The organism is Nonomuraea sp. CA-143628, assembly GCF_050942315.1.
Taxonomy (GTDB): Bacteria; Actinomycetota; Actinomycetes; order Streptosporangiales; family Streptosporangiaceae; genus Nonomuraea.
Genome location: NZ_CP192072.1, coordinates 5,509,671 through 5,566,597 on the forward strand (window position 1 = coordinate 5,509,671; position 56,927 = coordinate 5,566,597).

Consider the following 56,927-nt stretch of genomic DNA (forward strand, 5'->3'; position numbering starts at 1 on the left):
TCGTCGTCATGACGACCGAGGTGCTGCGCAACATGCTCTACGCCGGCTCGGCCACGCTGGGCGGGCTGGGCTACGTTGTCATGGACGAGGTCCACTACCTGGCCGACCGCTTCCGCGGCGCCGTCTGGGAAGAGGTCATCATCCATCTGCCCGAGTCGGTCCGGCTGGCGGCGCTGTCGGCGACGGTCAGCAACGCCGAGGAGTTCGGCGAGTGGCTGGGCGAGGTACGCGGCGACACCACGGTCATCGTCGACGAGCACCGGCCGGTGCCGCTGTGGCAGCACCTGATGATCGGCAACCGCGTCTACGACCTGTTCATGACCGACGATCTGACGCCGCGCATCAACCCCACGCTGATGCGGGTCACCCGTGAGACCGAGCGGCTGACCGCCGGGCGCGGCAGGCGGGGCTACGGCCGGCCGCAGCGCTCCCGCCCGCCGGACCGCGCCCAGGTGATCGAGAAGCTCGACTCCGACGCGCTGCTGCCCGCGATCACGTTCATCTTCTCTCGTGCCGGCTGTGACGCGGCCGTCAAGCAGTGCCTGTACGCCGGCATCCGGCTCACGGACGAGCGGGAGCAGCACGAGATCAGGCAGCTCGTCGACGAGCGCACCGCGCACCTGCCCGACGAGGACCTGTCCGTGCTCGGCTACCTGGAGTGGCGCGACTGCCTGGAGCGCGGCCTGGCCGCCCACCACGCGGGCATGCTGCCGACCTTCAAGGAGGTCGTCGAGGAGCTGTTCACCCGCGGTCTGGTCAAGGCGGTCTTCGCCACCGAGACGCTGGCGCTCGGCATCAACATGCCCGCCCGCAGCGTGGTCATCGAGAAGCTCGACAAGTGGAACGGCGAGACGCACGCCGACCTCACCCCCGGCGAATACACCCAGCTCACCGGCCGGGCCGGGCGGCGGGGCATCGACGTCGAAGGCCACGCCGTGGTGCTCTGGCAGCCCGGCATGGATCCGCTGTCGGTCGCCGGGCTCGCCGGCACCCGCACCTATCCGCTGCGCTCCAGCTTTCAGCCCTCGTACAACATGGCCGTCAACCTGGTCGGCCAGTTCGGCCGCGAGCGCGCCCGCACGCTGCTGGAGGAGTCCTTCGCCCAGTTCCAGGCCGACCGGGCGGTCGTCGGGCTGGCCAAGCAGCTGCGCAAGCACGAGGAGGCGCTGGAGGGCTACCAGGAGGCGATGACCTGCCACCTGGGCGATTTTCCCGAATACGCGGCGCTGCGGCGACGCCTGTCCGACCGCGAGGCCGAGCTGTCCAAGCAGCGCGGCGCCGCGCGCCGGGCCGCGGCCGTCAAGTCGCTGGAGGCGCTGCAGCCCGGCGACGTCATCCGGGTGCCGGGCGGGCGCCGGGCCGGGCTGGCGATCGTGCTCGACCCGGGCCGCAACCCGCGCGGCAACGGCCCCAGCCCGCTGGTCCTGACGATCGGCAAGCAGGTCAAGAAGCTCGACCCGGCCGACTTCCCCGTCCCGGTCGAGCCGATCGAGAAGCTGCGCATCCCGAAGAACTTCAACGGCCGCTCGCCCAAGGAGCGCGCCAACCTCGTCTCCACACTGCTGGCCAAGATCGGCGACCGCGACCTGGGCAAGCCCGCCCGGGCCCGCGACCACACCGTCGAGGACGACGAGATCAACGAGCTGCGCCGGCGGATCCGCCAGCACCCGTGCCACGGCTGCGACGAGCGGGAGGACCACGCCCGCTGGGCCGAGCGCTACTACAAGCTGCAGCGCGAGACCGAAGGGCTGCGGCGGCGCGTCGAGGGCCGCTCGCACGTCATCTCCCGCACCTTCGACCGGATCTGCTCGGTGCTGGAGCAGCTCGGCTACCTGCACGACGAGGCCGTCACCGACGAGGGCCGCCGCCTGGGCCGCCTCTACACCGAGCTCGACCTGCTCACCGCCGAGTGCCTGCGCAGCGGGCTGTGGGAGCAGCTGGATCCGGCGGAGCTGGCGGCGTGCGTGTCGGCGCTCGTCTTCGAGTCGCGCAACGCCGACGACGCCCGCCGCCCCAAGATCCCCGCCGGACGGGCGCAGGACGCGCTGACGGCCATGATGCGGCTCTGGGGCGAGCTGGAGGGCATCGAGTCCGACCACGGGCTGTCCACGATCCGCGAGCCCGACCTGGGGTTCGCGTGGGCGGCGTTCCGCTGGACCAAGGGGCACAGCCTCGACGCGGTGCTCATGGACGGCATCAACGGCAACGACCTGGCGGCCGGTGACTTCGTGCGCTGGGTGAAGCAGCTGATGGACCTGCTCGGCCAGCTGGGGCACGCCGCGCCGCAGGGGAGCAAGATCAAGCAGACCGCCGCCAAAGCCATGGACGCCATGCGCCGGGGGGTGGTGGCATATTCGTCGCTGTCTTGATCTGATGCGGTGCTGTTTGCGGGCGTAAAGGCTCTTTTTTCCTGCTTTACGGCAAAGCACGGTGGGCCCCACCCGCCATACGGGGCGGGCCCCCGTCCAGGGGCACGCTCCTGCGGTTTACGGGGCTGGGCGCCGTTACGTGCGCCCTGTTGACCAGGGCCTTCCTGCCCGACTGACCGTCCGGTCAAGGTGATGTAGTGGACTGTATACGCAACGTCACCATGTGGTCAGTTTCCGGCTGATTCGGTGTGGAAATGCCCAGGTCGAAGCGGGTTTTGACAAGCCGGAGGTCGCCATGTTCGCTCTCATCGCCGCGGTGCTGTTCCTGCTCGCGCTGATCTTCGAGATCGCCAACGTCGCCGTGGGCGGCGTGCTCACGGCCACCACCCTCAGCACCGCCGGGCTGCTCTGCGTCGCGCTGCACCTCATGGGCGTGGGGGCCGCCTGGAAGCCCTTCAAGTAGCCCGGAACTCATGGAGCCGCGTGCGGGGTCTCCCGTGCGCGGCTCAGTCACGCCAGGGCGAAGCGGACCTCGCGGGTGGCCGGGTCGGCCTGGGTCAGGCGTACGGAGACCTGCTCGCCCAGGGGGAGCGCGCCGTCGCAGCGGGCGATCACCGCCGGGTCGGCGATCTGGACCTGGCCGCCCTCGCGGCGTTCGTCGACGTCGATCACCATCGCGTCGAACGCCTGGCCGACACGGTCGCGCAGCAGGAACGCCTCCACCAGGTCCACGCAGGCGCGCTCCACCGCCCCCGCGCGGCGGCCGGTCCCGGACATGATCTCCGGCAGGCCCGTCAGCGCCTCCGTCACGTCCTGCGGCACCGGCTCGCCCGCGGCGACCGCCAGGCAGATCTCCGTCGCGTAGCGGTCGACCAGACGCCGCAGCGGCGCCGTGACGTGCGCGTACGGCGCGGCCACCGCGGCGTGCTCGGCCAGCTTCGGCGGCTCCCCGTCGAAGGCCACGTAGCCGGCGCCGCGCAGCAGCACCCTCGACTCGTGCAGGAACGCCGCCTGCTGCGGGTTCTTCGGATCCAGGTCGTGGACCACGTCGCCGTAGGAGGCGCCGCCGGGCCACGGGACGCCCAGCGCGTCGGCCACCCGGCGTACCTTGTCCAGGTCGCCGGAGCGCGGTGCCGGCAGCACGCGCAGCACGCCGATCTCCGCGTCGAGCATCATCGAGGCCGCCGCCATGCCGGTGAGCAGGGAGATCTGCGCGTTCCACGCCTCGGCGGGCAGCGGCAGCCGGTATTCGAGCCGGTAGCCGTCGCCGTCCGGCACCACCTCTTGTTCCGGGGTGGGCAGGGTGACGCCGCCGCGCTCGCGTTCGAGCTCCAGCCGCAGCCTGCCGATCTCCGCCAGCAGACCGAGCGTCCCGCCGGCGGTGTCGGTGTCGATGGCCGCCTGCACGTAGGCGTAGTCGAGCCGCTCGCGGCTGCGTACCAGGGCCCGTTGTACGTCGGCGCCGACCGTGCGGCCCTCCGCGTCCAGGTCGATCCGCCACACCGCGGCCGGGCGGGTCACGCCGGGCAGCAGGCTGGCCGCGTCCTCCGACAGCACCTTCGGGTGCAGCGGCACCTTGCTCGCGGGCAGGTAGACGGTCTCGCCCCGGGTGCGCGCCTCGGCGTCGATCGCGCCGCCCGGCCGCACGAACGCGCCGACGTCGGCGATCGCGTACCAGACGCGGTAGCCGCCGCGCAGCCGCTCCAGGTGGACGGCCTGGTCGAGGTCCATCGAGCCGAGCGGGTCGATGGTGACGAACGGCAGCTCCGTCATGTCCTTGCCACCGAACCTGGGCACCGACGCCACCCAGTCGGCCTCGTCCAGCACGGCTCTCGGGAACTCGCCGGGCAGCCGCTGCTCCCGCCGGATCCGCTCGAACCCGTCGTCCAGACGGGCGGGGACGTCGCTGGGTACCCGGATGTTCGTCACAAGGGCAACCTATCGTCACAAGCTCCTCAGCCTGGCCGTGACGCCCTGACGCGCGGTCATGCCTGGCCGAGTGCCTCCAGCAGGCGGTTGAGGGGGCTGTCGAGGCCGTACTGGTCGGCCAGCCGTACGAGGGAGTCGGGGTCGCGGGGCTTCTGCGGGAGCGTCAGGTCGGTTTCGGGCAGCGGCGCGTCCGAGGCGACCGCCACCACGGCGGGGGCGACCCGCAGGTAGTCGCGGGCGGCGGCCAGCTTGGTGCGGCTGCCCGCCGGGAAGCCGTCCGTGGCGCCCGAGTCGAGGGCGTCGAGCAGCGCGCCGAGCGAGCCGAACCGGGTGATGAGCGCGGCCGCCGTCTTCTCGCCGACGCCCGCCACGCCCGGCAGGCCGTCGCTGGGATCTCCGCGCAGGGTCGCGAAGTCGGCGTAGGTGCGGCCGGGAATGCCGTACTTGTCGGTCACGAATGCCTCGTCGACCGTCTGCAGGTTGCGGATGCCCCGCACGGTGTACAGGACGCGCACCGGGCGGGCGTCGTCGACCAGCTGGAACAGGTCGCGGTCGCCCGTCACGATGTCGACCGCCCCGCCGCCGGCGCGGTGGGTCAGTGTGCCGATCACGTCGTCGGCCTCGTAGCCGGGCGCCTCCAGCCGGGCGATGCCGAGCGCGTCGAGCACCTGCTCGATGACCGCGATCTGCGGCACCAGCGTGTCGGGCACCTCCTCGACGTCACCGTGGGCGACCCGGTGCGCCTTGTACGTCGGGATGGCGGCCACCCGGAAGGCGGGGCGCCAGTCGGCGTCCATCGTGGCGACCAGCTCGGTAGGGGAGCGGTGGCGCACCAGGGTGGCGATCATGTCGATGAGGCCGCGCACCGCGTTCACCGGCGAGCCGTCGGGCGCGGTGATCGACTCCGGGATGCCGTAGAAGGCGCGGAAGTACAGCGACGGGGTGTCGAGAAGCATCAGCACCCGCCTATGGTCGCACCTCCGCAGGTCGGCCGCCCACTCCCGGCTCCGCTCAGCTCTCGCCCATTCCCGGCCCGGACTCCCCCGCTCAGCTCTCGCCCAGCCCTCCGCCCAGTCCCACCGCCAGCAGGCAGGCGTCGTCCTCCGGGTTGGGGCCGCCGATGCCGGCCAGCAGCCGGTCCAGCCCGGCGTCCAGGTCGCGGCCCGGCAGTTCGCAGGCCGCCGCCGTGGCCAGCGCCAGGCCCTCGTCGATGTCGCGGGTGCGCCGCTCCACCAGGCCGTCCGTGAACAGCAGCAGCACGTCCCCGTCGCGCAGCCGCGTGGTGGCCAGGCCGTACGGCTGGTCGGTGGCGCCGAGCAGGACGCCCTTCGGCTGGCCCAGCGGCCCCGCCACGCCGTCGCGGACCAGGATCGGCGCCAGGTTGCCCGCCTGGCTCCAGGTGAAGACCCGGCTCGCGGTGTCGAGGTGGCCGATCACCGCCGTCGCCGTGGTCTCGTGCAGCCGGTGCATGACCAGCTCGTTCAGCCAGGCCAGCAGCCGGTTCGGCGGCTCGCCGGTCATCGTCAGGCCGATCAGGGCGTGGCGCAGCTGCGCCATGTGCGCGATGGCGGGCAGGCCATGGCCCGAGACGTCGCCGATCGCCAGCAGCACCCGGCCGTCGGGCAGCGCCGCGGCCTCGAACCAGTCGCCGCCCAGGTTCGAGGTCTTCTCAGCCGGCACGTAACGGACCGCGATCCGGGTGCACGGCAGGTCGAGGCAGCCGACCGGCTTCGGCAGGATCGCCTCGCGCAGCGCCAGCATCACGTGGCGCTCCTCGGCCGCCTTCTCGCGGGCCTCCAGCAACTGACGGCGTGACTCCGACATGATGCGCTCGGCGCGGCGGCGGCCGGTGATGTCCTGGACCACGCCGTGCACGCCCTCCGGGCCGCCCGGCGCCATCAGCGGCTCCAGCACGACGCGTACGTTGCGCAGCTCGCCGCCCCGCCGGATGCGGAACTCCGCCTGCACCGGCTCCACGCCCTGCACGACGCTCCACAGGAGCTGGTCGAGCGCGCCCAGGTCGCCGGGCTCGACGTGCGCCGCCAGGTCGGGCAGGCGGATCGGCCCGTCCTCCCGGTCCCGCCCGAAGATCAGGTAAACGTGGTCGGACCAGGTGGCCGTCCCGGTGTGGAGGTTCCATTCGGCCCAGCCCATGTTGCCGAGGCGTTCGGCGTGCGCCAGGCGTACGGCGAGCATCTCGGCGTCGCGCTCGGCCGCGGGCGGCTCCGCGAGGCGCTGGACCAGGTCGGCCGCACTCATCGGGCGGCGCTGGTGGCTACCCCAGACGTCGACCATGAGCCTCTCTCTCGGAACGCGGGTGGAAGGGGACAATTGACACCACAATACGTGACCGTCCGTGGGCGGAGTGTAGCCAGGGCTTGCCGCGTTGTGAGAGCTTTTCGCGGATTTTAGGAGGAGCGGTCCGAGTAGATTGTGCCTGTGACGTCCTCAGACTTGTATCCCGTGTCCCGGCTGGCCGCCGTCCAGGAGGCCACCGCGAAGTCCGGCCTCGACGCCCTTTTGCTCACCCCTGGCCCCGACCTGCGCTACGTGAGCGGCTACGACGCCAAGCCGCTCGAACGGCTGACCTGCCTGGTGGTTCCCGCCGCCGGCGAGCCCTACATGATGGTGCCCCGGCTCGAACTGCCCGCCGCGCAGGCCTCGCCAGCCTCCCGGCTCGGCCTTGACTTCGTGGCGTGGGACGAGACCGACGACCCCTACCGCGTCGCCGCCTCCCGGCTCGGCCCGGTGGCCAAGGTGGGGCTGGCCGATCGGATGTGGGCGATGGCGTCGCTGCGCTTCCGCGAGGTCATGCCGGAGGCCGAGCAGGTGCTCGCCGGGAGCGTGCTGCGTGAGCTGCGGATGCGCAAGTCCCCGGTCGAGGTGGCGGCGCTGCGCGAGGCGGGGGAGGCGATCGACTCGGTGCACCGGCGGGTGCCGGAGTTCCTGCGGGCCGGACGCACCGAGCGTGAGGTCGGCCGGGACATCGCCGAGGCGATCCTGGCCGCCGGGCACGAGACGGTCGACTTCGTCATCGTCGCCTCGGGCCCCAACGGCGCCAGCCCGCACCACGAGGTGTCGGACCGGGTGATCCAGGCGGGCGAGCCGGTCGTGGTCGACATCGGCGGGCAGTTCCACAGCGGCTACTGCTCCGACTCCACCCGCACGTACTCCGTCGGCGCCCCGCCGGCCGACTTCGCCGAGTACTACGAGGTGCTGCGCCGCGCCCAGGACGCCGCCTGCGCCGCCGTACGTCCGGGAGTGCCATGTGAGTCGATCGACGCGGCGGCCCGCGACCTGATCGCCGAGGCGGGCTACGGCGACTACTTCATCCACCGCACCGGGCACGGGATCGGCGTGGAGACGCACGAGGAGCCGTACATCGTGTCCGGCAACGCCGAGCCGATGGAGCCGGGCTTCGCCTTCTCCGTCGAGCCGGGGATCTACCTGCCCGGCCGGCATGGGGCGCGCATCGAGGACATCGTGGTGTGCACCGAGACCGGGGGCGAGCGGCTGAACGTCACCTCCCGCGAACTGGTGATCGTCTGACGGTCCCGTGACGTCCGCTCACCGGCCCCGTGGGCGGGCCGGTGAGCGGGGGCGCGCTCTTCAGGCGATGGTGAAGAATTCCAGCAGCTCCGGGGCGAGAGACTCGGGGGCCACGTTGTGGGTCTGGCCCTCCAGGATTCTGTGGATCGTACGGGGCACGGTTTCGGCGACCGCTCTGCCCGCCTCGGCCATCCACCGAGGGCTGTCACTACCCGTCAGTACGAGCACGGGTTGCGCGATCGAGGCCAGAACCTCGGCGGGCAGGGCGTTCCCCGGCCCCAGGACGGCGGCCTCGTACGCCAAGGTGTGGGCGAGCTCCTCCAACTCCGGCCAGGAGGGCTGGACACGCATCGCGGCCACCGCCTCGACGGGGACCTCGGCGGCCGCGACCATGAACAGTTCGATCGCCTCCGCGCGCCGACCCCGCCTGACCAGATCTTCCAGCTGAGCCGCGAAGTCGTACGGCAGGCCGGGCGCGCTGTCGTCGACGTGGTACGGCGGCTCCCACACGGCGAGTTTCGCGATGGCCAGCCTCGGAGCGGCGGCCAGCGCCAGGGCGGCGCCTGAGGAGCCGCCGAACACCATGGCCGACCCGCCCGCCGTCTCGATGAGGGCGGCCAGGTCCTCGATCTCACGCTCGACGGCGTAGGGCTGGGTGTCGCCGCTTTCGCCACGTCCGCGACGGTCGTAGTTGAACACGGTGAACCACGGCCCCAGCGCCTCGGCCACACCGCGCAGGGTGGGGTGGGTCCGGTCGGTGAACGCGCCGTGGACCAGGATGACGGCCGGTCCGGTCCCGGACCGGCCGAAGACGATCGGCGTGCCGTCGGCCGAGGTGACCTTGCCGGTCACGGGATGGCTCATGGCAGGACCCCTCAGCCCTCAGGGGTCGCCAGGCACAGAGCGGACCAGTGATGACCGTCGAGGTCGGCGAAGCCGCGCTGGTAGCGGCCCGCGACGTTCAGCGGCTCACCGACGGCGGTCGCACCCGCCGCCAGCGCCTTGTCGACCAGTTCGTCGACCTGCGCGGGGTTGTCGAGGCCCAGAACCATGATCACCTGTGTGCTCTTGGTCGGGTCGGCGACCTCCGTCCTGGCGTAAGAGGCGAACGTCGGCTCCGTCAGGAGCATGACCTGGGTCTGCTCACTGATCACCACGGACGCCATGTCGTCGGTCGCCCCGAAGAAGGGGAAGCCGAGCTCGCCGAAGAACGTCTTCGACCGGTCCAGGTCCTTGACCGGCAGGTTGACGAACAGAGTGGTGGACATCGCTGGGTCCTTTCCTCAGCACCGCGTCTTGCGAACACCTTCAGTCTGCTGATCGCGAGCCCGCGCCGCTTGCACCCTGGCGCCGTCCGATTGACTTTCCGTGCCAGGGCTTTCAGCTTCCCTGCGTGCGGCGATACTCGGCGGGCGGCAGCCCGTACGTGTTCCGAAACAGACGGCTGAAGTGGGCCGAGTCAGGCAGCCCCCATCTGGCCGCGATCACGCTCACCGAGGTGTCCCGCAGGGCGACGTCGGCCAGGTCCTTGCGGCACCGCTCAAGCCGCCGATGCCTGATCCAGGCGGCCACCGTGGTGTCCTGCGTCTCGAACAGCCGGTGCAGCTGCCGCACGGACACATGGTGCGCGGCCGCGATGGTGGCGGGGTCGAGGTCGGGTTCGCCCAGATGCTGTTCGACGAAGGCGTGGACGCGCAGCAGCAGCGTTCGTGATCGCGACTCCACCGGCAGCGTGTCGCTCTGCTCGGCGCGTTCGGCGATGGCCGTGGTGACCAGGTCCGTCACCACGGTGGACAGCCGCGCCGCGCTGGCCGGCTGATAGGTCTCCAGATCCAGCGCCACCCTGCGCAGCAGCGGTGCGGCGAGGGCACCCGTTCCGCCCTCCGTGGTGATCGGAACGGCCGTCAGCCTCGCGATGGAATCGACGGGCAGAGCCAGCATGTCCCGGGAGAAACTGAACACCGCCAGATGCACCGCCGAGTCATAGGCCAGCTCGTACGGCCGCGCGAAGTCGTAGATCGCGAACTCGCCGCGCCGAAGCTGCGCCTCCCGGCCGTCCTGCGTCAGAAGCGGCCGGCCCGACATGGCCAGCACCACCCGATAGAGCTCAGGGCTGTCACGGCGGATCATGCCAGGCGTCCGGTGAACGCTGTGCGGCGTCGAGGTCTGGACGACGCCGACACCCACCGAACCGAGTTGCCCCGCGTCGATCGCGCCCCGCAGCGGCACGTCCGGGTCCATCCGCATGTCGAGGGGGCCGAGCGTGTCACAGACGATGCTCCGCCACTCCTCGTATCTGCGCGCGGCGGGCACATCACGGGTACGAATCAGGACAGCCATCCCCACCGCCCTCTCCGTCGGCCAAACCCCGCCAATGCTAATGATGCCTTTCAGCGGCGGACAACGCTGACTGCTGCGCACATCGGGCGACTGGAAAGCGGTTACCGCCGCTTCGCTGCGGGTTTGCGATGAAAAGAGGTGTATCAGAAGCCTCCGCGCGTGCTCTGGGAAGTCGAGGGGCAACGGAGGGAGAGGGGATGTTCGTCGGGAGAGCGATGGAGCTCGCCCTGGTGCGCGGGGAATTGCGCGCCGCGGGCAAGGGCGCCGTGCGGCGGATGGTCATAGAGGGGCCCGAGGGGATCGGGAAGACGGCGCTGCTCCGCCAGGTACTCGGTGGAGAGGCGAACGTACGGGTGCTGGCGGCTAGCGGGGACGAGGCCGAGCGGCATCTGCGGTACGGGGTCGTCCGCCAGCTCGCCGACCAGCCGTGGTCCGTCCTGGACGGCACCGGGCCGGCGGGCACAGGAGTCGGTGGGCTCGGACCGGGTGGGACCGGCTTGGCGGGCACTGGAGTCGGTGGGCTCGGACCGGGTGGGACCGGCTTGGCGGGCACAGGACCGGCAGAGACCGGACCATGGGGGACCGGATCGAGGGGGACCGGGCTGGGGAGGGCCGGATTACAGGAGACCGGACTGCGGGGGATCGGGCTACCGGGGGCCGGGCTGAGGAGCACCAGGCTGAGGAGCGCAAGGCTGAGGCGGAGCGGCTTGGCGGGTGCGGCGACCGGGAGTGCGGCGACCGGGAGTGCGGCGGCACGGGACCTGTGGTCCGTGGGGGAGGCGCTGTGCGAGCTGGTCGGGCGTCTGCAGGCCGACGGGCCCGTCGTCGTGCTCGTGGACGACGCCCAGTGGGCTGACAGGGCGTCGCTGCGGGCGCTCGGCTACCTGCTGCGTCGCCTGCGCACCGGCCGCGTCCTCATGGTCGTCAGCTGCCGCGGCACCGCCGCCGCGTGGCTGCCGGAGGGGCTGCGGCGGCTGCTGACCGGCGACGGCGGGCTCCGTCTCGTCCTCGACGGCCTGTCCGCCGCCGACCTGGCCGGGCTGACCTCGGACCCGCTGACCGAGCGCACCGCCCGGCGGCTGTGTGAGCACACCTCGGGCAATCCGCTGTACGCCCGAGAGCTGCTCGCCACCGTCGCGCCGACCACGCTGGCCGACCCGGGCGCCCGGCTGCCCGCTCCCGACGCCTACGCCCGCCCCTTCACCCGCCGCCTGCGCGCGTGCGGTGCCGAGACACGCGCGCTCGTCGCCGCCTGCGCCGTGCTCGGCGAGCCCCATCCCCTGCATGTGGTCGCCTCCGTGGCCGAGATCGCCGGCGAGCCGCTGGTCGCGCTTGAAGAGGCGGTCGACGCCGGGCTGCTCGACGAGCGCCCCGGACGCTTCGTCGCCCTCCCCGATCCGCTCGCCGGGGCCACCGTCTACGGCTCCCTCGGCGCGGGCACCCGCGCACGGCTGCACCTGGCCGCCGCCCGGCTCGTCGAGCACACCGGTACGGCCCTGCGCCACCGCGCCGCCGCGGCCGGTGGACCGGACGAGCAGCTCGCCGAGGAACTGGCCCGGTACGCCGCCAAGGAGGCCCAGCACGGCCTCTGGCTCGACGCCGCCACCCATCTGGAGCTGGCCGCCGGGCTCTGCGAGTCCGCGGCCCGGCGCGACGAACTGCGTACCGCGGCGCTGAGGCACCTGCTGCTGGGCGGCGACGCCGTCCGCGCGGCCGAGCTGGCCGCCGTGCCCAACGCCGATCCGCGGCCCGTGCGCCGCTACATCCTGGGGCGGCTCGCGCTGGCCGCCGGACGACTCGACGAGGCCGCCGACCTGCTCGCCGCCGCGTGGCGGAACCGCTCACCCCGCTTGGCCGCCGACACGGCCGAGCAGCTCGCCTGGCTGCACCTGGTCAGGGGGAATCGCGCCGCCGCGACGACCTGGGCCCGCCTGGCGGCCGAGCAGCCGATCCAGAGCACGACCGGCCGGCCGTACGACGTGCTGGCCCTGAGCGCGACAGGCCGGCCGCACGACGCGCAGGCTCTCGGTACGACGGGCCAGTCGTTCGACGTGCTGCCCCCCGGCACGATCGGTCGGCCGCACGACATGCCGGTCCCGAGCGCGGGCGGCCTCGGCGGTGGACACGCCGCAGCGGGCATTCCGGCGGCCGTCAGGTTCCTGCGGGAGGGCGAGGCGGGCGCGGCGGTCAGCGTGCTGGTCAGGGCCGTCGCGGCGCGAGATGAGGCGGGGCTGCCGCACCATCGCCTGATCGGCGGCGCGCTACTGGCCGTGGCCGAGCACTGCGAGGGGCGCTGGGCGGACGCGGTGACCAGGGCGGAGCGGGCGCTGGCCGAGGCGGAGGGGCTCGGCCAGCGCTGGCTGCTACCCACCCTGCACGTCGTCTGCGTCGCCCCGCTGGCCGCGCTCGGGGAGCACGAACGGGCCCTCGCCCACGCCACCGCCGCCAGAGCCATCGCGCGCTGCCAGCGCAACGTGATGGGCGAGACCCAGGCGGACCTGGCGCTGGGTTTGCTCGGTGCCGGTGCCGGTGCCGGTGCCGGTGCCGCGGCCGGTGCCGCGCCGGCGGGCGTCGACGACCCGTTCGTCCCCGACCACCGGCCGCAGCTCATCGAGACCCTGGTCGCGGAGGGCCGCCTGGACGAGGCCGAGGCCGAGCTCGCCACTCTGCCTGGGGATGGCGCGCGGGCGCGGGCGCGGCGGGCGCGGCTCTCCGGGCTGCTCTTGGCGGCAAGGAACGTTCCAGCGGAGGCCGAGGAGAGCTTCACCGCCGCCCTGAGCTTGCTGGAGGGCACCGGCTGTCCGCTGGAGGAGGCCCGCGTCCTGCTGGACCTGGGCCGGTTGTTGCGGCGTACCGGAAGACGCAGGGCGGCCGCCGCCCGGCTGCGGGCCGCCGAGGCCGTCTTCACCCGGCTGGGGGCCCGCCCGCTCGTGGCCGGCTGCGCGCAGGAGCTGGAGGCGTGCGGCCTGGAACAGCCGGGCACCGTACGGCTGGGACTGACGCCTCAGGAGTACAGCACGGCCAGGCTCGTCTCCGACGGTATGACCAACCGGCAGATCGCCCGGGAGCTGCTGATCAGCGTCAAGACCGTCGAGTATCACCTGGGCAAGATCTACACCAAGCTCGGCATCGGCTCCCGGGTCGCGCTCGCCGCCAAGCTGGCCACGCTGGAGGAGAGCGCCTGACACCACCGCTCAGGAGGCCACGACGCCCGAGGAGGCCCCTGAGGAGGGCCACAGGACGCCCGAGGAGGCCACGGCCACGCGACGTCTGAGGAAGCTACGACGCCGCGCCGGAGGAGGGGACCGGCGCGGCGTCGTACATCTGGTTATATGCGCGTCCATGAGGTGACGATCGGCGTGCCTCCGTCGGGCGTGACGCGGAGGCGGAGCGGGCCGCGGACCAGACCGTCGGCGGTGAAGCGGCCCAGCTCGTCGGAGCGTACGAGAAGCACCTCGTCGGGCCGCTGGACGCCGATCTCCGCGGGCCCCTCCGGCGACAGCCGCCCCACCAGGCGGGCCGCGGAGACCTCCAGCTCCACCGCCACCCCGCCCGCCTCGAACGTGAGCAGCCGCGGCTGCCCCGCGCCCCTGACGACCCTGGCCGAGGGTTCGTCGTCCCAGGAGTCGAAGGTGAGGGCGGCAAGCTCGGCGTCGAGCGTCCGCAGCGTGAACGCCTGCATGGCGTCCTCAAGCAGCGCGGGAGGGACGGGGTCGAGCAGCTCGGCGATCTCCCGAAGCTCGCCTTCCAGCTCGCCTTCCGGGTCGCCTTCCAGCTGGTCTTCCAGGTTGAAGCTCTCATCGTTCATTCAGCTCACCTGCGTATTCCGGTCACTCCGCGCTCCGCCACCAGCGTGCGGAGTCGCTGGAGGCAGCGGGCCCTGATCGGGCCGATGCTGCCCACCGCGATGCCCAATCCTGACGCGATCTCCTGATAGGTGGGGCGCGGAGAGGCGATCAGCAGCCGCAGCAGGCGGCGGCAGCGATCCGGCATCTCCTCGAAGGCGGCCCACACCACCAGCGCGCGCTCGGCCTCGGCGACGGCCTCCTCCGCCTCCAGCATCAAATGCTCGGGGGAGCGCTCGTCGATGTCCGCCCCCAGCAGCCCCATGTCGCTGATGGGGGTGGCCCGCCCGCTCGCGCGGATCACCCGCAGCGCCTCGTGCCTGGCCGTACTGGCCAGCCAGGCACCCACTTTGTCCGGGTCCCTGAGTCGGGTCAGGTTCTCCGCCAGCCGGAACCACGTCGTCTGGCAGACGTCCTGCGCGTCGGACGCGTTGACGAGATAGGCGCGCGCCACCGCCCACACCAGGCCGCTGTGGCGCTGGTAGAGCTCCTTCCAGGCACCGGAGTCCCCTTCCGCGGCTGCTCTGACGAGGGCTGCGGTCTCGTCCACGGCGGTCCTTCCCTGTCCTGGAACATCCTGGAGCATGATATTTCGTGAGACGCTCCAGAACAGGGAGTGGTTGAGTCATCGCAGAAAACTACTGAGATCGGGTATCGGCAACTGCCCTTCGATGAGCTGACCGGCCGCCTGCCGCGACGTCACCCCGGCCTCCGACATGCGCGCCGCGATGAGCCCGGCGATGAACGGCGTGGCGAACGATGTGCCGCTCCACTGCGCGATCCCGCTGAACTTGACCACGTCCCCCTGCGACAGCGGCGCGACGCAGGTGCAACCCGGATACAGCGGGACGACCGGGTGGAAGCGGCAGGTGGTGTTGTGCGGGTAGTCGTATTCGTAGTCGCCCGAGGTGTAGGCGTTGATCAGGCGCTCACCCGGCGCGTACACCGTTACCCAGTCGCCGTGATTGCTGAAGCACGCCCGGCCGAGTCCGTCCTCGCGCAGCGCGCCCACCGAGAGGATCACGTCGCCGGTGGTGTTCACCGCCTCCGCGGCGAACGCGGCCGGCCAGAAGGGCACGGTGTCGCCGTCGTTGCCGGCCGCGGCCACCAGCAGCGTCTCGGGGTGCGTGGCCAGCTCGTCGATGAAGTCGGCCAGACCGAGCAGCGCCTGGGCGTCGTTCGTCCTGGTGCCCGCCGACAGTGACAGGATGTCGGGCCAGCCGTGGGTGTCGAGCGTCTGCAGCAGGAGCAGGCCCAGCTGGTCCTCCTCGACCGCGCCGCCGTACGGGAAGCCGTTGAGGACGCGTACGTCCGTACTGGGCGCCACGCAGCGCAGCACGCCCGCGATGAACGTGCCATGGCCGACGTACGGCTTGATGAAACCGTCGGCGTCCACCTCTTCGGCCAGGGTGGTGACGTCGCCGTCGACCATCGGGATGTTCGGCTGGCCGGAGCTCTGCGCCAGCCATTGGTGGTCGAGATAGTCGTGCACCAACCCGGTGTCGATCACCGTGACGTGTGCGTTCTCACCCCTGTCGCGGCCCGCGATCGGCGGCTTGAGCGGCTCGCCGCTGGGCACCGGCTCGTCGCCCGGGCACAGGTTGACGCCCGAGACCGTGACGAAGTGGACCAGCGTGCCGTGGATCTTGGCCTGCCTGAGCACGGCCAGGGCGCGGAAGACGTCCCGCGATCCGATGGACAGCCGGCGTACCGTGACCCGCCCCGCGTCCCGGTCCGGCGGCCAGACCACGCGGACCGGCTCCGCCGACGGGAGACTCGCCTGAATGCCCTGGATGGCACGTTCCACGTCAGGCGCGCGTACCAGGACGTGCTCGGCGAGATAGGCGAACTCCGGCAGGATGTCGGAGTCAGGGGTCGCGCCCTGCGGCCCGGCCACCGCGACCGTGCCCGCCGGCAGCGCGTCGTTGAGGATCTCAAGCTGTTCCCAGAAACGCATGTCTCGTCCGTTGCGTGGTGTGCTCATCTTTCGGGACCTCCTCGATGGGTGACTGCCGGCCTGCCATGTATGAGCGGCGCACCCCCTTCCTGATACACGTGCCGCGTGGACGCCCGGATGACCCGCATCTACCATCGACTCCGTGTCTGGGGAAACGGCGAGGGATTCCCGGATTCCGGATGATCCGCACGATGTGCTGGCCATGGTGTTCGCGCGTCCGCGACAGGCCATGACGGCCGCCACCGCCATGCTCGCCGACGGCCGCGGGCCGTACGAGAGCTCGATAGCGCGTCAGGCGATCGGCATCCTGCGCCGCGAGTTCGGCGACCTCGACGCGGCGATCCGCGAGCTGCGGCAGGCGGTACGGCTGGCACGGCGCTCCGGCTCGGCCGACCGCGAGGCCGACGTGCTGGCCACGCTCGGCATCGCGCTCCTCCAGCACGGCCGCACCAGGCCCGGCCTGTCCGCCCTCGACACGGCCGCCGCCCTTTCTCTCGGCACCACCCGGGCGCGGGTACTGTTCCGGCGGGCCGGCGCCCGCTGGATCCTCGGCCGGCACGGTGAGGCGCTCGACGACCTCGAGATCGCCGCCCCGGCGCTGCTCGGCGCGGGCGACACCGTCTGGGCGGCCCGCGCGCTCACCCTGCGCGGGCACGTCCGGCTCGCGCGCGGCTCGGTCACCCTGGCCGAGGAGGACTTCCGGGTCGCGCAGCGGATGTTCGCGACCACCAGCCAGGAACACGACTCGGTCGTCGCCGTCCAGAACCGCGGCGTCGTCGCCTTCCGCGCGGGTGACCTGCCGCTCGCGCTGGACCTCCTCGATGAGGCCGACCGGGGCTTCCAGGCGCTCGGCACGCCCATGTTCGACCTGGCCGCCGACCGGTGCGCGGTGCTGCTGGCGGCCGGGCTCGCGCGCGACGCCCTGGCACAGGCCGACGGGGCACTGCGGCACCTGGCCCGGCTGCGCGGGCAGGCGACCATGCGGGCCGAGCTGCTGCTCCTGGCCGCCAGGGCGGCGCTGCTGTCCGGCGATCCGGGTACGGCCCGCGCGCGGGCGGGGGAGGCCCGCACCCTGTTCGCGGGGCAGCGGCGCGCCTGGTGGGCAGCGCACGCCCGGCTCATCCTGGTCCAGGCGGCCCTCGCGGCAGACAGGGCCTTGGCCGGCGATGAGACGCCTTCCGGCCCTGCGGTCGGGGGCGCGGTGTCTTCCGGGGCCGTGGCCGGGCGGGCGGTGTCTTCTGGTCCTGCGGTCGGGGGCGCGATGCCTTCCGGGCCTGTGACCGAGCGGGAGGCCGGGAGCTCGGCGTCTTTCGGGTCTGTGGTCGGGCGGGAGGCCGGAAATGCGGTGCCTTCCGAGTCTGTGGTCGGGCAGGCGGTCGGGGGTCCGGTGCCCGCCAGGTCGCCGGCGGAGGCCAGGCGGGTGGCGGAGAGGAGACGGTTGGCGGAGGCGCGGCGGCTGGCCGTCAAGCTGGCGGAGCTCGGGTCGCCTGAGGTGTGGCAGGCGCACCTGCTCGCGGGCCGTGCGGCGCTGGCGCTCGGCAGACGGCGGACGGCCGATCAGCACCTGACGCAGGCGGCGCGGGCCCGCCACCGCGGCTCCGCCACGGCCAGGGCGGGCGGCTGGCTGGCCGAGGCGCTGCGTGCGGAGGCGGCCGATCGGCCCCGGCGGCTGCTGCACGCCTGCCGGGCCGGGCTGGCGCTGATCGAGGAACACCGCCTCGCGTTCGGTTCGCCGGAGTTGCGGGCCCTGGCGACCGCCCATGGCGCCGAGCTGGTGACGCTCGCCCAGCGGCACTGGTTGCGCGTAGGGCGGCCCCGGAGGTTGCTCGACTGGACCGAACGATGGCGGGCGACCTCGCTGGCCGTGCCCCCCGTACGGCCGCCGGACGACCACTGGTTGCTTGCCCAGCTCGCCGCACTGCGCGAGACCGACCACCTGCTCAGCCGGGCACGGTCCGAGGGTGCCTCGTCGGCGGCCACGCTGGAACGCGACCGGGACCGGCTGGAGGCACGGGTACGCGCCGCGACCCTGCGCGTGCGCGGCGCCGACGGCCGCGCTGACGGCCGCGAGAACGGTCGCGAGGATGGCCGTGAGGAGGGTCGCCTCAACGGTCGCGAGGATGGCCGCGCTGACGGTCGCGAGGGGGGTCGTGACGACGGGGCGGCCCTTGGTGGCGGGCGGCTCCTGACGGCGGTCGGCGGTGGAGAGCTTCTGGCGGCGATCGGTGGCGGCCGGTTGGTCGAGTTGGTGATCGTCGACGGTGTGTTGCACGTGCTGCTGTGCGGAGACGGGCGGGTACGCCGGTTCACGGTGGGATCGGCCGCGTCGGCCGTCACGGAGATCGAGTTCGCCCGCTCGAGGCTGCGACGGCTCGCCTACCAGAGCCGCGCCGACCCGGGCGAACTCGCCTGCCTCGGCGCCCGGCTGGAGCGCGCCCTCCTGGGCCCGGTAGCGGCCTGCCTGAGCGACGGACGCTCCGGCGGCGAACGGTCATCCCTCGGGCGGTCGGATGGCCGGTCGCCAGTCCTGGGGCTGCCGGATGACGCCCGGCCAGCCCTGGGGCGGCCAGATAGCGGACGGTCAGCCCAGGGACGGCCAGATGGCCAGTTGTCACGCCTTGGGTGGTCGTCAGACCTTGAGCGGTCGTCAGGCCATGGGCGGTCGTCAGACCTTGGGCGGTTCGGCGGTGGATCGGCCCCTGCCAGGCCGCGAGCCTGTGAGCCCTTGGTCGTGGTGCCGCCGGCGACGTTGCACGGGGCGCCGTGGGGGTTGCTGCCCGCGCTGCGGCGCCGGGCCTTCAGCGTGGCGCCGTCGGCGGCGGTCTGGTTACGCGCCAGGTCGGTCGTCCCGCCCGCTGACGGGGGCGTGGTGCTCGTACGCGGCCCCGGCGTGGCGAACGCCGACGGCGAGGTGCGCTCCATCGCCGAGCTGTACGCCGAAACCGCTGAGCCAGCCGCTGGACCCGCCACCGGGTCTGCCACTGTGTCCGCCCTCAGGTCAGTCGCCGGGTCCGCCGGGCCGGTCACTGTGCTGGCCGATGGTTCGGCGACGGCTCAGGGCGTGCTGGGGGCCATCGACGGGTGTCATCTCGCGCATTTGGCGGCGCACGGGACGTTCCGGGCCGACAGCCCTTCCTTCTCCTCGCTGCTGCTGGACGACGGCCCCCTCACCGTGTACGACCTCGAACGGCTGCGCCGTGCCCCCTACCGGCTCGTGCTGTCGAGCTGCGACTCCGGGCAGGTGGCCGCGGTGGGGGCCGACGAGGTGCTCGGGCCGGCCACCGCGCTGCTCCACCTCGGTACGGCCGGCATCGTCGCGAGTGTCGTCCCGGTGAACGACGCGGCCGCCGTGCCCGTCATGGTGGCTCTGCACGACGGGCTACGGCGCGGGCTCGGCCTGGCGGAGGCGCTCAGCGAGGCCCGCGGCGACGACGTCTCGTTCATCGCGATCGGGGCCGGTTGAGGGGCGGACTGAAGGGCGGGTCCACAAGTGGCGGAAAGGATGGCTGACAGAGCGGCCCGAACGGTGGATGCTGAACACGGTGGATGACATGGGGGTGACAGTGCGCGGTGACTGTGGGGGGTGGTGCGGCCGTGTCCCTGCCTTGATCAAATATGGGTGATCATGTGAAAATTCGCCAGTAGCGGCAGGAATGCCGGTTTGGGGGGTCGTCGCCCATGATCCGCATGCCGATCGAGCGGCTCTAGGATGCCGGACGACGAGTTGAAAGAGGCGTACGAGCTGGGCTTGGCGTGCGCGCTCGCCGCGGAGTGCGGCCGGGATCTACGTCGTTGCGCCCAGATGTACGGCGGGCTGTTCCCACGGGCGGCCTTCGACTCCGACTTCTACACCGCGCTGGCGCTGACCGGCGCCTTCAGCGCCCCCTGGGCCACGTCCGAAGCGCTCAAGATCGTCAACCGGACGTCGCTCTGGGTGTCGGCCGTCGACCGCCTGGTGGACCGCACGACGACGACGCGTACTCAGGTGGAGGCGCTGGTTCGCGACTGCCTGGACGTGGCAGACGGCGCGGCGCCGCGGGCCGCGGTCACTCGCTTCCTGGCCGACCTGCGCGACGAGCTGGCGACGGTCAAGGACTTCGAGGGCCTGCACCCGCTCTGGCGCGACCAGCTGGCCGGCATGTTCGACGCGATGGCCAGGGCGTGGGTGTGGCGCGACACCCGGGCCGTCCCCACCTTCGCCCGCTACCTCGACAACGCCGACAGCCGGGGATCCTGCTTCGTGGATCTGTCGCACTGGATCTACGCGGGTGACGAGTGGGCCAGGCGCCATCTGGAGGAGCTGCGGGCCGTCAGCGCGCACGTGCAGCGCTATCTGCACCTGCTGGGCGACCTCGCCTCCTACCGCAGGGACGTCAGCTGGGGCGGCCTGAACGTGCTGATGCTCGGCGTCAGCCATGCCGAGGTCACGAACGCGATGGGGGAGCTGGCGCGCGAGGCGCTGGAATTGCTCAAGCCGGTACGCGAACGCAGTCCGCGCACGGCCGCCTACCTGCGGCGACAGATCGGGTTCAACGCCGGTTTGTACGGTATTTCCGGCTAGGCCCTCTGAAGCCGTTACGGTCCCGCAACCTCCCATGACAGGGGCCTTTACCCTTGGGTGAACGGGGTGCGAATAACTGGTCTAGATACGACAAACCATGACATATTGATTCGCGAGGATGATTGTGGCTTGAGTGGAATATGTGGCGTTGCTAGGGTGTCTCGATGCCAGGCACGTGGCTCGACCTTTTCTCTGCGCCTTGACAGGTTCCACTGACCACGGCTCCTCAGGGCGGATTTGTGCATGCGCGGCACGGCCGCGGAGGGATGTACAGGCGGTGCTGGATGGACTTCGGTCGCTCTGATCGATGGCGGTTGCCGACCGCGATCAAGATTCTGATCGCGGGCGGGTTCGGCGTGGGCAAGACCACCATGGTGGGCGCGGTCTCCGAGACCCGTCCTCTGCGTACGGAAGAAGCGCTCACGCATATCGGCGTGGACATCGACGACCTGTCGGGCGTCGAGGCCAAGCCGACCACCACCGTGGCGATGGACTTCGGCCGGATCACGATCCGTGACGACTACATGCTGTACCTGTTCGGCACGCCCGGCCAGGAACGCTTCTGGTTCGTCTGGGACGAGCTGGCGATGGGCGCGCTCGGAGCGGTGGTGCTGGCCGACACGCGGCGGCTGGCCGACTCCTTCCCGGCCATCGACTACTTCGAGCGGCGCGGGCAGCCGTTCGTGGTGGCGCTCAACTGCTTCGACGGCGCGCGTCCCTTCACGGTCGGCGAGGTACGGTCGGCGCTCGGCCTCGAACCGGAGATCCCGATCGTGCTCTGCGACGCCCGCAAGAAGGATTCCGGCCGGGAAGTGCTCATCACGCTGGTCGAGCACGCCATGCGCCAGGGAGCCGCCCCGGTCGGGACCATGTCGTGACCATCACCGGCTACCTTTGACCGATGGAGGAGATCGACCGCCAGATCGTCACGCTGCTCGCCAGGGACGGCCGGATGAGCTTCACCGATCTGGCCAGGGAGACCGGGCTCTCGGTCTCGGCGGTGCACCAGCGGGTGCGCCGGCTGGAGAAGCGCGGAGTCGTGCGCGGCTACGCCGCGATCATCGACTATGACGCGATCGGGCTGCCGATGACGGCGTTCGTGTCCATCAAGCCGATCGACCCCGCCGCCCCCGACGACGCGCCCGAGCGGCTGGCCCACCTGGCCGAGATCGAGGCGTGCCACAGCGTGGCGGGCGATGAGAGCTACATCCTCAAGGTGCGCGTCGCCACGCCTCTGGCGCTGGAGGAGCTGCTGCAGCACATCCGCGCGTCGGCGAACGTCTCCACACGCACCACCGTCGTGCTGAGCACCCCCTACGAGCACCGGCCGCCCGACGTGGCGGGCGACGGCGCCGACGCTCCGGCTCCTCCCGCCTGACGACGGGCCGTCGCCGCAGCTAGCGAGAACTGTTCGGCATTGCCGAACTGCGCTACGGTGTGGGGCGTGGGAGAGACCATCCAGTCCGTCGAACGGGCCGCCGGCATACTGAGGCTGCTCGCCTCCGGCCCGCGCGAGCTGGGCGTGGCCGAGCTGGCCCGCGCGATGGGCCTGCCCAAAGGCACCCTGCACGGCATCCTGCGCACGCTCGTCCATGTCGGCTTCGTCGAGCAGGACGAAGCCACGGGCCGCTACCGGCTCGGCGGTACGCTGCTGCACCTGGGCAGCAGCTACCTCGACGTCAACGTGCTGCGCACCCGCTCGCTCAACTGGGCCGACGCGCTGGCCGGGCGCAGCAGGGAGAGCGTGTGGATCGGCACCGCGCACGAGGGCGGCGTCCTGGTGGTCCACCATGTGTTCAGGCCCGACGACAGCATGCAGGTCCTGCAGGTCGGCACGCTGCTGCCCGCGCACGCGACCGCGCTGGGCAAGGTCCTCCTGGCCTACGACCCGTACGGCGACGCGGGCGCGGCATTCCACGCGCCGTCCGCCCCGGAACCCACGGCATCACCCAGTACGTCCCCCGCCACCGTGCCCAGCACGCCGTCCGCCACAACGCCCGGCGCGGAGGCAGGCGGCGAGCCCGGCGTCGAGGGGTTGGCCGCCTTCACGCCCAAGACCCTCACCCGCGCCGACGACCTGGCCAAGGAGCTGGAGCTGGTGCGCGGCCGTGGATGGGCCTGCGACGTGGAGGAGCTGGTCGAGGGCGAGGTCTCCATAGCCGCTCCCATCCGGGACGCGCGCGGCGTCACCGTCGGCGCCATCGGCGTCAGAGGCGCGGTCGAGCGGCTGGCCGAGAGCGGCGAGCCGAGCATCACGATCGTCTCCTACGTCCGCGACGCCGCCCGCGCCATCACCCGCGACCTGAGCCGGTGACGTGTTGACACGCCCGGCCCGACCACAGCTAGGATTTGGCAACCGTTCGGTAATGCCGAACACATCGAAGTGAGGAAGCCGTGCCTGGACCGCATTACGTCGCCGCCATCGACCAGGGCACCACGTCGAGCAGGTGCATGGTGTTCGACCAGGACGGCCGGATCGTCTCGGTGGCGCAGCGGGAGCACCGGCAGATCTTCCCCCGTCCCGGCTGGGTCGAGCACGACGCCGCCGAGATCTGGGAGGCCGTCCAGGGCGTGGTGGCCGAGGCCGTCACCGGCAGCGGCATCGACTTCGGCCAGCTCGTCGCCCTCGGCATCACCAACCAGCGCGAGACCACCGTCCTGTGGGACCGCCACACCGGGCGGCCCGTGGCCAACGCGATCGTCTGGCAGGACACCCGTACCGACGCCCTGGTCCGGACCCTGTCCGAGCACGAGCAGCTCTTCCGCGAGCGGGCCGGGCTGCCGCTGGCCACCTACTTCGCCGGGCCGAAGATCCGGTGGCTGCTCGACGAGACCCCCGGACTGCGCGAGCGGGCCGAGCGGGGCGATGTGCTGTTCGGCACCGTCGACAGCTGGTTGATCTGGCGGCTCACCGGTCGCCACGTCACCGACGTCACCAACGCCAGCCGTACGATGCTGATGAACCTGCGCACCCTGAGCTGGGACGACGAGCTGCTCGCCGCGCTCGGCGTGCCACGCGCGATGCTGCCGGAGATCGGCCCCTCCGCCGAGGTCTACGGCACCACCGGCGACGGCGTGCCGGTGGCGGCGGCGCTGGGCGACCAGCAGGCGGCGCTGTTCGGCCAGACGTGCTTCGGGCCGGGCGAGACCAAGAGCACCTACGGCTCCGGCAGCTTCCTGCTGATGAACACCGGCACCGAGCCCGTCGCCTCCAAGCACGGGCTGCTCACCACCGTCGGCTACCAGATCGGCGACGCCCCCGCCACGTACGCGCTGGAGGGCTCGATCGCCGTCACCGGCTCGCTCGTGCAGTGGCTGCGCGACAACCTCGGCCTGATCTCCAGCGCCGCCGAGATCGAGACCCTGGCGGGCACCGTCGAGGACAACGGCGGCTGCTACTTCGTCCCGGCCTTCTCCGGCCTGTTCGCCCCGCACTGGCGCTCCGACGCGCGCGGGGTCATCGCCGGGCTGACCGGGTTCGTCACCAAGGGGCACATCGCGCGGGCCGTGCTGGAGGCGACCGCCTGGCAGACGCGCGAGGTGGTCGACGCGATGAACGCCGACGCCGGGCTCGCGCTCACCTCACTGCGCGCCGACGGCGGCATGACCGCCAACAACCTGCTCATGCAGATCCTGGCCGACGTGCTCGCGGTGCCGGTCGTACGCCCGATGGTGTCGGAGACCACCTGCCTGGGCGCCGCCTACGCGGCCGGGCTGGCCACCGGCTACTGGCCCGATACCGACAGCCTGCGGGCCAACTGGCACAAGGCGGCCGAATGGCGGCCGAAGATCGGCCAGGACGTCCGCGACCGCGAATACCGCAACTGGCGCAAGGCCATCGACCGAAGCCTCGACTGGAGCACTCCATGACCACGACCGCCTCCCGCGCCGAGACCCGCGAGGAGCTGTCCAGGGGCACCTACGACCTGCTGGTCATCGGCGGCGGCATCCTCGGGACCTCCGTCACCTGGATGGCCGCCCAGGCGGGCCTGCGGGTCGCCATGGTCGACGGCGGCGACTTCGCCGGGGCCACCTCCAGCGCCTCCTCCAAACTCGTCCACGGCGGCCTGCGCTACCTGCAGACGGGCAACGTCAAGCTGGTCGCCGAGAACCACCGCGAACGCCGGGCGCTGGCCGGCGACATCGCCCCCCACCTGGTCAAGCCGCTCTCCTTCGTGGTGCCGGTCTACCGGGGCGGCCCGCACGGCGCCGCCAAGCTGGGCGCGGGGGTGTTCCTCTACTCGGCGCTGTCGGTGTTCGGCGACGGGCTCGGCCGGGTCATCACCCCGCACCAGGCGCTGGCCAGGGTGCCCGCGCTCCGCTCCGAGGGGCTGCGCGCCGCCGCCGTCTACGGCGACCACCAGATGAACGACAGCCGGGTCGCGGTGATGACCGTGCGCGCGGCCGTCGACGCGGGCGCGGTCGTGCTCAACCACGCCGAGGTCGTCGGCCTGCGCGAGAGCGGCGGCACGGTCTCGGGGGCGGAGCTGCGCGACCGGCTCGACGGTACGGAGTTCGGTGTCGGGGCCGGTCTCGTACTGAACGCCACCGGCCCGTGGGTGGACCACCTGCGCCGGATGGAGGACCCCGGGGCCGCGCCGAGCATCCGCCTGTCGAAGGGCGCCCACCTGGTCATGCGCCGCCACGAGCCGTGGAAGGCGGCCCTGACCACCCCGATCGACAAATACCGCGTGTCCTTCGCCATCCCGTGGGAGGACCACCTGCTGCTCGGCACCACCGACGAGGCCTACGAGGGCGAGCCCGCCGACGTGCGCGCCACCGACGCCGACGTGGCCCAGATCCTCGACGAGGCCGGGCACGCCGTACGCGAGTCGCAACTGCGGCGCGAGGACATCACCTACGCCTTCGCCGGGCTGCGCGTGCTGCCGGGCGGCCCCGGCGGCGTGTCCTCGGCCAAGCGGGAGACGGTGCTCAGCCGGGGCAAGGGCGGCATGCTGTCGGTGGCGGGCGGCAAGTGGACCACCTACCGGCACATCGGCAAGCTCGTCCTCGACATGCTCGCCCACCTGCCGGGCCACCCGCTCGGCGACGACCTCGCCGCCATCCTGCCCGCCATGCCGCTGCCCGGCCTGGCCAGCCCGGACGCGGTCGCGATGCGCCTGTGGACCGACCGCGAGCCGGGCACCCGGATGGACCCGCTGGTGGCCCGCCACCTCGCCTCGCACTACGGCTCGATCGCCTTCGACCTGGCCAGGCTCATCCGTGACACGCCCGCGCTGGGTGAGCGGATCCATCCGGACGGGCCGGACATCTGGGCGCAGGCGGTCTACGCGCGCGACCACGAGTGGGCGGCGACGGTCGACGACGTCGTACGGCGCCGCACCACCCTCACGGTCCGCGGCCTGGACTCTCCGGAGGTCCGCACCCGCGTCGAGACGCTCCTCACGGGCGGCCCGGTTCCCGCGTCCTGACCACCGCGAGGGCCTGTCAGGTCTGTTCGTAGCGGGCGCGCAGGCGGGTCTTGGCCAGGTCCGTCGCGCCCAGGTGCTCCAGGCCGTTGAGAGCGGCCCCGACGATCGGCGGGACGTCGGCGACCACCAGCTTGGCCCGCGGCGCCCTGGTGGCGAATGAGGCGTCCAGGAGGGCCGTGAGGAGCGGGTCGCGGGCCCGGAGGATGCCGCCGCCCAGCACCACCTCCGTGGGCGTCTCCAGCAGGTCCAGGCGGCGCAGGCAGACCTCGGCCAGCACGGTGATCTCCTCCGCCTGGCGTTCCACCAGCGATCTGGCGATCGGGTCGCCCGCCGCGGCCGTGGCGAAGACGCCCGGCGTGAGCTCGTGCAGGCGCCCTTCGTCCAGGCGGCCGAAGTGGAGCTCCAGGATCAGCTTCTCGACCGTGCGTACGCCGAAGTGCCGCGTGCACAGCTCCGCCAGCGCGGTCGCCGGCCCGCGACCGTCCTCGGCGCGGGCGGCGTGCCACAGCGCCTCCTCGGCGACGCCCTGGCCACCGCCCCAGTCGCCGCTGAGCCGTCCGAGGGCGGGGAAGCGGGCCACCTCGCCGGTGGGGGAGACGCCGACCGCGTTGATGCCCGCACCGCACACCACGGCCACGCCCCAGGAGTTCGAGGCGCCGGCCCGGAGCAGGGCGAAGGTGTCGTTGCGGACGGAGATGTCCGGGCCGAACCCCCGGCGGGCGAACTCGCGGGCCAGGGCCTCCTCCTCGACCGGCAGATCGGCCCCCGCCAGGAAGGCCGCCACATGATCGAACCGGCCCACGACAACGGGCCGGTCGGCGGAGCGGTCCCGGCCGGGGGCGTCGTCCGGCGGCAGTTGCGCGAGCGCCTGCCGTACCGCCTCCTCTACCGCGTCCAGCGCGGCCGGAACCCCGTCGCTCTGCGGCGCGAACGGGCCCGCGCGGCCGGTGGCCAGCACGTCGCCGTCCTCCGTGACCAGTGCCACGTCGGTCTTGCTGTTGCCGCCGTCGACCGCGAGGACGAGCCTGCGGTGTTCCACTACCTCACCGTCCAGGGAAGGTAGGCGTGGTTGGCCTCCAGCAGCAGGCCGGTCAGCTCCTCGGCGGTCGCGTCCTGCCCGATCAGGGGATGGGCCAGCAGGGCGTTGCGTACGCGGTCCGCGCCGCCGAGCCGGGCCGCCTCCAGGGCGAGCGTCTCGTAGGCGGACACGTGCGCGATCAGCCCCGCGTACAGCGGCTCGACCGGCGGCACCGGCAGCGGCGCGGCCCCGTCGGCGGTGACGTGCGCGGGCACCTCGATCACCGTCTCGTCCGCCAGGAAGGGGAGTGTGCCGTGGTTGCGGACGTTCACCACATGGGTGCCGGGACGGTCCCCGAGCAGGGAGGCGATCAACGCGACCGCCGCCTCGGAGTAGTAGGCGCCGCCGCGCTCGCCCAGCAGCGCCGGCTTCTCGACGACCGACGGGTCGGCGTACATCTCCAGCAGCTTCGCCTCCATGGCCGCCACCTCGGCCGCGCGCGACGGCTTGGCCCGCTGCTCCTCCACCACCGCGTCATGATCATAGAAATAGCGTAGATAGTACGACGGCACCACACCGAGCCGGCGGAGCAGTTCGGGGCGCCCCAGGCCGTCGGCCAGCGACTCGGCGTGCTCGGCGAGCAGCGACGGCAGCACGTCCTGGCCGTCCAGGTACACGGCCCGTTCCCAGGTCAGGTGGTTGAGCCCGACGTGGCCGAGCGAGATCCGCGACGGCGGCACGCCCAGCAGGCCGGCGACGTGGCGCTGGAAGCCGATCGCCACGTTGCACAGCCCGATCGCCCGGTGCCCGGCGTCCAGGAGGGCGCGGGTGACGATGCCGACCGGGTTGGTGAAGTCGACGATCCACGCCTGCGGCGCGTGCGTACGCACCTTCTCGGCGATCTCCAGCACGACCGGCACCGTGCGCAGCGCCTTGGCCAGCCCGCCCGCGCCGGTCGTCTCCTGCCCCACGCAGCCGCAGCGCAGCGGCAGCGTCTCGTCCACGTCGCGCGCCGCCTGCCCGCCCACGCGCAGCTGGAACAGGACGACTTGGGCCCCCGAGACCCCCTCCTCGACGGACGAGGTGGCCAGCACCCGGGCCGGATGCCCGGCATGTGCCAGCATGCGGCGCGCCATCCCAGAAACAACCTCAAGTCGCGATAAATCGGGATCTATGAGTGCGATTTCCGAGACCGGCAGCTCGTCCCGGAGCCGCGCGAACCCGTCGATCAGCTCGGGCGTGTACGTCGAGCCGCCCCCCACCACGGCCAGTTTCAACCCTTCACTCCCGTCAATGTCACACCCTCGATGAAGACCTTCTGGGCGAAGAAGAACACGATGATCACCGGAGCCATGACGAGCAGCGTCGCCGCCATGGTCAGATTCCACTGCACGCTGTGCAGCGCCTTGAACGAGGCCAGGCCCACCGACAGGGTCCAGCTGTCGACGTTGGTGGCGGCGTACAGCAGCGGCCCGTAGTAGTCGTTCCAGCAATAGAAGAACTGGAACAGCGCCACCGCCGCGATGCCCGGCCTGGCCATCGGCAGGATCACCCGGATGAGCGTCCTGAAGTCGGTGCAGCCGTCCACCCGCGCCGCGTCGGTGTACTCGCGCGGGATCGAGAGCAGGAACTGCCGCAGCAGGAAGATCGAGAACGCGTCGCCCAGCAGCATCGGCAGGATCAGCGGCAGCAGCGTCCCGGTCAGGTCCAGCCGCGCCCAGATCAGATAGATCGGCACCGCGACCACCTGGGGCGGCAGCATCATCATGGTGATGACCAGCAGGAACGCCAGCCTGCGCCCGGGAAAGCGGAACCGGGCCAGCGCGTAGGCCACCGGGATCGACGACGCCAGCGTGAACAGCGTGCCGGTCACCGCGTAGATCATCGTGTTGCGCAGCCACAGCAGGATCGGCGACCTGGCGAACACCTCGCCGAAGTTGCCCCAGTTCCAGCTGTGCGGCCACAGCTCGTCGGTCAGCGTCTGGTTGTCGCTCATCACCGCCGTCAGCAGGACGAAGACCAGCGGCCCGATGAACGCGATTCCCAGCGCGACGGCCGTCGCGTGCGTGGCGATCCAGTACAGCGCCCTCCTGGTACGGCCACGCCGCTCCCGGGCACGCCGCCCGGCGGCCCGCGTGGGGGACGCCACCAGCGTGGCGGTCATTCGGCCACCTCCTCGAACCCGCGGAACTGACGCAGCAGGATCAGCGTGAACACCATCGACGCCGCGAACAGCACCAGCGCCAGCACACAGGCGTAGCCCATCGCGTAGTCGCGGAAGCCCGTCTGGAACAGCCACTGCGGCAGCGTCAGCGTCGACATCTCCGGATAGCCGGGCACGAACGAGGTGCCCGGCGCGTCGGTCACGCCGGCCGCGACCCGGGAGGCGATCATCGCCTGGGTGAAGTACTGCAGCGTGTAGATGACGCCGGTCACCGCCGAGAACATCAGCACGGGCCGGATCGTCGGCAGCGTGATGCTGCGGAACTGCCGCCACGCCCCGGCCCCGTCGATGGCCGCCGCCTCGTACAGATGCTTGGGCACGTCCAGCAACGCCGCCAGGAAGATCACCATGATGTTGCCGACGCCCCACATGGCCAGCAACGTCAGCCCCGGCTTCGACCAGTCCTTGTCGCCGAACCAGTCGGGCCCGGAGATGCCGACCAGCGCGAGGATCCGGTTGAAAGGCCCGGTGGCCGGGTTCAGCAGGAAGACGAACGCCACCGTCCCCGCCGTCACCGGCACCAGCGACGGCAGGTAGAACACCGTGCGGAAGAACCCCACGCCCGCCTTCAGCTTGGTGACCAGCTGTGCCACGCCCAGGGCGAACAGCACCTGGGCGGGCACCATGACGGCCACCAGCCACGCCGTGTTCCGGATCGACAGCCAGGCCCGCTCGTCCTGCAGGAAGTAGCGGTAGTTGGCCAGGCCGTTGAACTTCAGCGAGAACAGGTCGTAGTTGAAGAAGGAGAAGTAGACGGTCGCCAGCAGCGGGTAGGCGAAGAACACCCCGAACCCCACCAGCCACGGCGACAGCCACAGCAGCGCACGGAACCCCTCACGGCGCCTGAGCGGTACGCCCGCCACCTCAGCCGCCCGACAGCTTGAACTTGGCGTCGATGGTCTTGTCCACGCCCTTCAGCCCCGCGTCCAGGTCCTTGACCGAGCCCTTCTCCCACGAGGTGACGAACCCCTGCAGCGCCTCCTGGTTGAACACGCTGTTGACGTGCGCCGGGATCGTGCTCGTCTTCGGGTTGGCGAAGATGTCGAGGAAGGTCTGGAAGTGCTCGTCCTTCTTCAGCGCGGGAGACTCCAGCGCGGCCTTGGTGGTCGGCACGTTGCGGATCGCGTTGGCCAGCGTGACCAGCGCGTCGGTGTCGGTGGTCAGGTACTTCACCAGCGCCCAGGCGGCCTCGGGGTTCTTGGCGCCCTTCGGCACGCCGATCACGGTGCCCGCGGTGAAACCGCTGCCGTACAGGTCGGGCTTGGCGTCGTCGACCGGCATGGGGGCGGTGCCGTAGTCGAGCTTCGGCGCCTCGTTGGCGATCATGGCCACCCGCCACTCGCCGTCGATGCCCATGGCGACCTTGCCCTGGTAGAAGGGGTGCTTGCCGGAGAACTCATCACCCAGGCTCTTGCGGAACTTGTCCAGGTTGGCGTAGCCGTACCAGTCGACGAGCTCCTTCTGCCAGTTCAGCAGCGTCTTCCAGGCGGGGTCGGAGCCGATCGCCGAGGTGCCGTCGGGGTTGGTCCACTTGGCGCCGACCATCGCGCTCCAGTGACCCGCGGTGTTCTCGTAGTACTGGCCGCTCGGGATGAACCCGGCGACCTTGATGGTGCCGTCGGGGTTCCGAACCGTGAGCTCCTTGGCCAGCTTGGTCAGCTCCGACAGCGTCTTGGGCGGCTGCTTGCCCTTCATCAGGGCCTTGTTGTAGTAGAGGCCGTACGCGTCGGTCAGCAGCGGCATCACGCACCGCTTGCCCTCGTACTGGGTGTAGTCGTTCACGACCGGCGGCAGGCCCGAAAGGTCGACGCCGTCCTGCTTGATCACCGGGTTGAGGTCTTGGAACACGCCGCTCTTGCACCAGGTCGCCACCGAGTCGGTGGTGAAGGACGAGGCCACGTCCGGCGGGCGGCCACCGCGTACGGCCTGGGTGATCTGCTCGTCCTGTACGCCCTTGACCAGCTTGACCTTGATCTGCGGATACTTCTTGTTGAACCCGGCGATGGCGTCGGTGAACGCCTTCACCTCCGAGTCCGCCGAGAACCCGTGCCACAGCTCGATGGAGGCGGCCGGCAGCGCGGTCGGCGCGGTGCCGCTGGGCTTGGACTGGGAGCCGAGAGCGGGACCGCCCTCTTTGCCCGCGGTACACGCGGCCAGAGTCAGGACGGCGAGCCCTGCGGCCGCCAAGGGGACGAAGCGCACGGGGGGTGCCTCCTCATGGCGTTACTCATGACGTTGAACTCATCAGGGGGTTGGGACCGTGGAGCCGAAGACCTCGTCGCGGACGAGGTCGAGGGCGAGGTCGAGCGCGCCGGCGAGGACGGGGTTGCCTTCGACGGACGACAGGCGCAGCCGGGGCCGCGGGATGGTCAGCGCGTGCAGCTCGTGCTCGACGAGCTCGCGCAGGGGTTCGCCGCCCGACAGCACCACGCCGCCGGTCAGCACGATGAGCCCGGGGTCGATGACGGAGGTGATGGCGGCCAGGCCCACCGCCAGCCGCGCGGCGATGTCGCGCAGCCCCGCCCTCGCGTCGTCGGCCTTCTGGCCCGTCTGGTGCTCGTCCGCCGCGCGCACCGCGTTCACGATGGCCTGGCGGAAGTCCGTGCCGCGCACGCCGTACGAGCGCAGCAGCTTCAGCACGGCCGGGCCGCCGGTGAGCGCCTGGTAGCCGTGGTTGGCGTAACGTCCCGCCTCGCGGGCCGTCGGCGCGCCCGGGGTCGGCATGTAACCGACCTCGCCCGCGCCGCCGGTGGCGCCCCGGTGCATCCGCCCGCCCAGCACGATGGCCGAGCCGATGCCCTCGTCGGCCCACAGCAGCACGAAGTCGGAGTCACCGCGGGCGGCCCCGTGCGCCATCTCGGCCAGCGCGACCAGGTTGACGTTGTTCTCCACCGACACCGGCACGCCGAGTCCCTTGGCGAGCGTCGGCACCAGGTCGCCGATCTGCCAGCCCGGCATGTCCTTGGCGGTGGCGTAGCCGAGCCGGCCGGTGGACGGGTCGATCGCCGCCTGCACGCCGATCACCACCCGCCGCAGCGGGCCGGGGGAGCCCGCGCCGTCGAGCGCCGCGCGCAGCCTGGCGACCAGCTCGCCGCCCGGCCGGCGCGGGGTGGGCAGCGTGTACGAGCCCACGGTCGTGCCGGTGATGTCGGCGACCCTGGCCTCGATCCGGGCGGGGGTGACGTCCAGCGCGCCCACGTAGGCCGCCGCCGGATTGATCCGGTAGACCTCCGCGGTACGGCCGGGCAGCCCCTCCCTGATGCCGTCGAGCACCACCAGACCCGCCTCCTGCAGACGGGACAGCAGCTGCGAGGCCGTCGGCTTCGACAGGCCGGTCAGGGTGCCGATCTCGGGGCGGGTCAGCGGGCCGCGCTCCAGGAGGGCCTGCAACGCCGCGCGATCATTGATGGCGCGGAGCAGACTGGGAGTACCTGGTACCGGACCGCTCAACTTCCACTCCTTGACCCGAAGTTAGGAAACTTTCCTAACTTGATGCGAACCTAAGAGGCCCGGAGGGTTTCGGTCAAGGGGTGAAACCAAGCCGTGACCGGATGCGGGCCAGGATGTCGCGCGGGAAGATGGGAGTGCCTCAACAGGCATGCTAATGTCGTCGTTTGTTGTAACAACAAGCAGAATGGCCCGGAGTGTCCCATTAACAACAATAATGGTCAGGCGGCAACTCGTCAAACAGAGCTCGCAAGGGAGCAGGAGTACGTCGCCCGCCTCTATGCCCGCCTCGACGCGTTGCGTGAACGCACCCAGAGCCAGCTGAAGGAGGTGCTCGGCACCGGCGCCGTGGGAACGTTGCAGAACAGGTCGGAGCGTGACACGTTCGCCGGCATGTACGCCTCCAGGCTGGCCCGGCTCTGGGCGGTGGAGCGCGGGCTGGTGTTCGGCCGGCTCGATCACGTCGACGAGGGCAGGCTCTACATCGGCAAGCTCGGCATCACCGACGACGAGCAGGAGCGGTTGCTCATCGATTGGCGCGCGCCCGTGGCCCAGCCGTTCTACCGCGCCACCCCGGCCGCGCCCATGGGCCTCACCCGGAGGCGGCACCTGCAGACAAAGGGCCGCGCGGTCATCGGCGTCGACGACGACCTGCTCGACTTCGACACGCTGACCGACGAGGACCGCGCCACGCTCAACGGCGAGGCCGCGCTGCTGGCCGCCCTCGACGAGCGGCGCACCGGCCGGATGCGCGACATCGTCGCCACCATCCAGGCCGAGCAGGACCGCGTCATCCGCGCCGACCTCAACGGCGTGCTGGTCGTCCAGGGCGGTCCTGGCACCGGCAAGACCGTCGTGGCCCTGCACCGCGCCGCGTACCTCCTCTACACCCACAGGGAGCGCCTTGAGCGCCGCGGAGTGCTGATCCTCGGCCCCAACCTCACCTTCCTGCGCTACATCGAGCAGGTGCTGCCCTCGCTGGGCGAGACGGACGTGCTGCTGTCGACGGTCGGCGAGCTCTATCCGGGCCTGACGGCCACCGCCAGGGACCGGCCCGAGGTGGCCGCGATCAAGGGTGACCTGCGCATGGCCGAGGTGATCGCGCGGGCCGTACGCGACCGGCAGCGGGTGCCCCGCAAGCCCGTCGAGCTGAACCTGGGCCGCTACACCCTCACCATCGACCGCAACATGCTCGAATCGGCCAAGAACAAGGCCACCCGCTCGCGCCGGGCGCACAACCAGGCGCGCGCGGTGTTCGTCAGGTCGCTGCTCAACGCCCTGGCCAGGCAGGCGGCCAAGAAGCTCGGCAAGGGCCTCATCGACGACGACGAGCTGGCCGACCTGCGTGAGGAGTTGCGCACCGAGCAGACGGTCAAGACCGCCCTGAACAGGCTCTGGCCGTACCTGACCCCGCAGCGCCTGCTCCTCGGCCTGTACGGCGCGCCGGAGCGGCTCGACTACGCGGCCGCGGCCCTGACACCGCAGGAGCGCGCGCTGCTGCGGCGTGCGGGAGGGGAGTGGACCGAGTCCGACGTGCCGCTGCTCGACGAGGCGGCCGAGCTGCTCGGCGAGATCGACGAGCAGGTGCTGCGCGCCAGCGCCCTGCAGGCCGAGGAGGAGCTCGCCGCGGCCCGGCAGGCGGCCGAGCACGAGCGCGAGGCCGAGCTCGCCTACGCCCGCGAGGTGCTCGAACTGACGGGCCTGTCCGACGTCATGGAGGCCGAGCGCCTGGCCGAACGCCAGCGCGGCGAGGGCCCCTACCTCACCACCGCCGAGCGGGCCGCCGCCGACCGCGCCTGGGCCTACGGTCACGTGATCGTGGACGAGGCGCAGGAGCTGTCGGCCATGGCCTGGCGAGTGATCATGCGGCGGGTGCCCACCCGGTCGATGACGATCGTCGGCGACATCGCGCAGACCGGCTCGATGGCCGGGGCCCGCTCATGGAACCAGGTGCTCGACCCCTACGTGGCGGGCCGCTGGCGCCAGGAGCGGCTCACCGTCAACTACCGCACGCCGGTGGAGCTCATGGAGGTGGCCGCCCGCGTGCTGGCCACCATCGACCCGGCGCTAGAGGCGCCCGCCTCGGTCCGCGAGATCGGCGCCGAGCCCTGGTCGGCGCCGTTGTCCCAGTTGCCGGAGCTGGTCAAGGCCGAGGTCGGGGAGGGCGGCAAGGTCGCCGTGGTCGTCCCCGACGCGCTGCTCGGCGAGCTCGGCAAAGTGATCTCCGACACGGTGGAGGGGGCCGCCGTGGTCTCCTCACGCGCCACCCGGGGCACCGCGGCGCTCGACGCCCCCGTGGCCGTGCTCGGGGTGACCGATGCGAAGGGGCTGGAGTTCGATTCGGTCATCGTGGCCGAGCCGGACCTGATAGCCTCGCAGTCGCCGCGCGGCCTGAGTGACCTATATGTCGCTCTAACCCGGGCCACCCAGCGGCTCGGCGTCGTCCACGAGCGGCCGCTGTCAGCCCTCCTTTCGGGGGCGCTGGGCGGCTTGCCAAGCCGCGCGTCCGGGCCGACAAATGGGCATTAGATCGCTTTAATGCGACAACGCAAGCATGTCCTACCTGCGGAAACTTGATGTTTCTGCTGATCGGGACACGGTTGACATCTGAGGTGGAGTCGGTAGTTTGCTGCGCAGTCCAGCACGGGACTTGGCCGGTTGGCCGTCTCTGACATCGTCGGATCCTGCGTCCGTGACGGAGCGTGACTTCGTCCACACAGCCAGGTGCAGGGCCGTCGGTCCGTCGAGTCGGGGCACCCCAACCGGGCGGGGGGTTGGACCCGGGACGGGCCCGGGAGCCCAGTAGACAACGGAATTCCGCGCTCGCCGCCGACGAGACGGGTCCGGTCCGAAGGGTTTCCGGGCCCTCTTCCCTCTCGTGCGCAGGATCGCCATCAGCGCCGGGTGGTCCCGTCAGGTCACGGGATCACCCTGCCGCTCCTTTCGCCGCCGCTCCTTTCGCCGCCGCTCCTTTCGCCGACGCTCCTCGCCCGTTCCTGCCGACCCCTATCCTGGGTCGTCCAGCGCCTGGGACCCCTATTTGCGGATCACCGGGTGCCGCGAGGGCCGAATCGCCGCCCGGGGGCGGTAGCGTTTTCGCAAGCAGGCGTGCGAACGGCGAGGAGAATCCCGCGTGGTGCAGGACAAGACGGGCCTACCGCCCACTGGCGGCGGAACCCCGCACACCCCTGACTCGACCACGCCCGAATCCAGCCCGCCCCTTCCGCCCGCGTCTGCGGCCGGTACGCCCGTTTCGGCCCCGGATACGTCCGCGTCTGCGTCCGGCACGTCCGCCCCGGACGCGTCCGCGTCTCCGTCCGGTACGTCCGCTGCCGCCTCCGGCGGGTCCGCTCCTGCGGGGCGGGGAGCGCGGGAGTCCGGGCGGGTGCTGATGGCCCGGGTCGCCGCCGCCGTGGCCGGTGGGGGACTGCTGTTCCTCGCCTTCCCGCCCATCGACTTTTGGCCGGCCGCGCCGCTCGGCGTCGCGCTGATCGTCGCCGCCCTCTACCGCACGCGCCCCCGGCGCGCCGCCTGGCTCGGCTACCTGGCCGCGGCCGTGTTCCTGTTCCCCACCCTGGCCTGGGTGCGCACGATCGGCGACGATGTCTGGCTGATGCTGGTCGGCGTCGAGAGCCTGTTCTACGCCGTGATGGCCGCCCTGGCGGCGCTGGTGTTCCGCCTGCGGCTGTGGCCGCTGTGGTTCGGCGGGCTCTGGGTGGCCATGGAGTGGGCGCGCGGGCTGTTTCCCATCGGCGGCTTCCCCTGGGCGCGGCTGGCGTTCAGCCAGGGCGAGTCGCTGTTCACCGAGTACGCCGCGCTGGGCGGGGCACCCCTCGTGTCGTTCGCCGTCGTGCTGTGCGGGGCCCTGCTCGCCTACACGCTGCTGCGGCGGCCCCCGGACGCCCGGCGCGTCACCGGGCGGCTCGTGCCGCTCGCGCTCGCTCTGGTCGTGCCCCTGCTGACCCTGGCCGTGCCGAGGCCGGGCGATGAGGGGCGCACGGTCAACATCGGCATCGTGCAGGGCAATGTGCCGGGCCGCGGCATGTACGTCCTGGGCGACGAACCCGCCGTTGTCCTGAAAAATCATGCCAACGAGACCAAAAAGCTGGCGCAGGCCGTACGAGACGGGAAACTCGCCAAGCCCGACATCGTGGTCCTCCCCGAGAACTCCACCGACATCGACCCCTACCGGGACGAGACCGCCCGCCAGATCATCGACGACTCCGTGAAGGACGTCGGGGTGCCCACGCTGGTCGGCGCGGTCGTGGCCATCGGCGAGGCGAACCGCGCGACCCGCAGCCTGGTCTGGGACCCGGTGACCGGACCCGGCGCCTACTACGACAAGCAGAACCTGGTGCCGTTCGGCGAGTACACCCCCTTCCAGGAGATCGTGCTGGCCCTCTGGGAGCGGGCCGGTCTGGTGGGCAGGCAGTCGGTCCCGGGCACCAAGCCGGGCGACCTGAAGATGGGCCCGGTGACGATCGGCGCGGTCAACTGCTACGAGGTGGCCTACGACGGCACCGTGCGCGGGACCGTCAAGACCGGGGCCACGCCGCTGGTGGTGCAGACCAACAACGCCACCTACGCCGAGTCCAACCTGCCGCCGCAGCAGCTGGCCATGTCGAAGCTGCGGGCCGTCGAGCACAACAGGGCGGTCGTGACCGCGGCCACCACCGGCATCTCGGCGTATGTCACACCTGACGGTAAGGTCTCCTGGCAGACCCGCGAGCTCGTGGCGGACATGAACGTGGTGAAGGTGCCCGTGCGCACCCAGGCGACGGTCGCGACCCAGATCGGCGCGTTGCCAGAGTGGGCGCTGGCGTTGATGGGAGTGGCGGCCGCCGGGGTCGCCGCGTGGCGTGTCAGGCGCAAGGCGACCGGTGAGGAATGACTGATCATGGAGACTCTTGGCCGGATACTCATCGTCATACCGACCTACAACGAGCGCGACAACCTGCCGCTGATCACCGAGCGGGTGCGCACCGCCCTGCCGGACGCCCACGTGCTGGTGGTCGACGACAACAGCCCCGACGGCACCGGTGAGATCGCCGACAAGCTGGCCGACAAGGACGACCACGTCCACGTGCTGCACCGGGCGGGCAAGGAAGGACTGGGCGCCGCCTACATCGCCGCGTTCCGCTGGGGGCTCGACGAGGGCTACAACGTACTGGTGGAGATGGACGCCGACGGCTCGCACCAGCCCGAGGAGCTGCACAAGCTGCTGGAGGCGGTCTCCGACGGCGCCGACCTGTCGATCGGGTCGCGCTGGGTGCCCGGCGGCAAGGTGGTCAACTGGCCCGTCTCCCGCGAGCTCCTGTCCAGGGGCGCCAACATCTACACGCGGCTCATGCTCGGCATGTCCGTGCGCGACGCGACCGCCGGGTTCCGCGTCTATCGCGCCGCGACGCTGGAGAAGATCGGGCTGGCCGACGTCGAGTCGCAGGGCTACTGCTTCCAGGTCGACCTCACCCTGCGGACGACCCGGCACGGCCTGCGGGTGGTCGAGGTGCCGATCACGTTCGTGGAGCGGACCGTCGGCACGAGCAAGATGAGCAGCCGCGTCATGGCCGAGTCGTTCTGGCGCATCGCCGTCTGGGGGCTGTCCGGCCTGCCCGCCCGGCTGCGCGGCAAGCGCGGCTGAGAACCTGTGGCCACCCTCAGGTAGCGGAGGAACGGTTCGGGCGCGCCGGGCGTTGTCGTTGTGTACAGGGTCTTTGAGTACGCCTTCAGATACGTCGCGGGCGCGGATTGGGGAAGACGATGCGGCTCCTGCTTTTCCTGGCCTTCCTGATCGTCCCGGTGCTGGAGATCTGGCTGCTGATCCAGGTCGGCTCGGTGATCGGCGGCTGGACGACCGTGGCCCTGCTCATCGCCGACAGCCTGCTGGGCGCGTGGCTGGTACGGCGTGAGGGGCGCAGGGCCTGGCGGGCGCTGCAGGACGCGCTGCAGTCCGGCCGGATGCCCGACAAGGAGCTCGCCGACGGCGGCCTGATCCTGGTGGGCGGCGCGCTGCTGCTGACGCCCGGGTTCCTGAGCGACATCCTCGGGTTCCTGTGCGTGCTGCCGGTCACGCGGCCGGCGATGCGGCGCCTGGTGTCCTGGTTCTTCGACCGCCGGGTCAAGAAGATGGCGGCGGCCTCGCCGTACGCGCACCTCTTCTCGGCGCCGGGTGGCGGGCCCGTGGACGGACACGTCAACGCGCGAGGCAACGGGCGCGGCGCCGGTGTGGTGCACGGCGAAGTGATCAGAGAAGACCGCGAGCCGTCCTGACCGCGAGCAATGCGAAGCCCCCGGACAAGGTGTCCGGGGGCTTTCACCGTGAGAAGGTGTCAGGCGCTCTTTCGACGCTGGGCCCGCAGGACCGCCAGCCTCTCGTTGAGCACCTCTTCCAGGTCCTCGATGGACCGTCGCTCCAGGAGCATGTCCCAGTGCGTCCGCGGGGGCTTCGTCTTCTTCGACTCCGGCTGCTCGCCGTCGACCCGAACCGCGGTCGCGCCGCACATGCGGCACTCCCAGGTCGCGGGAATCTCGGCCTCGGCGGCAAGCGGAACCTCGAAGCGATGGCCCTTGGGACAGGTGTAGGACACGTCCTGGCGCGGGGCCAGATCCGTGTTACGGTCGTTCTCGTAGCTGGTTGCCCCGAGCCGGGTGCCACGAAGCGCGCGCTCGCCCATGTTTAAATGCCTCCTACAGGGCCCCCATCGTGAGGGGTCTGTCTCCCACGGTGTGTAACGCTTGGTACCGTGATGGGATTCCCCCCTGCGGGGTGATCCAATCGCTCTCTTCCCGAGGAGTTGCCCGCAACCGGGCTTCCGTCGGCGTTTTGGAGCTCCGGGCCACGTGAGGGCCATGGTGGTTCTTGAGACAGTCCGCGAATCGGTCTGACCGCAAGGCGGCCTTTGCTCGCTCCCGGTAATCCGGGACGCGAGCGCGGGATGGTGGTCGGGGGACGGTAGCGCCTGACGATGGCCAAGGGACGCGGGCCGACAAGAGCGCCCCGCCGGGGACGAGCGCCCACCGGCGGGGGACAGCGGGTCTAGCGCACGCCGTACAAGTGCTCGATGGCCAGCTGGTCCAGGTGCTCGAACGCGGCGCCGCGGGCGGCCAGCGCGTCGATGTCGGGGGTGAAGGAGCGCACGTCGCGCCAGCTCTCCCCGTCGGCGAGCGTCGGCACGGCCAGCTCGTCGAGCCGGGCCGCCGCCAGCGCCTGCCGCACCTCGGGGTCGGCGCGGAAGGCCCGCACCTTCTCCCGCAGGATCAGGTAATTACGCATGCACGCCGCGGCCGACACCCACACGCCCTCGTCGTCCTCGGTGCGCGGCGGCTTGAAGTCGAAGTGGATGGGGCCGGAGAAGCCGTTGGACTCCAGGACGTCGACGGTCCAGAAGGCACCCCGGGCGTTGCCGGCGCCGAAGCGGAAGTCCTGGTCGTAGCGGGGGCCGTTCTGCCCGTTCAGGTCGATGTGGAACAGCTTGCCGTGCCACAGCGCCTGCGCGATGCCGTGTGCGTAGTTGAGCCCGGCCATCTCCTCGTGGCCCACCTCGGGGTTGAGCCCGACCAGCTCCGGGTGCTCCAGCTCGTTGATGAACGCCAGCGCGTGGCCGATGGTGGGCAGCAGGATGTCGCCCCTCGGCTCGTTGGGCTTGGGCTCGATCGCGAACTTGAGGTCGTAGTTGTGGTCCAGCACGTACGAGCCGAGCACGTCGAAGGCTTCCTTGTAGCGGTCGAGCGCCGCCTGGACGTCCTTGGCCGCGCCGCTCTCCGCGCCTTCCCTGCCTCCCCAGCACACGTACACCTGCGCGCCCAGCTCGGCGGCCAGGTCGATGTTGTCCATCACCTTGCGCAGCGCGAAGCGGCGCACGTCGCGGTCGTTGGAGGTGAAGGCGCCGTCCTTGAAGATCGGGTGCGAGAACAGGTTGGTGGTCGCCGTGGTGACCACCAGTCCGGTCTCCTCCAGCGCCTTGCGGAACGCGCCGACGCGCTCGTCGCGGTCATGGCCGTCGAAGTCGAACACGTCGTTGTCGTGGAAGTTCACCCCGTACGCGCCGATCTCGGCGAGCTTGCGCACGGCCCGGTCGGCGGGCATGGGCGCCCTGGTCGCCGGTCCGAACACATCGACTCCCGCCCAGCCGACGGTCCAGATGCCGAAGGAGAAACGGTCCTCGGGGGTGGGCGTGTAGGGGTCTACGCTCATGATCGATCCTCTCGGTGGTGCTGCCAGCCGGCCGTACGGTCGCGCAGCTCGGCGTACTGGTCACGGACATGGGGAGTGGGCGGCCCGTCATACTCCTGGACCGGCTGGGCCGTCCAGACGGGTGGCTCGGGCGTGCCGGCCAGCGCCCAGGCGGCCTGGCGGGCCGCGCCGAGCGCCACGTATTCGGCCGGCTCGGGGACGGCGACGGGCTTGCCGAAGATCTGGGGGGCGATGCGGCGCACCGCCTCGGACTTCGCGCCGCCGCCGATCAGCAGCACGCGGCGCGGTCGTACGCCCTGCGCGGTCAGGTGGTCGATGGCGTCGGCCAGGGAGGACAGCAGCCCCTCGACCGCCGCCCGCGCCAGGTTCTCGCGCGTGGCGTTGCGTGTGGTCAGGCCGGTGAGCGTGCCCGAGGCGTCCGGCCGGTTCGGGGTGCGCTCGCCGTCGAGGTAGGGCAGCAGCGTGAGCCCGCCGGCGCCCGGCGGGGCGGCCAGCGCGAACTCCGACAGCTCCGCCAGCGAGCAGCCGATCATCGAGGCCGCCGAGGACAGGATCCTGGCCGCGTTGAGCGTGGCCAGCAGCGGCATGAAGCGCCCGGTCGCGTCCGCGAACCCGGCGACCATCCCCGACTCGTCGGCGGCGGGCACCTCGCTCACCGCGAAGACCGTGCCCGAGGTCCCGATGGACACCGCGACGTCGCCGGGCCGCAGCCCGAGCCCCAGCGCCGCGCCCATGTTGTCGCCGGTGCCCGGCCCGATCGCGGCGCCGCCCGGCAGGTGCCCGACGATCTCGTTCGGCGCGGCCACGCGGGGCAGCTCGACCTCGTGCCCGATCGCGGCGGACACGAACTCGGGCAGGTATTCTCCCGTCGCCGGGGACCAGTATCCGGTGCCCGAGGCGTCGCCCCGGTCGGTCGTGAAGGCGCGGCGCTCGCCCAGCCGCCAGGTCAGCCAGTCGTGGGGCAGCAGCACGGCCGCGGTGCGGGCGGCAAGCTCCGGCTCGTGCTCGGCCAGCCAGCGGAGCTTGGTGACCGTGAACGAGGCCACGGGCACGCTGCCGGTCAGCTCGGCCCACCGGGCCGGGCCGCCCAGCTCGGTGGTCAGCCGGGTGGCCTGCGGCGCCGACCGCGTGTCGTTCCACAGCAGGGCGGGCCGCACCACCTCGCCGGAACCGTCGAGCGCGACCATGCCGTGCTGCTGGGCCGCCACCGCGACGGCGGCGGCCCGCTCCAGCAGGTGCCGCCCCTTGTCGAGCGCGCTCTCCCAATGGTGGGGATGGCACTCCGTGCCGTCGGGATGCGGGGCCGCGAACTCGTCGACCACTGTGCCGTCACCGGCCCGGCACAGCACGATCTTCGTCGACTGAGTCGAGGAGTCGACCCCGGCCACCAGTGCCTCTGTCACCAGGACTCCATATTAGTCAACTGTATGGATTAAATAGCGTAACAGACCAGCGAATCGCCAGGAAGACCCATTAGTCTTAGATTGTGACAAAACCCAGGGAAGGGCCGCTCAGGCACGCCACCATGCGCGAACGCAATCTCGCCGTGGTGCTGGAGCAGGTCGTACGCTGCCAGCCGGTCACCCGTGCCCGGCTCGCCGAGCAGACCGGGTTCACCAAGACCACCGTCTCCAACCTGCTCGCGGTGCTCGAAGGCGCCGGGCTGGTCCAGGACGGCGCGCTGGTCCAGGGCGGCGAGCGCGGCCGGCCCGGGATCGCCGTCTCGGTCAACGGCGACGGCGCCGCCGCGCTCGGGCTGGAGATCAACGTCGACTATCTCGCCGCGTGCGTCCTGGACCTGGGCCGGCGCACCCGCTACCACCAGCTCGTGACCTTCGACAACCGGGGGCGCGCGCCCGAGTCGGTGATCTCCTCGCTGGGGCGGCTGGCCGCCGAGGCCGTCGCCGCGGCCGCCGGGCAGGGCCTGGCGGTGGCGGGCGCGACGGTCGCCGTCCCCGGCCTGCTCGACCGGGAGAACGGCCTGGTCCGCCGCGCCCCGAACCTCGGCTGGACCGACGTCCCGGTCAGCGCCCTGCTCCGCGACGCGCTGCCCGACCTGCCGATCCCCGCCGCCCATGACAACGAGGCCAACCTGGCCGCGTTGGCGGAGCTGTGGTTCGGCGACGGCGCGCGGCACGGCGGCTTCATCCACGTCTCGGGAGAGATCGGGATCGGCGCCGGCATCGTCATGGACGGTCAGGTGCTGCGCGGCACGCACGGGTTCGCCGGCGAGCTCGGCCACCTCGTCGTGGAGCCGGGCGGCGCGCCGTGCACCTGCGGCGGGCGCGGCTGCCTGGAGCAGATCGCCGGCCAGGACGCCATCCTGCGCGCCGCCGGGCTGCCCGCCGTCACGGCCACCACGGCGGCCAAGCCGGACGGCCCGATCAGGGAGCTCATCGACCTGCTGGAACGCTCGGACCAGCGGGCGCTGGCCGCGCTCGACGGGGCGGGCCGGGCGCTCGGCGCCACCCTGGCCTCGGCCGTCAACCTGGTCGACCCCGGCGCGATCGTCCTCGGCGGCATCTTCTCGCCGCTGGCCTCATGGATCGGCCCGGTGGTCGAGGCCGCGCTGGGGGAGGGGAGCGGCTCGCTGCGTACCGCCGTACCGCCGGTGGTCGCCTCGGAGCTGGCGGGGAACGCGGCGGTGCTCGGCGCGGCCGGTGTGGTGATCGAACGCGTCATCGGCCACCCGGCCCTCCTGCTGTCCTCCTAGCGCCTTACCGATCCAGCGGCTTTTACCGGCGTGGCGCCCTTCGCCGATGTGCGCTCACCTCGATGTCGCGCCTTATCGCCGATGGGCGGCCGCGGGCGTGCGGGCCGGGGAGGTCGGCGCCGTGGAACGTGCGCGCCACAGTGCGACGGCCAGCCAGAGGCCGCCGACGGCGATCAGCGCGCCGTGCGCGATCCGCAGCGAGTACGGCCCGAAGAACTGCGGGATGAACAGCGCGAACCCCACCGCGAACGGCACTCCACTCCACTTGGCCAGTGTCCCGGACCGCCACACGGCCACCGCCGCCATGACCGCCCCCACGCCCAGCAGCGCTAGCCCGGCGGCGAACATGGTCACCGCCACCGGCCCGAACCGGAACTCCGCGGCCAGCTCCATCAGCGCCGGAGCCTGGTCGCGCAGCGACCGGCGGGCGATGACGCTCAGCCCGAAGTCCTCCGCGCCGTAGTAGGGCAGGGTGAGGCCCGCGCCGGTCCATGTCACCACCGCCGCCCGCAGCGACAGCCGGTCGCCCAGCACCTGGTGCAGTCCCAGGACGGCCAGCCCGGTGAGGATGAAGCCGATCATGGCCGCCAGATGGCCGTACACCCACGCCCCCGACGCGATGGCGGCCGCGTCGTCGCCGGACGGCCGCACAGCCGGATAGATGAGGAACAGCACGCCGCCGGCGGCGAAGGCCGCAGAGGTCAGCCGGGCATTCATGGTCACTCCAAAAAGAGGGAAGGGCATTGCTCTTTTGTGTGAGCAATGCTCTCCCTTTGGAGCGTTGATGTCAAGAGCGGTGCTCTCGCTTGGCGAGCAGGGGTACGAGGGTGCGGTCGCCGAGGCGGGTCATCGCGGCCAGCGGCTTCGTCGCCGCACCGACCAGCAGCGGCAGGCCCGGCTTGCCCGTCGCCCTGGCCAGGGCGGGGCCGAGCGCGGCCATCATGGCGGTCAGGCCCGGCAGCGGCCTGATCCACATGGTGATCTCCTTGATCAGGCCCCGGTCGTCGAGGTGCAGCAGGGCCGACTCCTCGATCTCCTGGCGGCCCAGGCGGGCGGTGGCGGCGAGCATGCGGGTTCGCTCGTCGCCCACGTCCGTGTGATAGCGCAGGTCGGACAGGGCGCCCATCGCCGCGGTGAACAGGTCGCGTACCTGTTCCTGGCCGCTGAAGGTCGCCGTGGCGCTGAGAGGGGAGTGGAAGACCACGTCCGGCGCCAGGGTGGACATGATCCCGTTGACGTTCTTCGCCTCGCCGGCTTCGCGGTAGGCGCGGGCAGGTGAGTCCTGAATGTGAACTGTCATGAGTTCACTTTATCAACCCACTATGCTGGGGTCGTGAACAGGTTCGGGGAGATGCACTGCTCCATCGCTCAGGCCGTCGGTGTGGTCGCCGAGCCGTGGACGCCGTTGATCCTGCGGGATCTTTTCCTGGGGGTGTGCCGGTTCGACGATCTCGCGGAGGATCTGGGCATCTCGCGCAACCTGCTGACGCGGCGGCTGGAGCGCCTGGTGGAGGCGGGGGTGGTGGAGCGGCGGCCCTATCAGGAACGGCCGGTGCGCTTCACGTACACGCTGACCGAGGCGGGCCGTGACATCGTGCCAGCGCTGTTCACGCTGATGGCCTGGGGGGACCGCTGGGCGACCCCGCCCGGCGGGCCGCCCGCGCTGCTGGTGCACTCCTGCGGCGAGCGGTTCACGCCGGTCGTGACGTGCCCGCACTGCGGGGGGCGGGCCGACGCGGACACGGTGCGGGCCGTAGGCGGCCCCGGCGCCGCTCAGGGGCCCGGCACGATGGTCCTCGCCGCTCCCGGCAGGCGCGACGAGCTCGTCCCCGACAGACGCGACGGGGCCGCCCCGCAAAACGGCGAGGCGGCCCCGTAAGACACGGCAAAGGCGTCAGATCCGCGCGGGCACCTCGTTGCCCGCGTCGCGGATGGCCTTCGGCAGGTTGACCATGGCCAGCAGGACGAAGCCGATGATGAAGAAAATGATCATCGAGATGATGGCGATCCGGTAGCTGTTGGTGAGCTGGATCGCGATCGTCACCGTCAGGGAGCCGATGAACGCCGACCCCTTGTCGCTGATCTGCAGCAGGCTGAAGTATTCGGCCTCCCGCCCCTTCGGGATCACCAGCGAGAACAGCGAGCGCGACAGCGCCTGGGTGCCGCCCAGCACGATCGAGATGGCGAAGGCCAGCAGGTAGAACTGCAGGGCGGCTCTCTCTTGCAGGAAGTACGCGATCAGCACGATCACCGTCCACACCACCAGGCTGCCCAGCACTGTGTGCTTGGTGCCGAACCGGCGGGCCAGCCAGCCCATCAGCAGCGCGCCGAAGAACGCCACGAACTGCACCATGAGGATCGCGCTGATCTGCGTCTCCTTGCTCAGCTTGAGCGCCTCAGAGGCGAAGGCCGAGCTGTTGCCGATGACGGTCTGCACGCCGTCGTTGTAGACGAGGTAGGCCACCAGGAACAGCATCGTCAGCGGATATCGGCGCAGCTCGCTCAGCGTACGGCCGAGCTGCTTGAAGCTGCCGCCGACAGAGCGCAGCGCCGTGCTCTCGTGGGCCGCGACCGGCCGGTTGCGCAGCCTCAGCAGGGGGACGATCGTGAAGACGGCCCACCACAGGCCCGCCGACATCATGCTGATCCGCACCGACATGCCCTCGTCCAGCCCGAAGCTCTCGTGCTTGAGATAGAGGACCAGGTTGAGCGCGAGCAGCACGCCGCCGCCCAGGTAGCCGATCGCCCAGCCGCGCGAGGAGACGCGGTCGCGTTCCTCGGCGGTGGAGATCTGCGGCAGGAACGAGTCGTAGACCACCACGGACGAGCCGTAGGCCAGGTTGGCCAGGATGAACAGCACCCCGCCCAGCATGTAGCGGTCGCCCTCGAGGAAGTACAGGCCCACGGTGGCCAGCGCGCCCACGTAGGCGAAGCCGCCGAGCATCTCCTTCTTGCGGCCGGTGTGGTCGGCCAGCGCGCCCACGACCGGCAGGAAGAGGATCTGCAGCAGCACCGCCACGGTCAGCGTCAGCCCGAAGAAGGCGGCCGGTCTGATGTCGGCGCCCAGCACGTCCACGTAGCCCAGGCCCGGGTTGGCCTCGGCCAGCTTGTCGAAGTCGGTCGAGCAGGTGGCGGCCGCGACCGAGGGGAAGTCCTTGGCGCAGGCCGCGGTCCTGGCGACCGAGATGAGGTAGGGGCTGAGGAAGACCGAGATGATCGTGGTGTAGAAGGCGGAGTTGGCCCAGTCGTAGACGTACCAGCCGCGTTGTTCGCGTCTGCGTGCCGAGGGAGAGTCGGCGGTGTCGTCGGGAGCCGCGGGGGGTGCGGGTACGGGCATGTGTCGTGTCGCTCCTATGCGGCCATGCGGCCCGGATGCCACAGGCCGCGACGCTCCAGCACGTCACGCAGGCCGGTGACGTTGTCGGTCATGACACCGTCGACGCCGAGGTCGAGCAGGTGCTCCATGCGGGCGGGGTCGTTGATCGTCCATACGTGCACCTGCATGCCGATGGCGTGCGCCGTACGGATGAGACGGCCGGTGGTGACGCGCAGGCCGCGGAAGCCCACCGGCACCTGCGCGCAGGGCACGCCCGCGCGCTTGAGCCGGGTCAGCAGCCGGCCGTAGCCGGAGGTGGACGCGGCGGCGCGCAGCGCGGCGACGCCGCGCGGGCCGAGCGCCGAGCAGACCTCCCGGCCGAGCGCGGCCCTGGCCAGCACCAGGCGCTCGTCGGAGAAGGAGGTCAGGCAGATCCGGTCGTAGGCCCCGGTGCGCCGGACCGCCTCGGCGAGCGGCGCGATCGCGGCGGCCTCCTTCACGTCGATGTTGAAGCGGATCTCCGGCCAGCCGCCGAGCAGATCCTCCAGCAGCGGGATCTCGTGCACACCCCCGATGCGCGCCTGCCTGACCGTGCTGTAGGGCAGCTCCGAGATGCGGCCGCGCCGGTCGGTGACCCGGTCGAGGGTGTGGTCGTGGAAGGCGAGCAGCACGCCGTCGGCCGTGGCGTGCGCGTCGGTCTCCAGGTAGCGATAGCCCAGCCGGACGGCCTGTTCGAAGGCCGCGACGGAGTTCTCGGCGCCCTCGGCGGCGCCCCCGCGATGCGCGAAGGCCAGCGGGCCCGGATGATCGAGAAACGCGAAGCGGCGGCTGAGCACGTCCTGAAGTATGCCTTCCGTGGGTGAAAAATAAGGTTACGAATCAGGGAGATTCTGCCATTCCTGGCGCCGGGCCTCGGCCAGCGCGATGGCGGCGGCCACCGAGACGTTGAACGAGCCGACCCGCCCGACTTGCGGGATGTAGCAGACCCCGTCGACGGCGTCGAGCAGGGCCGGTGAGCAGCCGTGGTCCTCGCTGCCGACCACCAGGCACACGTCGCGGCCCAGGTCGGCCCGGTGCAGCGGCACGGCCTCGGCGGTCAGTTCGATGGCCAGCACGGAGTAGCCGTCCTCGCGGGCGGCCTTGACCGCGTCGACGGCGGGGACCGCCTCGTGCCAGGTGACCAGCCGCTCGGTGCCGAGTGCCGTCTTTCCCGCCTTCGGGTTGGTCGGCGGGGTGGCGTTGCCCGCGAGCCAGATCTGCTCGACGCCGAACGCGGCGGCGCTGCGGAAGATCGAGCCGACGTTGAACGGGCCGGTGACCGACTCGAGGATCAGCGACAGCCGGTTCGAGGTGTTTCTGCGCCAGGTGCGGTTGAGCCGCTTGACGTCGGTGGGGCGCAGCTGCCTTCTCATCGGGTTACCTTCAGGATTCGGTAGGCGGCGCGGGAGGCCGCGCGGCCGGCCTGCCAGCCCTGCTCGCCGAGCCAGCGCTGCAGCGAGTCGGAGCCGAGGTGCTTCTGTACGACCAGGTAGGCGACGCCGTCGGGCGTCAGCCGGGTGAGCCAGCGGGTGAGCATCTCGTGCAGGGCGGGCTTGCCAATACGGATAGCGGGATTAGACCAGATAGCCCGAAATTTCAGGTCATCGGGTACCTCGTCGATATGCAGCGACCTTACTTTGTCAAGGCGCGCGGCCTGGGCGTTGCGCGCGGTGAGCTCCACGCTGCGCCGGTTCACATCCACGGCCCAGACGGTCGCGCCGGGCGCCCGCGAGGCCATGGTCAGCGCGATCGGGCCGTAGCCGCAGCCCAGGTCGAGCAGGTCGCCCTCCTGCGGTGGCGGCGGCACGCTCTCCAGCAGCACGCGGGTGCCGAGATCGACCCGCTCGGGCGAGAACACCCCCCGGTCGGTCTCCAGCCGCAGGTGCAGGTCGGGCAGCACCAGGTCGACGGAGCCCGGCCGGCTCGCGGTCCGCGGTTGCTCGGAGAAGTAGTGGGCCACGTGGCAAAACGTTACGGGATGCGGGCACCGAACAGGACCGCGGCACCCGCCACCAGCAGCCCGGCCACGAGGGCGGCCACGATGAACCACTGGGTGACCTCTTGATTCACCAGCTTGAAGCCGAGAGAGGTGCCGATCTGCTCGTAGACGTCACGCAGCTCGCTGCCGGACTCCGCGGCGTAGGCCCGGCCGCTGGTGCCGTCGGACAGCGACTGCAGGGTCTGCTTGTTGACCGGCACGTTCACCGGCCGGCCGTCGATGGAGACGGTGCCCTCCTGCGTGCCGTACGCGATCGTGGAGACCGGCACCCGGGCCTGCTGGGCGGCGTCGATGGCCTCGTTGACGCCCCGGCCCGAGGTGTTGTCACCGTCGGACAGCAGCACGATCGCGGCCGGTGGCGGGTCGGTGGCGGCCTGCTGGTCGAAGGAGCGTACGGAGTCGAGCGAGTTGAACACCGCCTCGCCGATCGCGGTGCCCGGCCGGGTGGTCAGGTTGCCGATCGCGGTCACGACGGCCTGGTGGTCGGTGGTGGGCGCGATGACCACGTTGGCCGAGCGGGCGAAGGAGACCACGCCGACGTTGAACCGGTCGGGCAGCTCCCTGGCGAACGCCTGGGCGGCGGCCTTGGCGGCGCTGATCCTGCTGGGCTGGACGTCGTCGGCGTCCATGGACAGCGACACGTCCAGCGCGATCATGATGGTGGCCCGGTCGCGCGGCACCTTCACCTGGTCGGCCGGCTTGGCCGCGCCGATGACCAGGAGCGACATCATGGCCAGGAACAGCAGCGGCGCCACGTGCCGCCGCCAGCCGGGGCCCGCGGGCGCGACCAGGTCGAGCAGCGCGAGGTTGGTGAAGCGCACGGTGTAGCGGCGCCGGGCGAACTGCGCCACGACGTATCCGACCACGAGCAGCGCCACCGCCGCGAACAGCCACAACCACGCCGGCGACAGAAAGGTCACCCTGCCTCCTTCTTTCGGCCTGCCTCCTTCGGCACAGGGCCATTGTCGCGCTGTTCGATGGCGTTCCTGCTACGCACGTGCCCTCCGATGGGCGAGATGGGTCATGCGCCGCTGGCGGAGGACGAACTGCGCGATGTCGAACACCCAGTCCCTGTCGGTCCGCAGCACCAGATGCGCCACACCGGCGCGGCGCAGCGCGGCCTTGGTGCCTTCGCGTTGCAGTGCTGCCGCTTCGGCATAGTCTCGGCGTACTTTAGGGGAAAGGTGCACTTCGCGTACGTGCCCGCTCTCGGGGTCGGCGAACGCGACCCGGCCCACATCGGGGAGTTCGAGCTCGCGCGGATCGATGATCTCCACGGCCAGCACCTGGTGGCGGGCCGACAATCGCTTGATCGGCCGCTCCCAGGGCCGCTCGGCGCCGGGGTCGAGCTCGGGCTTGGCGTCGAGGAAGTCCGACACGATCAGCCGCATGCCGCGCCGCCTGCGGGTGGCGGCCAGCACGTCGATGCCCTCCGCCAGGTCGGGCGCGTCGGGTACGGCCTGCCCGCGCGGCGCGTCCATCAGCGAGTGCAGCAGCCCGTACAGGGCGGGCCGCCCGGTGCGCGCCGGCATCCGGTGCACGAACTCGTCGTGCAGCACCAGCGCCCCGAACCGGTCGCCCATCCGGCTGGACAGGAATCCGATCGCGCCCACCGCGGCCACCACCAGGTCGCGCTTGTCGCTGTCGGCGGTGCCGAAGTCCATGCTGGGCGACAGATCGGCCAGCGCCCACGTCTCCAGCTCGCGGTCGGCGATCAGGTCGCGCACGTGCGGCACGGTCGTGCGGGCGGTGACCGCCCAGTCCATCCGGCGCACGTCGTCCTCGCCGGGCACGTAGACGCGGCTGTCGCCCGCCTCGCTGCCGGTCCCCGGCAGCAGCCCCAGGTGAGCGCCGTGCAGCAGCCCGTCGAGCCGCCGGGTCACCGTCAGCTCCAGCCGCCGCAGCGCCTGCTCGGCCGTCCTCATCGGTTCTGGTCCCTCATCGGTTCTGGTTCCACACGACCAGAGGGGGCGGTACGGCGTGCAAGATCTGCCGGACGACCTGTTCGGGATCGACGCCGTCGGCCAGCGCGTCGAAGGTGAGCATGAGCCGGTGCGACATCACGTCGACGGCCACGTCCCGTACGTCGTCGGGCAGCAGGTAGTCGCGGCCGCGCAGCAGGGCCAGGGCGCGCCCGGCGGAGACCAGGCCGAGCGTGGCGCGCGGGCTGACGCCGATCTCGATGGTGTCGGCCAGCTGGCCCAGCCCGTACTCGGCGGGCGAGCGGGTGGACATGACCAGCCGTACGACATAGTCGGCGACGAGCTGGTGGACCGAGATCTGCTCGGCCGCCTCCTGCAGCGCCATCAGCCGCGTGGGGTCCAGCACGCGCTCGGGCGTCGGCGGGGTGACGCTCATGCGGTGCAGGATCTCCAGCTCCTCGTGGGCGCTCGGGTGCGGCACCCGTACGCGGAACAGGAACCGGTCGCGCTGCACCTCGGGCAGCGGGTAGACGCCCTCGGACTCGATCGGGTTCTGGGTGGCCAGCACGATGAACGGCTTGGGCAGCTGGTGCGTGACCCCGGCCAGCGTGACCTGGCGCTCGGCCATCACCTCCAGCAGCGCCGACTGAACCTTGGCGGGCGCCCGGTTGATCTCGTCGGCGAGCAGGAAGTTGACGAACACCGGACCCAGCTCGACGTCGAACTTCTCGTTGGAGGGATGGAACACGCGGGTGCCGACGATGTCGCTCGGCACCAGGTCCGGGGTGAACTGGATCCGGGCGAACGTGCCGCCCACCACCGTGGCCAAGGTGGCGGCGGCGAGGGTCTTGGCGACGCCTGGCACGCCTTCCAGCAGGCAGTGACCGCGGGCCAGCAACGCGACGACCAGCCTCTCGACCATGTGGTCCTGGCCGACGATCACCCGCCGGACCTCGTCAAGGGTCTGACGCAGCACGGCCGCATCGGTTTCGTCTGGCAAATCTTCGGCGACGCTCATGACGCCATTCCACCAAACGTCCCGCAAACGTGCACGGCGCCGGTCTGTGCTTTCATGGCAAACGTGGCCAGTCCGCTGCAGTACGGAGATCCGCCCCGGCTGGGGCCGTTCGTGGTGCAGGCCCGCCTGCACTCGGCGCCGGCCGGTTTCGTCTACCTCGGGCAGGGGGCGGACGGGCGCGCCGTCTCCCTGGCCGTGCTGACCCGGGGCGCCGCCTTCGACGCCGCCGCGCGCGAACGGTTCGTCACCGTGATGCGCGAGGCCGCGCCCGCCGGCATGCGCGGCTGGCTCGGCCGGGCCACCAAGACGCGCGCCGCGGTGCTGGACGGCGCGCCGGAGGTTTTGGCGATGGAGACCGGCACGGCGCCCTGGGTGGCGGTGCCGTACGCGCCGGGGCGGCCTGGGGCCGAGTGGTTCCTGGAGCCGGTGATGGTCGGCGGCACCCTCATCGGCCAGGCGCACGGCCCGGACTTCGTGCCGTACTGGCTGACCGACCGCGCCCCCGCCCTGCCCGGCCAGCCGCGCGGCCGCCGGCCGCTCACGGAGACGCGCCAGCGGGTGCTGCTGGCCGCGCTGGCGCTGGCCGTGCTGTTGCTGCTGGCCACGGTGATCGCGCTGCTGCTGATCATGGGCAGGGAGGACGCCGAGCCGCTGCCCAGGCCGCTGCCGCCGACGAACTTCCAGCCGACGGCGCCCCCGACGCCGGCCACACCGGAGCCGCAGCAGCCGACGCCCAGCCCGTCGCCGTCGCAGACCAAGAGCGGTCAGGGCACGCCGGGGCCGTCGCCCGGCGAGGACACGGGAGACGGCTCGCCGCTCTGACCGCCGTTAATCGGCTTGAGCCTCACGTCGCGTGAGGTTCTAGCGTCCTTGGACATGGAATTCATTGTTCAAGACACGCTCACGCCCATGGCCGAGCTGCTGGAGCAGCCGCTGGAGCGGCGTCCCGGCCTGTTGCGCGATCTGCTCGCGCCCATCCGCCAGGCCATCCCGGTGCCGGGCGACATTGTCGACATCCACCACCAGGGCAGCGGCTTCCGGGTGGACGCCGAGGACCCCCGCTATCTCCCCGCGCTCCACGCCATGATGGAGGCGGACGTCCTGGGGCAGATCGAGCGCGAGCTGCATCGGGCCGCCGATCGGCTGTCCGGCCTCAAGCTGCCCGACTCGTCGCGGGTGCTGTTCGTGCTCGGCGATCCCGGCAGTGAGCAGCTGATGAAGGTCACGAGCGGCTACTACGGGATGGGCAGCCGGCCTGGCCTGCTGTACCTGCTCGGCTGGCCATCGGAGGAGGTCATCGGCAGGATCGCGCACTGCGCCGTCCACGAGTTCCACCACCAGGCGCGCTACACCAACGTGCCGTGGCATCCGACGGTGGGGGAGCACGTGATCTCCGAAGGGCTGGCGGAGGCGTTCGTACGGGAGCTGTCGGGGGCCGAGGCCATGGGGCCGTGGTCGTCGATGGTCAGCGGCGATGAGCTGGAGCGCGCCGAGGAGAAGATCATGGCCGACTTCGATCTGGAGGGGATGCACCTCACGTCCGCGTACGTGCTGGGGGACACCACCGTCGCGCGGTTCGGGCAGGAGCCTCGCGGCATTCCGGACATGGCGGGATATGCGGTGGGGTTGCGGCTGGTGGACGCGCACCTGGCCGCCACCGGGATGACGGTCGCGGAGAGCACGGCACTGCCGCTGTCGCAGCTCGTGAGGCGACGCTTCGACTCAGCCGGGTGAGGGTATGAACTGTCGCTGGCATTCGCTATGCGAGCCGGTGGTTTCCGTTAGAACTGTTGTTGGATTTCTCTGACGCGATCGGTTGCGACGTTTGGTAATCGTGCGGTAGTTTTCTGTCACAGCCGGGTGCCTGACTGAGCGCTCGGTCCCCGCCCCTGTTGGTGTCCGCATCAACGGGATAGCGTCCGGCGGGGCGGTGGCCCAAGAGGTGCACTTCCTCCAGGAGTGCGCAGTCAGGCCCCGACAACGCGGTTCTCCAACCACGGTCCGCCCGGCTTGCCGGACGGACGCGGCTTCGGCTTCCACCGGATCACTGCCCCGCCCCGGTCGGCCGCGACGAGGCTACGCCGATGTCCGCTTTACTCAGGTAAACACAGGGAACCGAAGACGCTTGATCTCAGTGGGGTAAGGCTTCGGCTCGGCGGCTCGGGTTCAGCGGGGTGAGACGAAGCCCGACTCGTAGGCGGCGATCACGGCCTGGGTGCGGTCTCGCGCACCCAGCTTCGTGAGCACGTTGCCGACGTGCGTCTTGACGGTCTCCTGGCTGACGACCAGCTCGGCGGCGATCTCGCCGTTGGACAGCCCTCTGGTCATCAGCCGCAGCACGTCACCCTCGCGGCCCGTCAGCCGTCCGATGCCGGGCACCGAGGCGGGCCGGGCGGCGGGGGACTGACGGCCGGCCAGCGTCCGGATCGCCGCAGGGAACAGCAGCGACTCCCCGGCCGCCACCAGTTTGATCGCGTGGACCAGCTCGTCGGGCCTGGTCCGCTTGAGCAGGAACCCGCTGGCGCCCGCCCGCAATGCCTCGTAGACATAGTCGTCGTTCTCGAACGTGGTGACCACCAGCACCTTGGGCGCCTCGTCCATGGCCACCAGGCGCCGGGTGGCCTGGATGCCGTCCACGGCGGGCATGCGTACGTCCATCAGGACCACGTCGGGCTGCTCGCGGCGCACCACGGGCACCACCGCGGCACCGTCACCGGCCTCGCCGACCACACTCAGCCCCGGCTCTGCGTCGATGATGACCCGCAGACCGGCCCGGATGAGGTCCTCGTCGTCGGCGATCACGACCTTGAGCGTCACGAACTCGACCGCCTGGGCGTCGACTGCAGGGGTGTCGACCGCCTGGGCGTCGACCGTGGCGGTGCCGACGGTGGCGGTGTCGACCGTGGCGGTGCCACGGGAACCGACGTGGATGTCATAAAAGCGACCGTAGCGGCAGCCGGACGGACACGCGCCAGCCGCCCTCCACCGGGCCCGCTTCCAGATCACCACGCAGCAGCCGGACACGCTCTCCCATACCGGTCACACCCCGGCCACCTGACCGGCCGCCGGGTTCTGCGCCGGATTCGGCGGCCGACCGGCCGTCCGGTCCCACGCCTGGCCGCTTGGTCTGCGCGCTCGACCGATGGGTCTGTCTGGTCTGTGCGCTTGACCGGCCACCCGGCCGTGCGCCGTTCGCGACGGTCGTGTTGGTGATCTCCAGTCTCAGGTCCTCGTCCTGTACGGCGACGGCCAGGCGTACCGGCCCCTGACCGTGTTTGATGGCGTTGGTCAGTGCTTCCTGGACGATCCGATAGGCCTCCCTGGAGACCACAGCGGGCACACCGGTCAGGTCGCCCACCTCGGGGCGCACGTCGGCGCCGGTGGCGGCGGCGAGGTCGCCGAGATCGGCCAGCGTCGCCTGCGGTGGCCCGGCCTCCGGGGGCGGGGAGCCGTCGCGCAGGACGCCGAGGACGTGGTCGAGGTCGTCGAGGGCGGCGCGGGCCGACTGCTCGATGGCCGCCAGGGCCGTCCTGGCCGTCTCCGGGTCGCGGTCGAGCACCCGTCCGGCCGCGGCGGCCTGGAGGGTGACGACGCTCAGGGCGTGGCCGACGGAGTCGTGCAGTTCGCGCGCCAGGCGATTGCGCTCGGCCAGCGTACGGGCCTGACGCTCGGCCGCGGCCAGTCGTTCGCCCGGGGTGGGGCCGAGCAGCGCGGGGGCGAGCCGGGCCAGCAGGGCGCCCCCACCGGCCGCCACCAGCACCACCGCGCCCAGCACGGCCAGCCCGAGCAGGGGCCAGCCCAGTGCCGCCCAGCCCGGCTCGACGTCGAACCCCAGCAGGCGCGCGGGCCCGCCGACGAACGGCACCGCGAACGTGAAGACCGTGAACGGAATCCCGGCCAGCGTGAACCCGCTCGCCACGCCGCCGACTCCCAGGTGGAGGGTGTACCAGGCGGTCGTGCGCCACCGTTCCTCCCACGACCGGCGCGCCTGCCTGGGCGGCGTCTCCACGCCGACGCCGAGCAGCCCTTGGGCGGCGCTCACCTCCAGCGCCCGTACTGGCAGGAACAGTCCGGTAACCGCCACCACTGGCAACACGGCCGCGAACACCCCGAGCTGGGCGGGCAGGTAGATATTGGCCGACTGGCCCCGGAGCAGGCCCGACGTCAGGACCCCGGCCATCATGTACGGCATCAGCAGCGCGCCGCCGAGGATCAGGCACGCCCATCGCCGGGGCAGGTTCCATCTCACACTCGCGATTGTATGTCGATGGTTATTCGCTCTCGGTGGAATGCGCCTTTAGAGAAATGCGCCCCCAGCGAAAAGGAGCTGGAATTCCGGCGGTCCGGGTCTAGCGTCGTTGAATAGTTCGAGAGAAAGGCGATTCCATGACGGAGACCCAGCGTGCGGCCTGGCCTGACCAGGTGAGCCAGCGCCTGCTGAAGGAGCGCATACTCGTTCTCGGCCAGGAGGTCGACGACGAGATATGCAATCGGCTGTGCGGCGAGCTCCTTTTGCTGGCGGCCGAGGATCCGAATCGGGACATAACTCTTTACATCAATTCGCCCGGCGGATCGGTGACCGCGGGGATGGCTCTTTACGACATGATGCAGTTCGTCCCGTGCGACGTCGCGACGGTCGCGATGGGCTTCGCCGCCTCCATGGGGCAGTTGCTGCTGTGCGCCGGCGCCCCTGGCAAGCGCTACGCGCTGCCCAACGCGCGGATCGTCATGCACCAGCCGCTCGGCGGCATCGGCGGCTCGGCCAGCGACATCCAGATCCAGGCCGAGAGCCTGCTCTACACCAAGCGCAGGCTGGCCGAGATCATCGCTCAGCACACCGGCCGGCCGCTGGAGCAGATCCAGGCCGACTCCGACCGCGACCGTTGGTTCACCGCGCAGGAGGCGCTCGAATACGGATTCGTCGACCACCTGGCCGAGGGGATGAACTGACATGAGCGGACGTTACGTGCTGCCCTCGTTCACCGAGCGCACCTCTTACGGCATCAAGGAGATGAACCCGTACAACAAGCTGTTCGAGGACCGGATCATCTTCTT

General features: G+C 71.4%; 50 protein-coding genes (2 of these 50 cut by a window edge). 21 read left to right on the forward strand and 29 right to left on the reverse strand.

Features of this window, described 5'->3' with window-relative positions; genetic code table 11:
- Both ACQP2T_RS25225 and ACQP2T_RS25230 read left to right on the forward strand, forming a co-directional pair.
- Positions 1 to 2,369, forward strand: the 3' portion of a protein-coding gene (locus ACQP2T_RS25225; protein ID WP_433518506.1) for a DEAD/DEAH box helicase. Its footprint begins 355 nt before the window's first position; only the last 2,369 of its 2,724 coding nucleotides appear in the window; its start codon lies off the left edge, out of view; it ends in the stop codon at positions 2,367 to 2,369.
- A 295-nt stretch (positions 2,370 to 2,664) separates the two neighbouring features.
- Positions 2,665 to 2,832 (forward strand): hypothetical protein, encoded by a 168-nt coding sequence (locus ACQP2T_RS25230; protein ID WP_358540784.1) that lies wholly within the window; start codon positions 2,665 to 2,667, stop codon positions 2,830 to 2,832.
- 47 nt (positions 2,833 to 2,879) lie between these two features.
- On the opposite strand, the gene ACQP2T_RS25235 is transcribed toward ACQP2T_RS25230, so the two are convergent.
- The 3 genes from ACQP2T_RS25235 to ACQP2T_RS25245 form a co-directional block, all read right to left on the reverse strand.
- On the reverse strand, positions 2,880 to 4,298 hold the full coding sequence (locus tag ACQP2T_RS25235; protein ID WP_433518507.1) for an RNB domain-containing ribonuclease: 1,419 nt from the start codon (positions 4,296 to 4,298) through the stop codon (positions 2,880 to 2,882).
- Positions 4,299 to 4,354: 56 nt separating this feature from the next.
- A complete protein-coding gene (locus ACQP2T_RS25240) occupies positions 4,355 to 5,254 on the reverse strand; it encodes a 5'-3' exonuclease (RefSeq protein ID WP_433519830.1) in 900 nt (299 codons plus the stop codon).
- 91 nt (positions 5,255 to 5,345) lie between these two features.
- A complete protein-coding gene (locus ACQP2T_RS25245) occupies positions 5,346 to 6,593 on the reverse strand; it encodes a PP2C family protein-serine/threonine phosphatase (RefSeq protein ID WP_433518508.1) in 1,248 nt (415 codons plus the stop codon).
- 144 nt (positions 6,594 to 6,737) lie between these two features.
- Between ACQP2T_RS25245 and ACQP2T_RS25250 the strand changes: the two genes are divergently transcribed.
- On the forward strand, positions 6,738 to 7,847 hold the full coding sequence (locus tag ACQP2T_RS25250; protein WP_433518509.1) for a M24 family metallopeptidase: 1,110 nt from the start codon (positions 6,738 to 6,740) through the stop codon (positions 7,845 to 7,847).
- A gap of 60 nt (positions 7,848 to 7,907) precedes the next feature.
- Here the strand turns inward: ACQP2T_RS25250 and ACQP2T_RS25255 are convergent, their stop codons facing one another.
- The 3 genes from ACQP2T_RS25255 to ACQP2T_RS25265 form a co-directional block, all read right to left on the reverse strand.
- Entirely contained in the window at positions 7,908 to 8,711 is an 804-nt protein-coding gene (locus ACQP2T_RS25255) for an alpha/beta fold hydrolase (RefSeq protein ID WP_433518510.1), read from the reverse strand.
- An 11-nt stretch (positions 8,712 to 8,722) separates the two neighbouring features.
- Positions 8,723 to 9,115 (reverse strand): VOC family protein, encoded by a 393-nt coding sequence (locus ACQP2T_RS25260; protein WP_357951755.1) that lies wholly within the window; start codon positions 9,113 to 9,115, stop codon positions 8,723 to 8,725.
- Between the two features lie 112 nt (positions 9,116 to 9,227).
- A complete protein-coding gene (locus tag ACQP2T_RS25265) occupies positions 9,228 to 10,187 on the reverse strand; it encodes a helix-turn-helix domain-containing protein (protein ID WP_433518511.1) in 960 nt (319 codons plus the stop codon).
- Positions 10,188 to 10,384: 197 nt separating this feature from the next.
- Here ACQP2T_RS25265 and ACQP2T_RS25270 point away from each other — a divergent pair, with 197 nt between their 5' ends.
- Entirely contained in the window at positions 10,385 to 13,372 is a 2,988-nt protein-coding gene (locus ACQP2T_RS25270) for an AAA family ATPase (RefSeq protein WP_433518512.1), read from the forward strand.
- Positions 13,373 to 13,515: 143 nt separating this feature from the next.
- On the opposite strand, the gene ACQP2T_RS25275 is transcribed toward ACQP2T_RS25270, so the two are convergent.
- The 3 genes from ACQP2T_RS25275 to ACQP2T_RS25285 all read right to left on the reverse strand — a co-directional run bounded on the left by ACQP2T_RS25275 (position 13,516) and on the right by ACQP2T_RS25285 (position 15,989).
- Positions 13,516 to 13,995, reverse strand: a complete 480-nt coding sequence (locus ACQP2T_RS25275) for a hypothetical protein (protein WP_433518513.1) — start codon at positions 13,993 to 13,995, stop codon at positions 13,516 to 13,518.
- Between the two features lie 5 nt (positions 13,996 to 14,000).
- Complete coding sequence (locus ACQP2T_RS25280) at positions 14,001 to 14,582, reverse strand: RNA polymerase sigma factor (protein WP_433518514.1); 582 nt, start codon at positions 14,580 to 14,582, stop codon at positions 14,001 to 14,003.
- Between the two features lie 75 nt (positions 14,583 to 14,657).
- Positions 14,658 to 15,989 carry a S8 family peptidase gene (locus ACQP2T_RS25285; RefSeq protein WP_433518515.1) on the reverse strand — a complete coding sequence of 444 codons (1,332 nt, stop codon included), beginning with the start codon at positions 15,987 to 15,989 and terminating at the stop codon, positions 14,658 to 14,660.
- A gap of 142 nt (positions 15,990 to 16,131) precedes the next feature.
- On the opposite strand from ACQP2T_RS25285, the gene ACQP2T_RS25290 reads away from it, so the two are divergent.
- The 7 genes from ACQP2T_RS25290 (at position 16,132) to ACQP2T_RS25320 (ending at position 25,982) form a co-directional block, all read left to right on the forward strand.
- A complete protein-coding gene (locus tag ACQP2T_RS25290; RefSeq protein WP_433518516.1) occupies positions 16,132 to 19,452 on the forward strand; it encodes a CHAT domain-containing protein in 3,321 nt (1,106 codons plus the stop codon).
- A gap of 246 nt (positions 19,453 to 19,698) precedes the next feature.
- On the forward strand, positions 19,699 to 20,550 hold the full coding sequence (locus ACQP2T_RS25295) for a terpene synthase family protein (RefSeq protein ID WP_433518517.1): 852 nt from the start codon (positions 19,699 to 19,701) through the stop codon (positions 20,548 to 20,550).
- Between the two features lie 284 nt (positions 20,551 to 20,834).
- The gene (locus ACQP2T_RS25300) at positions 20,835 to 21,428 is read left to right on the forward strand and encodes a GTP-binding protein (RefSeq protein ID WP_433518518.1); all 594 of its coding nucleotides are present in this window, start codon (positions 20,835 to 20,837) and stop codon (positions 21,426 to 21,428) included.
- Positions 21,429 to 21,451: 23 nt separating this feature from the next.
- Positions 21,452 to 21,928 carry an Lrp/AsnC family transcriptional regulator gene (locus tag ACQP2T_RS25305; RefSeq protein ID WP_433518519.1) on the forward strand — a complete coding sequence of 159 codons (477 nt, stop codon included), beginning with the start codon at positions 21,452 to 21,454 and terminating at the stop codon, positions 21,926 to 21,928.
- A 66-nt stretch (positions 21,929 to 21,994) separates the two neighbouring features.
- Positions 21,995 to 22,864 carry an IclR family transcriptional regulator gene (locus tag ACQP2T_RS25310; RefSeq protein ID WP_433518520.1) on the forward strand — a complete coding sequence of 290 codons (870 nt, stop codon included), beginning with the start codon at positions 21,995 to 21,997 and terminating at the stop codon, positions 22,862 to 22,864.
- A gap of 137 nt (positions 22,865 to 23,001) precedes the next feature.
- Positions 23,002 to 24,420 (forward strand): glycerol kinase GlpK, encoded by a 1,419-nt coding sequence (gene glpK / locus ACQP2T_RS25315; RefSeq protein ID WP_433519831.1) that lies wholly within the window; start codon positions 23,002 to 23,004, stop codon positions 24,418 to 24,420.
- Positions 24,417 to 25,982, forward strand: coding sequence for an FAD-dependent oxidoreductase (locus tag ACQP2T_RS25320; RefSeq protein WP_433518521.1), 1,566 nt, complete (start codon positions 24,417 to 24,419; stop codon positions 25,980 to 25,982). Before glpK ends, ACQP2T_RS25320 begins: the two co-directional genes overlap by 4 nt.
- A 16-nt stretch (positions 25,983 to 25,998) precedes the next feature.
- Here the strand turns inward: ACQP2T_RS25320 and ACQP2T_RS25325 are convergent, their stop codons facing one another.
- Genes ACQP2T_RS25325 through ACQP2T_RS25350 form a run of 6 tightly spaced genes read right to left on the reverse strand, consistent with a single transcriptional unit; the run spans position 25,999 to position 32,674 of the window.
- On the reverse strand, positions 25,999 to 27,021 hold the full coding sequence (locus tag ACQP2T_RS25325) for an N-acetylglucosamine kinase (protein WP_433518522.1): 1,023 nt from the start codon (positions 27,019 to 27,021) through the stop codon (positions 25,999 to 26,001).
- Positions 27,021 to 28,277, reverse strand: a complete 1,257-nt coding sequence (locus tag ACQP2T_RS25330; protein WP_433518523.1) for a 6-phospho-beta-glucosidase — start codon at positions 28,275 to 28,277, stop codon at positions 27,021 to 27,023. The genes ACQP2T_RS25325 and ACQP2T_RS25330 overlap by 1 nt, the downstream gene beginning before the upstream one ends.
- The gene (locus tag ACQP2T_RS25335; protein ID WP_433518524.1) at positions 28,274 to 29,164 is read right to left on the reverse strand and encodes a carbohydrate ABC transporter permease; all 891 of its coding nucleotides are present in this window, start codon (positions 29,162 to 29,164) and stop codon (positions 28,274 to 28,276) included. The genes ACQP2T_RS25330 and ACQP2T_RS25335 overlap by 4 nt, the downstream gene beginning before the upstream one ends.
- Complete coding sequence (locus tag ACQP2T_RS25340) at positions 29,161 to 30,087, reverse strand: carbohydrate ABC transporter permease (RefSeq protein WP_433518525.1); 927 nt, start codon at positions 30,085 to 30,087, stop codon at positions 29,161 to 29,163. The genes ACQP2T_RS25335 and ACQP2T_RS25340 overlap by 4 nt, the downstream gene beginning before the upstream one ends.
- Before the next feature lies 1 nt (position 30,088).
- Entirely contained in the window at positions 30,089 to 31,426 is a 1,338-nt protein-coding gene (locus tag ACQP2T_RS25345) for an ABC transporter substrate-binding protein (RefSeq protein WP_433518526.1), read from the reverse strand.
- A gap of 42 nt (positions 31,427 to 31,468) precedes the next feature.
- Positions 31,469 to 32,674, reverse strand: coding sequence for an ROK family transcriptional regulator (locus tag ACQP2T_RS25350; protein ID WP_358540834.1), 1,206 nt, complete (start codon positions 32,672 to 32,674; stop codon positions 31,469 to 31,471).
- 294 nt (positions 32,675 to 32,968) lie between these two features.
- On the opposite strand from ACQP2T_RS25350, the gene ACQP2T_RS25355 reads away from it, so the two are divergent.
- The 4 genes from ACQP2T_RS25355 (at position 32,969) to ACQP2T_RS25370 (ending at position 38,941) form a co-directional block, all read left to right on the forward strand.
- Positions 32,969 to 35,200, forward strand: coding sequence for a HelD family protein (locus ACQP2T_RS25355; protein WP_433518527.1), 2,232 nt, complete (start codon positions 32,969 to 32,971; stop codon positions 35,198 to 35,200).
- 862 nt (positions 35,201 to 36,062) lie between these two features.
- Positions 36,063 to 37,562, forward strand: coding sequence for an apolipoprotein N-acyltransferase (lnt, locus tag ACQP2T_RS25360; RefSeq protein ID WP_433519832.1), 1,500 nt, complete (start codon positions 36,063 to 36,065; stop codon positions 37,560 to 37,562).
- Between the two features lie 6 nt (positions 37,563 to 37,568).
- Positions 37,569 to 38,312, forward strand: coding sequence for a polyprenol monophosphomannose synthase (locus ACQP2T_RS25365; protein ID WP_358540843.1), 744 nt, complete (start codon positions 37,569 to 37,571; stop codon positions 38,310 to 38,312).
- 119 nt (positions 38,313 to 38,431) lie between these two features.
- Positions 38,432 to 38,941 (forward strand): FxsA family protein, encoded by a 510-nt coding sequence (locus ACQP2T_RS25370; protein WP_433518528.1) that lies wholly within the window; start codon positions 38,432 to 38,434, stop codon positions 38,939 to 38,941.
- A gap of 59 nt (positions 38,942 to 39,000) precedes the next feature.
- On the opposite strand, the gene ACQP2T_RS25375 is transcribed toward ACQP2T_RS25370, so the two are convergent.
- The 3 genes from ACQP2T_RS25375 to xylB all read right to left on the reverse strand — a co-directional run bounded on the left by ACQP2T_RS25375 (position 39,001) and on the right by xylB (position 42,268).
- On the reverse strand, positions 39,001 to 39,345 hold the full coding sequence (locus ACQP2T_RS25375; protein WP_103962598.1) for an RNA polymerase-binding protein RbpA: 345 nt from the start codon (positions 39,343 to 39,345) through the stop codon (positions 39,001 to 39,003).
- 362 nt (positions 39,346 to 39,707) lie between these two features.
- Entirely contained in the window at positions 39,708 to 40,865 is a 1,158-nt protein-coding gene (gene xylA / locus ACQP2T_RS25380; RefSeq protein WP_358540847.1) for a xylose isomerase, read from the reverse strand.
- Positions 40,862 to 42,268: a xylulokinase gene (xylB, locus tag ACQP2T_RS25385; RefSeq protein WP_433518529.1), complete on the reverse strand. Its 1,407-nt coding sequence runs from the start codon at positions 42,266 to 42,268 to the stop codon at positions 40,862 to 40,864. Before xylB ends, xylA begins: the two co-directional genes overlap by 4 nt.
- A gap of 83 nt (positions 42,269 to 42,351) precedes the next feature.
- Here xylB and ACQP2T_RS25390 point away from each other — a divergent pair, with 83 nt between their 5' ends.
- Positions 42,352 to 43,578: an ROK family protein gene (locus ACQP2T_RS25390; protein WP_433518530.1), complete on the forward strand. Its 1,227-nt coding sequence runs from the start codon at positions 42,352 to 42,354 to the stop codon at positions 43,576 to 43,578.
- Positions 43,579 to 43,650: 72 nt separating this feature from the next.
- On the opposite strand, the gene ACQP2T_RS25395 is transcribed toward ACQP2T_RS25390, so the two are convergent.
- Positions 43,651 to 44,295 carry a hypothetical protein gene (locus ACQP2T_RS25395; protein WP_433518531.1) on the reverse strand — a complete coding sequence of 215 codons (645 nt, stop codon included), beginning with the start codon at positions 44,293 to 44,295 and terminating at the stop codon, positions 43,651 to 43,653.
- Between the two features lie 70 nt (positions 44,296 to 44,365).
- Positions 44,366 to 44,878: a nuclear transport factor 2 family protein gene (locus tag ACQP2T_RS25400; protein WP_433518532.1), complete on the reverse strand. Its 513-nt coding sequence runs from the start codon at positions 44,876 to 44,878 to the stop codon at positions 44,366 to 44,368.
- Between the two features lie 33 nt (positions 44,879 to 44,911).
- Between ACQP2T_RS25400 and ACQP2T_RS25405 the strand changes: the two genes are divergently transcribed.
- Positions 44,912 to 45,457, forward strand: coding sequence for a winged helix-turn-helix transcriptional regulator (locus ACQP2T_RS25405; protein WP_433518533.1), 546 nt, complete (start codon positions 44,912 to 44,914; stop codon positions 45,455 to 45,457).
- A 15-nt stretch (positions 45,458 to 45,472) separates the two neighbouring features.
- Here ACQP2T_RS25405 and ACQP2T_RS25410 read toward each other — a convergent pair whose 3' ends face one another.
- The 7 genes from ACQP2T_RS25410 to ACQP2T_RS25440 all read right to left on the reverse strand — a co-directional run bounded on the left by ACQP2T_RS25410 (position 45,473) and on the right by ACQP2T_RS25440 (position 51,872).
- Positions 45,473 to 46,915: an MFS transporter gene (locus ACQP2T_RS25410; RefSeq protein ID WP_433518534.1), complete on the reverse strand. Its 1,443-nt coding sequence runs from the start codon at positions 46,913 to 46,915 to the stop codon at positions 45,473 to 45,475.
- A 14-nt stretch (positions 46,916 to 46,929) separates the two neighbouring features.
- Positions 46,930 to 47,730 carry a glycerophosphodiester phosphodiesterase family protein gene (locus tag ACQP2T_RS25415; RefSeq protein WP_433518535.1) on the reverse strand — a complete coding sequence of 267 codons (801 nt, stop codon included), beginning with the start codon at positions 47,728 to 47,730 and terminating at the stop codon, positions 46,930 to 46,932.
- 36 nt (positions 47,731 to 47,766) lie between these two features.
- Positions 47,767 to 48,306: a TrmH family RNA methyltransferase gene (locus tag ACQP2T_RS25420; protein WP_433518536.1), complete on the reverse strand. Its 540-nt coding sequence runs from the start codon at positions 48,304 to 48,306 to the stop codon at positions 47,767 to 47,769.
- Positions 48,303 to 48,893, reverse strand: a complete 591-nt coding sequence (locus ACQP2T_RS25425; RefSeq protein ID WP_433518537.1) for a class I SAM-dependent methyltransferase — start codon at positions 48,891 to 48,893, stop codon at positions 48,303 to 48,305. Before ACQP2T_RS25425 ends, ACQP2T_RS25420 begins: the two co-directional genes overlap by 4 nt.
- Before the next feature lie 11 nt (positions 48,894 to 48,904).
- A complete protein-coding gene (locus ACQP2T_RS25430; protein ID WP_433518538.1) occupies positions 48,905 to 49,852 on the reverse strand; it encodes a VWA domain-containing protein in 948 nt (315 codons plus the stop codon).
- A gap of 69 nt (positions 49,853 to 49,921) precedes the next feature.
- Positions 49,922 to 50,857 carry a DUF58 domain-containing protein gene (locus tag ACQP2T_RS25435; RefSeq protein WP_433518539.1) on the reverse strand — a complete coding sequence of 312 codons (936 nt, stop codon included), beginning with the start codon at positions 50,855 to 50,857 and terminating at the stop codon, positions 49,922 to 49,924.
- A gap of 13 nt (positions 50,858 to 50,870) precedes the next feature.
- The gene (locus ACQP2T_RS25440) at positions 50,871 to 51,872 is read right to left on the reverse strand and encodes an AAA family ATPase (RefSeq protein WP_433518540.1); all 1,002 of its coding nucleotides are present in this window, start codon (positions 51,870 to 51,872) and stop codon (positions 50,871 to 50,873) included.
- Between the two features lie 54 nt (positions 51,873 to 51,926).
- Here ACQP2T_RS25440 and ACQP2T_RS25445 point away from each other — a divergent pair, with 54 nt between their 5' ends.
- Both ACQP2T_RS25445 and ACQP2T_RS25450 read left to right on the forward strand, forming a co-directional pair.
- Complete coding sequence (locus ACQP2T_RS25445; RefSeq protein WP_433518541.1) at positions 51,927 to 52,694, forward strand: hypothetical protein; 768 nt, start codon at positions 51,927 to 51,929, stop codon at positions 52,692 to 52,694.
- Positions 52,695 to 52,748: 54 nt separating this feature from the next.
- A complete protein-coding gene (locus ACQP2T_RS25450; RefSeq protein ID WP_433518542.1) occupies positions 52,749 to 53,606 on the forward strand; it encodes a DUF2268 domain-containing protein in 858 nt (285 codons plus the stop codon).
- Between the two features lie 432 nt (positions 53,607 to 54,038).
- On the opposite strand, the gene ACQP2T_RS25455 is transcribed toward ACQP2T_RS25450, so the two are convergent.
- A complete protein-coding gene (locus tag ACQP2T_RS25455) occupies positions 54,039 to 54,878 on the reverse strand; it encodes a response regulator (protein ID WP_433518543.1) in 840 nt (279 codons plus the stop codon).
- Entirely contained in the window at positions 54,805 to 56,121 is a 1,317-nt protein-coding gene (locus ACQP2T_RS25460) for a sensor histidine kinase (protein WP_433518544.1), read from the reverse strand. The genes ACQP2T_RS25455 and ACQP2T_RS25460 overlap by 74 nt, the downstream gene beginning before the upstream one ends.
- Positions 56,122 to 56,258: 137 nt before the next feature.
- Here ACQP2T_RS25460 and ACQP2T_RS25465 point away from each other — a divergent pair, with 137 nt between their 5' ends.
- Both ACQP2T_RS25465 and ACQP2T_RS25470 read left to right on the forward strand, forming a co-directional pair.
- Entirely contained in the window at positions 56,259 to 56,822 is a 564-nt protein-coding gene (locus ACQP2T_RS25465; RefSeq protein WP_357951824.1) for a ClpP family protease, read from the forward strand.
- A 1-nt stretch (position 56,823) separates the two neighbouring features.
- Positions 56,824 to 56,927: the 5' end (the start) of an ATP-dependent Clp protease proteolytic subunit gene (locus ACQP2T_RS25470; RefSeq protein WP_433518545.1), read on the forward strand. It continues 514 nt past the right edge of the window; 104 of the gene's 618 nt are visible here — the first part of the coding sequence; the start codon lies at positions 56,824 to 56,826; the stop codon falls past the right edge of the window.

Excerpts from the sequence above, each read along its gene's own strand:
- ACQP2T_RS25230 (WP_358540784.1), top strand. The coding sequence starts at position 2,665 with ATGTTCGCTCTCATCGCCGCGGTGCTGTTCCTGCTCGCGCTGATCTTC.
- ACQP2T_RS25240 (WP_433519830.1), bottom strand. The coding sequence starts at position 5,254 with ATGCTTCTCGACACCCCGTCGCTGTACTTCCGCGCCTTCTACGGCATC.
- ACQP2T_RS25245 (WP_433518508.1), bottom strand. The coding sequence starts at position 6,593 with ATGGTCGACGTCTGGGGTAGCCACCAGCGCCGCCCGATGAGTGCGGCC.
- ACQP2T_RS25255 (WP_433518510.1), bottom strand. The coding sequence starts at position 8,711 with ATGAGCCATCCCGTGACCGGCAAGGTCACCTCGGCCGACGGCACGCCG.
- ACQP2T_RS25260 (WP_357951755.1), bottom strand. The coding sequence starts at position 9,115 with ATGTCCACCACTCTGTTCGTCAACCTGCCGGTCAAGGACCTGGACCGG.
- ACQP2T_RS25265 (WP_433518511.1), bottom strand. The coding sequence starts at position 10,187 with ATGGCTGTCCTGATTCGTACCCGTGATGTGCCCGCCGCGCGCAGATAC.
- ACQP2T_RS25270 (WP_433518512.1), top strand. The coding sequence starts at position 10,385 with ATGTTCGTCGGGAGAGCGATGGAGCTCGCCCTGGTGCGCGGGGAATTG.
- ACQP2T_RS25275 (WP_433518513.1), bottom strand. The coding sequence starts at position 13,995 with ATGAACGATGAGAGCTTCAACCTGGAAGACCAGCTGGAAGGCGACCCG.
- ACQP2T_RS25285 (WP_433518515.1), bottom strand. The coding sequence starts at position 15,989 with ATGCGTTTCTGGGAACAGCTTGAGATCCTCAACGACGCGCTGCCGGCG.
- ACQP2T_RS25295 (WP_433518517.1), top strand. The coding sequence starts at position 19,699 with ATGCCGGACGACGAGTTGAAAGAGGCGTACGAGCTGGGCTTGGCGTGC.
- ACQP2T_RS25300 (WP_433518518.1), top strand. The coding sequence starts at position 20,835 with ATGGACTTCGGTCGCTCTGATCGATGGCGGTTGCCGACCGCGATCAAG.
- ACQP2T_RS25305 (WP_433518519.1), top strand. The coding sequence starts at position 21,452 with ATGGAGGAGATCGACCGCCAGATCGTCACGCTGCTCGCCAGGGACGGC.
- glpK (WP_433519831.1), top strand. The coding sequence starts at position 23,002 with ATGGTGTTCGACCAGGACGGCCGGATCGTCTCGGTGGCGCAGCGGGAG.
- ACQP2T_RS25320 (WP_433518521.1), top strand. The coding sequence starts at position 24,417 with ATGACCACGACCGCCTCCCGCGCCGAGACCCGCGAGGAGCTGTCCAGG.
- ACQP2T_RS25335 (WP_433518524.1), bottom strand. The coding sequence starts at position 29,164 with ATGACCGCCACGCTGGTGGCGTCCCCCACGCGGGCCGCCGGGCGGCGT.
- lnt (WP_433519832.1), top strand. The coding sequence starts at position 36,063 with ATGGCCCGGGTCGCCGCCGCCGTGGCCGGTGGGGGACTGCTGTTCCTC.
- ACQP2T_RS25365 (WP_358540843.1), top strand. The coding sequence starts at position 37,569 with ATGGAGACTCTTGGCCGGATACTCATCGTCATACCGACCTACAACGAG.
- ACQP2T_RS25370 (WP_433518528.1), top strand. The coding sequence starts at position 38,432 with ATGCGGCTCCTGCTTTTCCTGGCCTTCCTGATCGTCCCGGTGCTGGAG.
- ACQP2T_RS25375 (WP_103962598.1), bottom strand. The coding sequence starts at position 39,345 with ATGGGCGAGCGCGCGCTTCGTGGCACCCGGCTCGGGGCAACCAGCTAC.
- xylA (WP_358540847.1), bottom strand. The coding sequence starts at position 40,865 with ATGAGCGTAGACCCCTACACGCCCACCCCCGAGGACCGTTTCTCCTTC.
- ACQP2T_RS25395 (WP_433518531.1), bottom strand. The coding sequence starts at position 44,295 with ATGAATGCCCGGCTGACCTCTGCGGCCTTCGCCGCCGGCGGCGTGCTG.
- ACQP2T_RS25400 (WP_433518532.1), bottom strand. The coding sequence starts at position 44,878 with ATGACAGTTCACATTCAGGACTCACCTGCCCGCGCCTACCGCGAAGCC.
- ACQP2T_RS25410 (WP_433518534.1), bottom strand. The coding sequence starts at position 46,915 with ATGCCCGTACCCGCACCCCCCGCGGCTCCCGACGACACCGCCGACTCT.
- ACQP2T_RS25420 (WP_433518536.1), bottom strand. The coding sequence starts at position 48,306 with ATGAGAAGGCAGCTGCGCCCCACCGACGTCAAGCGGCTCAACCGCACC.
- ACQP2T_RS25435 (WP_433518539.1), bottom strand. The coding sequence starts at position 50,857 with ATGAGGACGGCCGAGCAGGCGCTGCGGCGGCTGGAGCTGACGGTGACC.
- ACQP2T_RS25440 (WP_433518540.1), bottom strand. The coding sequence starts at position 51,872 with ATGAGCGTCGCCGAAGATTTGCCAGACGAAACCGATGCGGCCGTGCTG.
- ACQP2T_RS25445 (WP_433518541.1), top strand. The coding sequence starts at position 51,927 with ATGGCAAACGTGGCCAGTCCGCTGCAGTACGGAGATCCGCCCCGGCTG.
- ACQP2T_RS25450 (WP_433518542.1), top strand. The coding sequence starts at position 52,749 with ATGGAATTCATTGTTCAAGACACGCTCACGCCCATGGCCGAGCTGCTG.
- ACQP2T_RS25465 (WP_357951824.1), top strand. The coding sequence starts at position 56,259 with ATGACGGAGACCCAGCGTGCGGCCTGGCCTGACCAGGTGAGCCAGCGC.